Origin of the sequence: Vibrio comitans, from assembly GCA_024346835.1 — a bacterium.
Lineage (GTDB): Bacteria > Pseudomonadota > Gammaproteobacteria > Enterobacterales > Vibrionaceae > Vibrio > Vibrio comitans.
In genome coordinates this window covers 346029-403699 of record AP024867.1, presented here as the reverse complement: position 1 = coordinate 403699, position 57671 = coordinate 346029, and the positions used below count along the sequence as shown (strand labels likewise).

The following is a 57671-nucleotide window of genomic DNA, read 5'->3' as shown; positions in this document are numbered from 1 at the left end:
ACTTGTGACACCAATTCATGAATACTTGGGCCAGTTAATAGGCTTCCATCGGCACGCAGATACATACCGGTATACACGTTGTAGATGCCTTGCTCGTTGTAGTAATGAGAGTTGTGGGTATTGTCAGAGAAACAGTCATGCTCGTCTTCGGTTGAATTGGCTTCCAAAGCTACCTTCATTCGTTCGCCGGCTAACTCACCAAGAGACAAAGAACCCATGCCGAACATCATTTTTCTTAGACCCGTTGTGGACGAGTCTGCCAGCAATTCTGAGCGGTAGTTATTGCTCGCACCATCAGCCCATTGCTGTTCCATCCAAGCAAGATCAGACACAAGAAGTTTTGCTGTAGCCTGTAAGTACTCTCCACGACGATCACAATGGTTGTTTGTACAAGCATCACCAACAACATAATCGGTGTACTGCCTAGCTCCGGCACCACTGCTATTACCATTCAAGTCTTGGCCCCACAGCAAAAACTCAATAGCGTGATAACCAGAGGCAACGTTGGCTTCTGAACCACCTAACTCATTTAGGCTTGCGATCAATTCAGGGGTAATACGCTGAGTATCTATGGTGTCAGCACCCACTTGTACTTGCTCATTGGCAATGATGTTGGCAACCGCGCCTTCGTTACCTAGTTCGGATTGATAGTTAGCATCAACATAATCAATTAAACCTTCGTCGAGAGGCCATGCATTTAGTTGGCCTTCCCAGTCATCTACAACAGGGTTACCAAAACGAAATACTTCAGATTGTTGGTAAGGTACTCGAGAATCAAGCCAGGCTTGTTTAGCTTCGGCAAGAGTTTGTTCGGAAGGTGATTCGACTAACGCATTGATCTTTGTTTCAAGCACTTTAGCGGTGATCAGTGAATCCTCGTAGACCGCATGCGCTAAGTCTGCATAGTGTTCGACAACTTGTTGTTCAGTAACTGCTGCGAAGCTTGAGGTGGCGGTAAGCGCTAGTGAGCTTAAAAGAGTAATTCTTCTATACATTCTATCGTCCTTGAATCATTAGTTATTACAAATGGTTTTAATTCTCATTTGTGTTTGATAGGTATCATATTTATTTCTAGAATGATTGCAAGTGGTAATTTTATGTAACTAAATGTAATTAGTTTGTATTGGTGGATAATTAGCCGATATTGTGATCTTGTCGTTATAATTACCAATTTTGATTTGAAGTGTTGCTAACAGTCGTGAAATATAAAATAGTTACATCATACAATTGTGAACTGGTCGAAGAGTGGTTTAGGCAGTTAAAGGCCAGTTTGGGCTTTTATAGGTAGGTAGTACTCATTTACGAAATGAATAAATAAGACCATTTAATAAGGAAGTATTGATCAAGAACAATCAGATTGAAGGATTCCTTTTACTTAAAATTAGAGTAACTACACTAATAATAGAGCAGTAACGCTTTGCCTAGTAATAAGGATTGCTTGAAGTGCAATGACATGGAATGTATATCGTGAAAAATCTACTAGTTTACCGCCTCATTAGACGGCAGAAAAAAAAGCAGAACGGTTTGGCCTTGGTTGAGTTTGCCGTTGTTTTTAGCCTTTTCTTGCTGATTTTGTTTACCATTATTGATTTTGCTTTGTTTGGTTATGTGAAGCTCACTATGCAACACGCTGTCCGAGAGGGAGCTCGCTATGCTGTTACTGGGCGAACAGATCTCGATCCTAATGAAGATGAACCTCTGCGTGAAAATGCCATTCTAGAAAAGATCTCTAGCTCCTCGGTTGGGATGCTTACCAAAGTTATGAAGATTGAAGATATTCGAGTTGAGGATATTGATGGGAATGCTGTAGCTGGATTCGGTGACCCAGGAGAATTGATCTCTATTCATTTGGACTGTGAATGGCCTGTATTGAGCCCGATACTTTATCCTTTGATTGAAGGTGGCACCTACAAATTTACTGTGAGTGCAGCAATGAAGAACGAAGAGTTTGGAGATGAAGTATGACCAGAAAATACAGGCGACTCTTCAATATACAGCAAGGTTTCTCAGCTGTAGAGATGACACTAATTACTCCAATTCTGCTGCTAATCCTTATGGCTATCTTTGAGTTAACACTCGTTCTACAGGCAAAAATTGTCCTACTCAATGTGAGTCGAGAAGGGGCGAGCTTGGTATCTCGGACAAGCAGTTATAGCGAGGAAGATGTGATGGATATCATCGCCAACGCTGCCAACCCTCTCGATCTGTTTAGTGATGGAACAATATTTATCAACGTAGTCACACTTGAAGATGCAGATAAATCCCCTTATGTGTCCAGACAAGTTAAATGGGTCAACTCTGGATTGAATGCTGAAAGTACCGTTTGGGACAATTGTAGCAATTGGGTGATTGAGTCCAATGTGAACACCTGCGATTTGCCGGATCGAGAAGAGGACGTGGCTATTGATAACTTCCCACTAGAGCTCTTAGAGGGGGAGTCGGTGTACGTAGTAGAGGTATTTTACAGATACAGCGCATTCTCAAGTTTTATTTTTGATAATGAATTCATTATGAACGAACGGACTTATTTATGATGAAGAATCTAAAAACGACTTTTAGAACAGAAAAGGGATTAGTTTCATTATTAATGGTTGCCGCCCTCCCTGTAATGCTTTTATTGGCTGGGTTGACTATAGATTCAGGTAGAGCCTACTTAGCAAAAGCTAAATTATTTGCGGCGGTTGATGCTGCAGGTATTGCTGCTGCTCGGGCTGCATCACTTGGAGAGAGTACGGCAAAGAAAGCAGCAGAGAGATATTTTTCTGCCAACATACCTACCTCTTTTCTTGAAGGTAATGCGAGCTTAACTGGTTTTCAGTTTGATGTTGATGAGTGGGGCAATGTTACTGTTGATATACAAGGTGACACCACTATTCCTACGGTTTTTATTTCTTTGATTGGGATAACTGATTGGACTGTTGGTGCCGAATCGCGAGTGATTCGTAGACCTGTGGATATTTCTCTAGTTGTCGATAACTCTGGATCACTTAGAGATGTATTTGATGTAGTGAAAAGTAGATCTAAAGCGTTTCTTAGCCACTTTAATACCGAATTTGATCGAGTAGCTATTAGCCAATTCGGTTATGGAGGCGAAACAGTCATTCCTTTTAATACTAGTGAGAGGAAATATTCAGGTACTGATGTAAGCGATGCTATTGATGCTATGACATACAGAACAGATGGCAATAATCACTATACAAATACTTCAGAAGGCACTTATCAAGGATACAAAGAGTTTGATGATTCAGATCCACTTTCTGCCAACTTAAAGGTACTAGTTATCTTTACAGATGGCGCTCCAAACACGTTTACTCATGATTTCGAGATAAGTGGATATACATACCGTTCCTCAATATCTTCGACTCATGATGGTGGCGACGAAGCTCGGGGTTTGTGGAGTGCTACGGAAATGAGAGACCGTATTCCTTATTATTATAGGAGCGGTGGAAGTTGGAACTATGTCTCCGATGACCGTGGTTCTAGCACTGATGACAATATATATCGATATGTTTCGATTGATAGCAATGAAAAATATACGCCTGATTCAACTAAGAATGTTTCTTTTCCACTGCTAGGTGGGCCGAGAGCTGGGAACTCGGGATATACAGCTTATTCGAGCAAAAGTGGTTTTGAAGAAAAAATTAAAGACATTTCTCGCGACCTTCCAGAAAAAATTGCATACAAGGCGAGAGAAGATGGTATCTATGTATTTACTTTAGGACTCGGCGATTCCTTAAAAGATAGTATGGGACATGGCACGGGGGAAGATATGCTCTACCGTATGGCGAATGATCCTAGAATGTTGAATCGAAATGCGACTAAAGATGAATTTGAGGAAGATCAAAAACAGGGTCTATATTGCTATGCAGAAGATGAACGAGATCTTGGTCCCTGTTTTGATAAAATGTTGGACGTCATTATTCGTTTGACGATGTAAAAGGTTATTTTCAAAAGCGCTTGGTTTGCCAAGCGCTTTTTTATTAGCTAAAACAACTGCTTATTAATAGTGTGAGTATGTCGAAACCATATATTTAAACGCAATTTGTTTCTTATTCTGTAAATTCAGCATCATTTTTCTTCTGTTGCAAAACATTGCAAGTGACTTTATGATGCTTGCAATTGAATGCAAATGTGACTAATTATCATTTGTATTGACGATAAATTAATCAATTGTAGATTCAGAAAAAGATGCTAACTCAAACCTTTAAGCCAAACTTTATAGCCCTTTCTGTTATAGCTGGGATGCTAAATTCAACCTCTGTTTTTGCACAAACAGAGCAAACTCAAGATATTGAAACCATTTCAGTTCTTGGTAAGACCTATCGAAATACGGCAACTAAGACGTCCCTTGAGCCAGAAGAAACGCCTCAAGCCATCAATATCATTGAAAATGAGCAATTAGATCAGCGTGGTGTTAAGTCTCTTAACCAAGCGCTTCGCTATACGCCTGGTGTAGTAACAGAGCAAAAAGGTAGCTCTGTCACTATGTACGATACGTTCAATATTCGTGGTTTTAACGTCAATCAGAGCTATTACGATGGTTTAGTTCTGCAATATCTGACGGGTTGGAACCTGCAGCCACAAATTGATCCTATTGCTATCCAACAAATCGAAGTATTTAAAGGTCCAACGTCGGTACTGTACGGTGCTATGCCACCGGGTGGTATGGTGAACATGATCGCTAAATCGCCACAGGCTGAGTCAAACACTGATATAAGTGTTGGAACGGGCTCTCGTAATCTAATGGAAGCTTCCATAGATTCTACGGGGCAGATTGGCGACTCTAATTTCAATTATCGTTTCATTGGCCTTGCTAGAAAACAAGATAGTCAAGTTAATCATGCTGAAGAAGAGCGTTATGTAATTGCTCCCTCTATTGATTGGAATGTTAGTGAGAACACTCTAATCAACTTCAACCTGTACTATCAGAATGACCCTTCTATGGGGATTAACTCTGCTATGCCAGCATCTGGAATGTTTGTTGATAGTCCAACAGGTGAATCCACAAATCCGAATACGTTTGTGGGTGATAAGAACTGGAGCACTTTTGAGCGTGAGTTCTTGCTAGTAGGGTATAAGGTTGATCATAAGTTCAATAACAACTGGTCTTTCTTGCAAAATGCCCGTTACATGCAGGCAGATCTGTATCAAGAGAATACGTATCACAGCTGTTACACATATGGCGGCGTCGAATACTGTGACTTTGATGAGTCCACAGGAAATCTTTCTCGAAATATCTATAGCACTGACGAATCTTCAAAAGGTATAACAATTGATAACCAGCTTTCAGGTTATGTAGTATCTGGCAACTGGGAGCACAATTTATTGCTTGGTGTTGATTACCAGCGATCGAAGGGAGACTCCGCATATAAGGAATTTGCTTCTAGCGACAGTTCTTTTTATGACTTTAATATTTTCAACCCTAACAATGATTTGTTAGACCGTTCTTCTTTGACTGAAACGTACGCACAGAATGACGATATTGAAGTAGAGCAGTTAGGTTTTTACCTTCAAGATCAGATTAGGCTAAACAACTTTGTTGTGCTGATGGGTGGACGTTATGATCTGTATACGGCTAAAAATGACAGTGACGTTTACGGATCATCTAAGGTCGAAGAGAATGAATTTTCATATCGCATCGGTGGCTTGTATGAGTTCAGTAACGGTATAGCGCCTTTTGTCAGCTATGCAACGAGCTTTGAACCTCAGGCTGGCCTGGACTCTTCAGGTAATCCTTTCAAGCCAGAAATGAGCAATCAAGTGGAGGCTGGATTAAAGTACACCTCTCCTGAGCGTTCTGTTTCTAGTACGATCACGGGCTACAGAATTGTCAAGAGTGATGCCATTATTGCAAACCCTGTAGATTATGTTGATCCAGCAGTTCAGGTCGGTGAAATCACTTCACAAGGTGTTGAAGTAGAAGGTAAGTGGTTTGTAAATGAAAATCTAGATGTGACTGCTAGTTACACATTCTCTGATGTAGAGATTACAGAAGATTCGGTGTATAGCTTGGAAGGAACTACCCCTATTTATGTTCCAGAGCACATGGCAAACTTGTGGGCGAATTACTTTATTTACGATGGTGCTCTTGGAGGTACACGTGCAAGTGCAGGCGTTCGTTACGTAGGTGAAATGTATGCTGATGCAACGAATACCCAAGGCAAGGTTCCTGACTATACAATCGTAGATTTGTCATTTGGCTATGACTTTGGTTACTTAGATAGCTCTATGTCTGGTGCATCTGCTAACCTAATCGTGAACAACGTGTTTGACGAAGAGTCTTACACTTGTTACGACATCTACAACTGCTGGTACGGCGCTGAACGTACAGTAGAGTTGAACTTTAACTACAACTTCTAATGCTAAGAGCGAGTCCTGATACCTCAGGTGAGGCAGTTCAAGTACATCAAGTAAGCCCGATGCAGGGTTTACTTGATAACTGCAGAACTTTATCACCCTACCTTGATGGCCAATCTCACCGTAATCCAAAGTTCGCTGAAGGCGAGCTTTGGATTTCTTCGTCTGAAGATGAGTTGGAATCGCTTCAATATTTATATGACAGCATACGACAGGCATATCCAGATGCTGGGCGAGTATATTGGGCAACCCGCACTTGGGATTTACTGTGTTGGCAGCCACTGGCTATAGCATTTGTCGCCGTGTATCAATCTGGCGTCGCTCCTTCCTTTGACAGCTTTCACCAAAGAGTGTCTCCTTGCCTTATCTCCGGTTTCCAGTTTCAAACGCAGATTTTGCAGTATGACAATATCGAGTCACTTATCCTGCGGGTATCTACTGACTTAGAGGCGTTGTTTTCTCAGTACAGAAAACGATTGAATGACATAACGCGGTGCTCTGAGAACTTCTCTAATCAACTGTTAGCCGATAACCTGCTCGGTAATTTGATTAACTTGCAACGACTGTCTCCAAGCACAGCTAGCGCAACTCTATTAGAGCAACTGCAATTTTGGATTGAAGGGTTGAAGCTACCTACTTCTATATGGAATACCATTGTTTCAAGTCCAAATGAACCTATCGTTCGAGTAAGGCGCAGTTGTTGCCTCGCCGATAGAGTTGAGGGAGGAGCGCTTTGTTCTGATTGCCCAAGATTGCAAAGCAATAAAACACAACAAAAGAAAGCATAAGTGGAAAAACTAACTTCATCTAATCAGATTACATTTGCGGCTAAGGCTTTGTCTGTTGGCTATGGTTCATCTGCAAAAACTCAACCTGTACTCAAAAACGTTAACTTAGATATCGAACCAGGTAAGCTGACCATACTTATCGGATCTAATGGCTGTGGTAAATCAACGCTATTGAAATGTATGGCAAGGGTGCTCAAACCAATGAGTGGGCAAGTACTGCTCAATGGCGAGGATATCAATAAACAGAATCCTAAATCAGTAGCAAAGCAATTGGCACTATTACCTCAAGGGCCTATTGCGCCTGAAGGTCTAACAGTCAAGCAATTGGTGGCGCAGGGACGTTATCCTCATCAGTCTTTTTTCCAGCAATGGAGCACTGAAGACGAGGAAGCGGTTTTAGAAGCGATGCAAATGGCCAACGTTGAAGAGTTGCAGAATCGTCCTATTAGTGAAATGTCGGGTGGTCAAAGGCAACGTTGTTGGATTGCAATGGTACTTGCTCAACAAACGGACATCATCTTGCTTGATGAACCAACGACTTATCTAGATTTAAAAGTGCAGGTAGATCTACTTTCTTTGTTGAGCCAACTTGCGCATGACCATGGCAGAACCTTGGTGGTTGTGCTTCACGAGCTCAATCTAGCGGCCTCTTATGCAGACCATCTTGTGATGGTCAAGAACGGCGAAATCTATGCTCAAGGTACGCCTGAAGCGGTGTTCACCGCCTCAAATCTACGACAAGTTTTCGGCCTACAAGCAAAAGTGCTGACAGATCCTGAAACAGGTAGTCAGATTTGTATTCCTACCGCCGTACCTCAGAGAAACATGTAATGCCTAAGATAAATATAAGGCTCATAGTTAGCCTTTGTGTCATTACTGTAGGTTTTACTTTAACTCTGTTTTGGCACTTATCTATCGGGACACAAAGTGTTTCCTTTTCTGAAGTGTTCCAAGCATTAGCTGCTTACGATGAAAACAATTTTACGCATTTGATCATTCGCGAGTTACGTTTACCTCGAGCGCTAGTCGCAGCCGCTGTAGGCGCAAGCTTGGCCGTTTCAGGTGCAGTAATGCAAGGGGTTACGCGCAATCCGCTAGCTGATCCAAGCCTACTTGGGATGATGTCTGGCGGAGCATTGACAGTCGTTATATTTATGAGTTTTTTCGGTCAAATGTTTTTAGTTTGGCTACCTGTTGCTGCCGCTATTGGTGCGGCAATGAGCGCCATTATTGTATGGACTATCGCTTCACGAACAAGAGGGGGCGCCTCACCTTTGAGCCTAATACTCGCGGGCTCTGCATATACTGCTTTCACCGTAGCACTACTCTCTTTGTTCAATCTGTTTGATGAGCGAACATTCGAGCAAATGCGCGTTTGGCTAGTTGGTTCACTTGTTGGAAGTAATCTAGAAAGTTTAGTTTGGTGTTTGCCGTGGATCGTTCTGGGTTTGGTTGGTGCAATCTTGCTATCACCGACGATTACCGCAATGTCTATGGGGGAACACATCGCTACAGGTTTAGGCATCAACGTAAATAGACGTAGATGGCAGTTATTGGTGTGTGTTGTTGTGTTGACAGCTGCATCCGTTGCTCTTGCGGGCCCGTTAGGCTTTATTGGCCTAGTTATTCCTCATGTAGTGCGAATTCTCGTTGGAGCCGATTACAGAGCTATTATTCCATGTTCAATCGTTGTAGGCGCAGGTTACCTGTTGGTTGTGGATTCGTTAGCTCGATACTTAATCCAACCTCAAGAAATAGCGACGGGGCTTATTACTGTTTTGCTTGGAACTCCGCTGTTTGTTTTATTGGTTAAAGTGAAGGTTCGATGATGGAACTTAAAGTGATTCGTTCTTCACGCTTGGGTGTTTCGTTTCTATGTAATGCGCGAGCAGTTATGGTGACCCTTGCCTTAATGCTTATCTTGGTCATTTTGTTTGTCGCAAGCTTGAGCATGGGAAGCTACGACCTTTCATTGTCTAACGTAGCGGGGTTAATACTTGCCCCTGATTCGAGTCAGTCGGCGTCAATACTGTTTGATTTTCGCTTGCCCAGAACTCTAGTCGCTGTATTAGCGGGTACCCTGTTTGCGCTGTCGGGAGCCATTCTACAAGGTATTACTCGAAACCCGCTTGCTGATCCTAGTTTAATTGGTATTAGTCAAGGGGCTGCTTTGACTGTGGTTATTGCGACTATGCTGTTCCCTGATGCGCTCACTCATTGGAGAGAGGTGATCGCGTTTACTGGCTCTTTGAGTGCCGCTTTCCTTATTCAATCTCTTAGCGGACAGTCACACAATCTAAAGTTTATTCTGATCGGTATTGGCGTAGCTGCCTTTGTTAGTGCGGTTACTTCTGTATTTCTAACCTACGGTGAAGTTCAAAGTGCCATGTCTGCCTTGACTTGGTTGGCAGGGAGTGTGCATACCGCAAGCTGGGGCGATGCGTCTCTACTGGCAGCGGTCGTCGCCCTAGTCTTATGTGCTTCGCTCCTCAATGGCAGGCGCTTGGATTCTATTCTGTTGGGTGATGAAGTGGCTATTGGCTTGGGCATCGAAATAAAGAAAGTGCAATTGATCCTGCTAATAGTGTCAGTTTTTGGCGCCGCGTTAGCGACTGCTATTGTTGGTCCCCTTGGGTTTGTGGGGTTGATTGCCTCTCACCTAGCAAGGGGTTTGAGTCACAGTGGTTCAACCAACCATTTAATCAACTCTGCATTAGTTGGGGCGCTACTTGTGCTATTTGCTGATCTTATCGGTCGAACAATGTTTGCTCCCACTCAGGTTGCTGCAGGGCTAGTAACCTCTCTTATTGGTGCGCCATTATTCGCATATTTGCTCATTAAAAAATCAAAGGATAATTAGAAGTATGAAAAATTGGATCTTGGGCTTATGCATGACCTTGTTGTCATTCCAATTACTGGCCTTTCCTTTGGAAATCGAAAATAAGTTTGGTGTCACCAAGCTTAGTAAGCAGCCTGTTCGCATTGTGTCGGTGGGTGTTAGTGACCAAGATGACTTATTGGCACTAGGTATCAAGCCATTAGCCACACGTGAATGGTATGGAAATCAGCCTTATGCAGTCTGGCCTTGGGCGCAAGACGAACTGGGAGATGCCAAACCTGTAGTACTAAAAGGTACTTCCTATGACTACGAACAGATCGCAAGCTTAAAACCAGATCTTATCGTAGGCGTATCTTCAGGAATGACTCTGCGCGAATATGAGCAACTGTCAACGATAGCGCCAACTTTGGCGCAATCGAGTGAGTACCCTGATTGGATGATGCCTTGGAATGAAAAGCATCGAATGATAGGTCAAGCTGTTGGTCTAGAAGCTCAGGCAGAACAAAATGTACAAAATATTGTTGAGCGTCTAAATGATGTTAAGGCGGCTCACCCTGAGTTTAAGGGAAAAACGGCGGTTGTAGCGTTTTATTACAACAAGCAGCCAGGCGCATACGCAAGCAAAGACCTACGCTCTAAATTTTTGACTGAATTAGGATTTGTCATCCCTGAACAATTTGACCAGTTAGCAGGTAGTGCTTTCTATGCTTCTTTCAGTGAAGAGCGACTTAACCTTTTGGAAACAGACGTCCTTATTTGGTTAGGTGAGGAGAAAGATATCGACTCTGCAAGCACAAGCGCGTTTAGAAAACGCATGCCGTTTCATCGAGAAGGGCGCGAATACTTTACAGGCAATATCGTAGGGGGAGCCTTCTCTTTCTATAGTCCACTGTCGATCAACTACCTAATCGACGAGATGGTGCCGGAGATAGCGAAAATTATTGGTAATAATTGATTAATCTCATTGAGAATGAGTCTCACTTTAGATTACATTAGTCACAATTAGCTAAATCACAGATTTACGAGAAACCTATGAACCACACAAGAATGCGATATCTGCTTGTTGCAGGCTTATCCATGACGAGCTCTTTGGCTATGGCCAATGAACAGGCAACATTGCAAAAATCTCAGAATATTGAGACTCAGATAACGCAAAGCGCTGCAAAGACCCAAAATCGCGTTGCAAACAGCAGCGATAAGGCGATGCAACTAGAAGCTGACATCGCAGGACTTAAGCAAGAAGTGCATAACCTTTCTGTTTATAACTCGCACCTTGAAGGTTTGATCGCAAGCCAAGGTAAAGAGCTCGAAGGGTTTGATACGCAACTTTCTCAAATCGATGATACTCGCCAAAGCATTGTTCCTTTGATGTACGAGATGCTAGAAGGTCTTGAAAAGCTCAATGCTGAAGATCGACCAATCCGCACTGAAACTAGAGCTACACGCTTAGATAGTTTGAATGAAATGATGACTCAGGCCGATGTGAGTGACGCTGAAAAATACCGCCGTATTTTGGAGGCTTATCAAATCGAAATGGATTACGGAACTAAAATGGGCGCTTATTCCGGCACTATTGAAGTCGACGGGAAGCCGATCATTGCAGAGCAGCTCTACATTGGTCGCGTTTCTTTAGTGGCTCGCTCAAATGATCGTCAACGCTACTGGGCGTGGGACGACAATAGCAACCTATGGGTGCCACAAAATGGCAGTGTAGGGCGCGAGATTGATAAAGCATTTGATATAGCAGCCAAGCAAGCGTCACCAAGTCTTCTTGAGTTGCCTATTTCGTTGACCCTTGTTGAGAACAATAAGCTTGAAACCACTAAGTTAGAAACCGCTGATTTTGAGACCACCGAGTCTGAAACAGTAAAGGGTGAGGAAAAGTAGTCGATGAAACATCACCTCGCAAAAATCAGTCTAGTGTTAGCGTCAGTACTGTGTGTACTTCCGACTCATGCTAGCCAATCGCTTCTTAATGACACAGTAGCAGCGAAAGCAACAGAGCAACAGCATAATAAACAACGAGAAGCTGAGTTTGCTTCTCAAGAGAAGAAGCTTCAAAGCCAATATGATGCATTGGTAAAGCAGCGCGCGGATCTCAATAAGTCGATAGATTCGCTCAGTGCTCAATTTCAAGACAATGAGAAAAAGCTTTCCGAGAAAGAGAAAGAACTGACCTTAGCTACAGGTAGCTTGGGCGAGATCTTTGGTGTCGTTCGTCAATCTGCAAAAGATGTTCAATTAGAGCAGGAGCGTTCGGTTGCTTCTATTGGACTTGAGCAAGATGTGGCAACTATCAATGACATCATTGAAGCAAAATCTATCCCTTCGAAAGATCAGCTATATGGCCTTTGGCAGTCTTATGTTCATCAGATCAAGGCAAGCTCACAGGCGACGATTATCAATGCCCCTTTTGTGGGTGGTTCAGGTGAGATAGAACACAAGCAAGTGTTGCGTATGGGTGCATTCGCATTGGCGGATGACAATGGTTATCTAGTGTGGAACTCAGATAAGCAAATCGCTACGCCTTATACCGTGCAGCCAAAACAGGCTCTTACTATCAACGCAGATATGAGTGCTGAAATGCCAGTGGTTGCCATTGATGCCACACGCGGCGCTCTACTTGAACAATTAGCCAACAACCCAACCTTGATGCAGCGTATTGAGCAAGGTGGCCTAGTGGGTAAGATCATTATTGGTCTGCTATTGGTTGGTCTGTTAATTGGTCTTTACCGTGCTGTAGTACTGATGTCTATCAAGTCTAAGATAGCCAAGCAGTTAAAAGATGTTGAATCACCGTTGGATGACAACCCGCTTGGTAGAGTGATGTTGGTTCACAAACAAGACCAAAGCCCAACGGTTGAAGCACTGGAGCTTCGTTTGTTAGAAGCGGTAATGGACGAACAAGAAACCCTAGAGCAAGGCATTTCTACCATCAAGCTATTGGCAGCGTTAGCGCCTATGCTTGGCCTACTTGGTACCGTTACGGGAATGATTGATACTTTCCAGACCATTACTCAATTTGGCAATGCTGACCCTCGTATTATGGCGGGTGGTATCTCAATGGCGTTGATCACAACCGTACTTGGCCTGATCGCAGCAATGCCCCTGCTTCTGGTACATAACTTATTATCGAGCCTATCTGAAGGCATTCGCAATGTTGTTGAAAAACAAGGTGTGGGTTTGGTTGCCCAAAGCGCTGAGCGCAAGCACTCAACGAATAGCCAGATTGCACAAGAGGCAACGGCATAATGAACGACATTGCGTCAATTTGGGCGATGCTATCAGACGTACCCCTTGTCGGTTCTATTGAAGAACTGATGTTTCGAGGGGGTCCGGTTCTATGGTGGCTCGCCATTGTGATGCTGGTTTTTTGGATACTTGTTCTAGATAGAATCTTGTACTTCTTTTGGGTGTTTCCTAAGAGTCAGCATGACTGGGTATTAAAGTGGCAACAGCGCTCTGATCGTCATTCTTGGTATGCTCTGTCCCAAAGAAGTGCATGGTTATCGGCATCAGAATCTAGCCTTAAGCGATCACTTTCATTGATGAAAGTGCTTGTCGCTTTGTTCCCAATGCTTGGGTTATTGGGAACCGTAACCGGCATGATTTCGGTATTTGATGTGATGGCAGCCCAAGGAAACAGCGAACCGCGCCTAATGGCAGCAGGCATTTCCATGGCTACGATCCCAACGATGGCAGGCATGGTTGCCGCACTCGTTGGCATGTTTGTTTATTCAAGATTATATGGATTGGCAGAACGTAAACAGTTGCACTTAGAGCGACTGCTGCGAATCCATAGCTGAAGGTTAATATTATGAGATTAGGACGCCGCCGCGAGCGTAACGAAGAAGCACAAGTGGATATGACTTCGATGCTCGATATCGTATTCATCATGTTGATCTTTTTCATTGTGACAAGTTCTTTTGTGCGTGAATCTGGTGTTGAGGTAAATCGTCCTCAAGCCGCTCACGCAACCAATCAAAAAGATGCCGGTATTTTCATTGCCATTACAGATACCAACCAGGTTTACATCGACAAACGCTTGGTAGATGTTGAACGAGTGCAAGCAACGCTTGAAAGTATGATCATTGACAAGCCAGATGCATCAGTGGTGATCCAAGCCGATAAATTTGCCTTCAACGGCACGGTTGTTGAGGTGATGGACGGTGCAAAAGGTGCGGGTATTGAAAAAATCGCACTGGCTACTTCAGCGAAATAGAGACTTTTGATGAAACGATTATTCATTGCGCTCCCCGCTGCTATTTTGATGACCTTTTTTGTGTTTGGCTTTATGACTTGGCTGGTCAATATGGGCAAGACTTCTTTGCCTGATCAAGAGCCAACAGTCAGATTTGATATGTTGCAAGTAGAGCAAGATAGCCAAACACAACGTCGTCAGCGCCAATTGCCAGAACCTCCAGAGAAGCCGGCACAACCGCCAGAAACACAGGTTAGTGACTCAAGCGATGTATCGGAAAATCCAATTTCTTTGGACAATTTAGATTTGCCTCAGGTTGCGTTGGACACTGCGGTTTCAGGGCTAGCTATTTCAAATCCAGGCCCGATGAAGATTGCGCAAAACCAACAGGTGATGCCACTGCATCGTATGGAACCTAGATATCCGGCAAGAGCACTGAGCCGCAAGATTGAAGGCTATGTAGTAATGAGCTTTACCATCAACGAAATAGGTAACCCTATTGATATTGAAGTGGTGCAGAGTGAGCCTAAACGAGTGTTTGATAGAGAAGCGACAAGAGCGCTACAGCGTTGGAAGTACCAACCCTTAGTCGTCAATGGCAAGGCAACGCCTCGAGAAGGTCAAACCGTGAAGTTGGAGTTCAAACTGCAATGATGAACAGACCATTTATTACGCTTGTGCTGACAGCTATTTTGTTTGGTTCAAATGTGAATGCCCAAGAACTGAGCCGCTCTACAGCCAGCCGAGTTCACCAAGCTTATGAATTGCAAAGCCAAGGCGATGACGCAAAGGCGATCGAGGTTCTAGAGGGAGTGGACTCTAGTAGAGCCTTTGACACTTCTTATGTACAGCGAATGCTAGGCATCTTGTATTGGCAGGAAGCGGAAAGCGCGAAAGCTGAAAGGGCGTTGTCGCATTCTGTCGAACTTAAAGGTCTCCCTGCTGAGCAGCATATCGAAACGCAGCGAATGCTGGCGGATATTCAGTTATCTAATGGCAAGATGCGCCAAGCGCTAGATAATTACCATCAGGTTATTGCTCAGAATAAGAATCTCAAATCCTTGCAACCAGAGACGGTTCAACAGATCTGGCTTCGCATTGGGCAAGCTAACTACCAAATGGAAAGTTGGACGTCAGTGTTGAACGCATCGAAGAGTTATTACTCTGCTGGTGGTAAGACGACAACGTCAGTATTGAATCTGCGTCTGGGCGCAGAGCTTTCATTGAAGCAATGGAATAATGCGTTAAAAACCACATTAGTATTAAGAGGACTGGAGCCCGAAACAGAACGTTGGTGGACACAAACACTCAATCTGTACTTAAGAGTAGGGAACTACCAACAAGCGCTTTCAACACTCAAGCAGTATGAGCGAGCAGGGTTTGAACTCACCAAAGATCAATTTCGAATGATGGCCCAACTGTACTCCAAACAAGGTGTGCCAGAGAAGTCAGCTCAAATATTCCATGATTTGAACAAAGGCGATACTGCAAAAGCGAAGGATCTTGCTGTTGAAGCGCAGTACTGGCAACAGGCTCGAGAGTGGAATGAATCGCTTAATGCTTGGGCTAGAGCGTCGAGTAAAGATAGCGATTATCGTTGGTCTTACATTCAATTGCTCATGCAAAACAAGCAGTATACGACAGCGGTATCTCAGTTAAGCAAGGTTGAAGAGAGCTCAAGAAGAGAGCTAACCCGCGTTGAAGCATACTATCGCTTAGGCAATCGAGAGCAGGCACTCAAGCATGCTCAAAAAGCCAACCAGATTAAATCAGACCGAGCTGCGCTGAATTGGATTCGATATTTGAATCAACCACAATAAATAAACAATGCTGCCTTCGGGTGGCATTTTTTATATGTGTTATTCCAGACTGAGTTTCAATTGCTTACGTTTAACTACACATATTGCATCCTTTGATTGTGTATTGAATGTTAAGAAAGGGTAGATTGAGGTTAGGTGCGAACGACTATTGAGGAGAAAAGGATGAAGGTAATCGTAACGGGTGCAAGTAGCGGTATTGGATTTGAGTTGGTAAAACAATTGTGCGCAGAGGGACATCAAGTCTTTGCAACAGGGCGAAACAAAGAGAAGCTAACCGAATTACAAGCGCTAACGGGGTGCCACACTGGCATCTATGATCTCAGCTTATCGGCGAATGTCACTGAGGTGTTCAATCACGCTGTAACTGATCTCGGTGGCTTAGACGTACTCATCAACAATGCAGGGATGAACTCTCGAAAGTGTCCAGTGGATGAGTTTTCAGTTGAAGAGTTAGACTTGCAGTATGCCATTAACTTGCGAGCGCCAATGTTATTGTGCAAGCAAGCGTTGACGGTCATGAAAGCCCAGAAGTCAGGGTACATTTTTAACGTAACCAGCACTGTAGCAAAGAGAGCTAGTGAGACAATGTCTGTATATACGGCAACCAAGCAAGGTCTTTCTGGTTTTACCGGAGTGTTAATGAAAGAAGCTCAGCCATTTGGAATCAAGGTAACCAATTTACTTCCAGGGGGCACTGATACTAGCTTTAGGCAGGCTGATAGACCTGAATATATGCAGCCAGAAAGTGTTGCTCGCACAATACTTGGATTACTCAAACTCCCTGAAGATGTCATTGTTCATGAAATGGTATTCAGACCGAAGGTGGAGTTGGAGTAATTTTGGAGCAAGACTTTTGTTTTTCTAGTTATTGCACTTTTCGAAAATAATGTACAAGCACCGTGAATGTTCAAATAGGCCTCCTACTACTAAAAACCGCCTTTCGGCGGTTTTTGCGTGTTCAGATTACTATGATTTAAGAGCTTTTAGCGCATCAACTATAAACTTGTTTTGGACTTGGTTGTTTTCATTTTTTGCAAATACTTGAGTTATAAGCTCTATCTTAGTATTACGCTGCATTTTTAATTTGTCTGCCTCGCTCATCTCTCCACAATCAAGAGATTCAGTTATTTGTCGAGCTAAAATGCCGGCTTTTAGCATAGCCATTTTGTCAGTGTTAAGGGACACTATCTGCCTAACTAAGTAGAAAAACACGCCAGATAAGCCACCAATAATTAGTGTTGTTGCCGCAACTAAAGGAAGCCTACTAAGTAAAATGTCCCATACATTTACGTCCACTAAATCAGGTAGAATGTCGTTAAGGTTTTGACCATTTGAGTACACGTAGAGAGCCATGCAAACTAAACAAAAGAAAGTAAGGGCTGCGTAGCAATAGTAGCCCCTTAACTGCTCTTCAGTTTCCTTAGAGTGACCAAGCGAGTCGAGAGTCGTTGTGTTCTTGTCATTTTTTGCTTTCTCTAACTCCTCTTTGACAGCAAGCACGGCATTGATTTCATTTGCTAGGTCTTTTTTAAGTGAAAGTAACTTACCTTTCTCTTGTTTTAATAGGTTGGATTCGACTTTCAGCTGTGCTTTTGTTTCTTCTAACTTGTCTTCTGCGTCCGATATTTCATTATTAATTTTATCAAATTTTCTAGTCGCACTATCGGTATCTTTTTTTACTTTGTCTAAATGAACTCTGTGGCTTTCAATGCTGCCCTCTAGATATGATTGCTCTTGCCCTAGTGAATTAAGCTCTATATCAAGTAAATTGCATTGACTACGCTTTGTGTTAATCAACCCATTAATATCATTGAATTTACCTGAGATGTTTTGAATTGCAATTTTAGGTCGGTCACTAGCATCCTGTAGGGCTTTTTGAGTTCGCTCTAATTTATCGTAATCTGTGTGAAGGCTTTGGAAACTCGCAATTTTGAAAGAATGGAACTTGGAATTTCGAGGCAGAATCATTCCGAGAGCAGTTTCATGTACTTTATAAGTGGTCACTAGTTCTGCATTACTCCCAGCATAAAGCTTATTAGATGAACTAGCAGTTTTGTGGGTAATAAATTTCTTTTCTGAACCGATAAATGAAATTAACCTAAGCGCGTTTACATTTTTATTGTTAGGAACATTCGCGCAATTTACCTCAGATACAATCATTGGCTGAGAGAACAGGATTACCTGTTCATCGCGTAGCGCGCTGTCATCATAATTGGCTTTTCGAAGTGCTTTGACAGTAAAATCGAGCTCGCCATCATTAAAGTTATCTGGGTTGAAATCAACAAACCAACGGAATAGAGCAGGGTGATGATTGCTAGAATACTCTGTGTAGAAAGAGTCCAAGGTTTTTAGATATGAGTTAAGTGGCTTTGTTAGGTTGCTGACATCAATGTCTTTGAATAACTCATCCACATTAATATCTTTGATGTCTTCGAACTTACTTTCCATATCTCTAGTCTTACGTATTTCCCTAATTAAATTAAGTGTATCAGGTATACCATTCGCATTGCATATGATTATTTAAAAAATATTACTAAGTTCAATGAATTAATGTTTACTTTCAGATAAAAAGACACTAAATAAAGTTTGTTTATTGAACTATAAAACGATGATAAAATAGACAGAATTGACAACTCAATGATTGCTACGTAACTCCCATCAAATCAACAAGGCACAAATTCGATAGAGGAACTTAATCTGTGTTTCGTGGCTGGGATTCTTTCATCAGAAAGTTTCTCTATTCTATAGAGTTTATTGTCTAGCGACGCAGGCAAAACTACATATTAAGAAAATGGGTTTAATAAACAACTACACCCTGTGTGCCAATGGCGAACTGGTTAAGCATAAGTGTACTGATAGAGAGTGAATTTCTTGTTTTAGACTCTCCTCAGATACGTTAAAGAACGAGATTAACAATTAGGTATTCGGACTTTATTTCTGAGGAGAGTAAGGCGCTAACCAAGTGATTATCTGAATATGGCTATAAGACTAGAGGTAAGGAACAGCGTTTAATAAAACAGATTACCAGACTAAGAAAAGAAACAAATACAACCTAACTAGATTGGTCTGATGCTATTTATCCTACTGATATCGGAATTAACGTCTGGTTAGCGAGAATCAATTATAGGCCGTTTGAGCAAGTCATATGTGGTCAAACCGTCCTATTTAAGTTGGTAAAAACTAACAGATTGAGGTCGTAGAATACTAAGATATAGGGTAAGAATATAAGAAAGCTGCGATTTGCGGTGTTAAATACTTGACACCTATTGATAGAAAAGCAGGCGGTCGTTACTACAGTCTTAATTAGAAAGACGGTGGAAAGCCTTTTACATGGAAGTTAGGTAAGTCAAGTACTGGTGCAACTCTAGTAGAAAATACGAATGAAATTTTTAGTGTAGTCGATTAGATAGTTGATCAGGTCTATGCATCACCAAAAGTTTTATTGCAGAAAGTTTCGTTTAAAATGCGAACAGTATCAATGCGTTAGTCGGTAACTTGTTGCATAATAATAGTGCACCCGAAAAGCATAATGAATAAGCCCAACGGATAGCCTATTGACCCACTTTGTTAGTCTTCTCTGCAAATAGGTGGTGGGGTTATGAACAAGAAAATGACATTTTGGGGTAATCAAGGCGGCACTTTGCTAGCGTTTACTATTGCGATGATCGCATGGGCGTTTAACTTATATGTGCTGTTCGGCGTTTTTATCTTAGCAACATTGATTAAAGTCGCACAAAGTCGGTAATTTAGACTTTGGTACAGGTCGACTATCAACCTGCACTTCAGGGAGTGTTTTGGGCCTGTATAGCGTCGCTTTTAACGCTAATGTACCGGCCCAATGACCACTTCTGCATCGTGAAAGTGGTCTACTCTAAGACATCGAATCTTAGCTTACGTTTATCCAATTCTTCTTCTAGAAACTTCAGAAGTAGTTGTGTATCTGACTCGAAATTTTCCTGTTTGTTGGTGCTCGCTATTCCTAAGTCCGTTAAATCCAAAGCGTTGTCTATCAGTTTTTGACTATCCCTAACGGCTACTTCACCGGATGTTGCTCGGAGTTTCTTGGCTAAATTTACGTAGTTGTAGATAGCAGAAAGAGTGTTGAGAGACACTTTTGACATTAAGGTAGACCTTTTGTAATACACACAAGTGCAGTCTAAAGGATAAACCTGAAATTAATGTGACCATTTTACGCCAAATTAAAAAAATGGTGTTGGTACGTCATGAATTGCAGCCTATTTATTCATGAGTTTTCTTCTCTATCCTACTGATTAGCAATACTTTTCCTGTTACCGAGTCCTTTTATTGCCAGTCTTATAATCACACTTTCTAGAAATTTTTAGCGCAGAACTACTCCATAATTGAAGTTAAAACGTAATAAATTCAGCTGCTTATATTGAACAATAAAACTTATTTGAGTGATCGTTCAGATATATCTTGAACGATCGTTACCGCGAGCGTATAGTTTATTCCATCGGCAGGGGGAAGAGGCTCCTGTGAAAACGGGTCTCATACGAATGCAAAGCACTATTACTGGAGAGAACAAATGAGAAAATTCACACTACATACAGAAGAAACCGCGCCACAAAAAAGCAAAACAATCTTGGAAGGTGCAAAGAAATCAATGGGTGTTGTCCCAGGTCTTTATGCGGTAATGGCTGAATCTCCAGAAACATTGAAAGCCTATACACAATTGCATCAGCAGTTCACAGCAACCTCATTTGACGCTGAAGAGTTGACGGTTGTGTGGCAAACCATCAATGTAGAGCATGAATGTCATTACTGCGTTCCAGCTCATACTGGTATTGCTCACTCGATGAAGGTAGATCCGGCACTGACTGAAGCGCTACGCAATCAACAAGCTATGCCAACTGCGAAACTGCAAGCTTTGCATGACTTTACTCTTGCTATGGTGCGTCAGCGTGGTGAAGTGACAGAAGAGCAACTGAATGCCTTCTTTGCTGCGGGATACGGGCAGCAACAAGTACTCGAAGTGATTCTTGGTTTATCGCAAAAGGTAATCAGTAACTATGTGAATCACGTGGCGAAAACGCCTGTGGATCCAATGTTTGAACAGTTTTCTTGGACCAAATAGTCATACCAACCATAGTAAATAACGGTTCACCCTAGCTTGTTAAAACACTCGATAACGGGGTTTATCCTGCGCTATTTCTGATTACTTACTGTGATTGGTATGAATATGACACGATAGATTTTTGTACTGTAAGAAAGAGGGCTTGTGTTCATTCACAAGCCCTTTGTTGATTTATTCTACTTTAAGTTTTTGGAAGTACTCTTCGTACAACACGCTGGCTTCTCCCACTTCATCCTGCCAAGTGCCTGTTTCTAAGGCTTCTTTCGGAGGGTACACGTTCGGGTTTTCTGCAAACTCTTTCGGTAGTAGGTCGTGAGCGGTCGCCACTGGAGTAGGGTAACCAATCTCTAGTGCGATCTTGGCTGCATTTTCCGGGCGCAATAGGAAGTTGATCATCTTATGGGCCGCTTCAACGTTTTTAGCGCCAGATGGAATCGCTAAGCTGTCCATCCAGAAGATAGTGCCTTTTTCTGGCCAAATAATGTCAATTGGAGCACCTTCTTCACGAGCCATGTAAGCTGAGCCATTCCACAACATACCTAATGATACTTCACCTGCCATGTATGGGTTCGCGGGAAAGTCTGAATTAAACACCAATACATTAGGCATTAGCTTTCTCAGCTCTTCATAGGCAGCTTTAATTTCATCAGGATTGGTCGTATTTGGCGAGTATCCTAGCTTGGTTAAGGCAATATGGAAGACCTCACGAGAGTCATCCATTAGCATTAGTTGACCCCGCCACTCTTCATCCCAAAGGTCATCCCACTTGGTGACAGAAGTTCTATCAACCATTTCTGAGTTGACTCCAATGCCTGTTGCGCCCCAGATATAAGGGATAGAGTAACTGTTGTTAGGGTCAAATGGCTTGTTTAGGTAGCTAGGATCAAGATCGGCAAAGTGAGATAACTTGGTTTTGTCGATCTCTTGCAGCATGCCTTCTTTCCGCATTTTCGATACGAAGTATGTGGATGGCACCACTAAGTCGTAACCAGAACCTTGAGTCTTTAGTTTGGCGTACATGCTTTCGTTGGATTCATAGGTGGAGTAAATCACCTTAATGCCAGTTTCTTTTGTGAAATCTTCTAGTACCTGGTTTGGAATGTATTCCGACCAGTTGTAGAAATACAATTCTTTGTCGGCTGCCAATGCAGGCAAAGAAAACAGTGTCGCCGCACAAAGGGCGCTAGCATAGAGTTTACTTTTCATTACTTTTCCATTTAATTATCGCCCGAAGACTTTTCCATCACGATCAAGTCGATATGAGCAATGTAAACTAATCTGCTGATCAGAGGCGATCAGCAGGGTTTTAAACACCAGATAATATTAGACTATTTCACTTTTTCCCGTGCGAGAAGCTGAGAAATTATTACCAGTATTAGAGAGACAATGAGCATCACCGTTGCCAGCGCATTCACCTCGGGAGAGATGCCTACTTTTACCATCGAGTAGATCTTAAGCGGCAATATCTCGTAAGCGGGGCCGGTAACAAATGAGCTGATAATGACGTCATCAAGCGATAGGGTAAAGCTGAGTAACCAACCTGCCGCAACCGCTGGCATAGCGAGCGGCAGAATGATTTGCTTTAGGATCACCCACTCGCCAGCACCAAGGTCCTTGGCGGCTTCAAGCATTTTCACATCAAAACCATTCAGGCGACTGTATACTGTCACCACTACAAAGGGCAGGCAAAAGGTAATATGGGCTATCAATAGGGTAAAGAACCCTAGCTGTGCACCGATAACCAAAAACAGCGCCAGTAAAGATATGGCCATGACAATATCGGGAGACATCATGACCACAAACAACATACCGTTAACTGCTCGCTTGCCTTTGAACTGGTAGCGAAATAGCGCAACTGCGGTAAGGCTACCAATAATCGTGGCTGCTGTGGCTGAAAATACAGCGATGTTTAACGAGTGCCATGCCGCCTGCATCAAACTATCGTTGTTGAGTAAGCTTTCATACCATTTAGTGGTGAAGCCTCCCCATTTCATACCAAATTTGCTGGCATTAAAGGAGTTCGCGATCAGTACGATAATAGGCAGATATAAGAACGCATACACCAGCGTCATAAAACTAAATCTAAGTGTACGCCCCATCAATCCAGCTCCACTTTTCTATTCAACAGCTTACCAGCGCGATAATACGCATAAAGCATGATGGCCATCGCAAGAGTAAGGGCGATACTGGTAGCGGCGCCAAACGGCCAATCCCGAGCATTGAGTACCTGACTCTTGATCACATTACCAATCAGTAGGTTCTTAGCGCCGCCTAGTAGGTCGGATACATAGAACATACCCAGTGCAGGTAACAGAACTAGTAAGCAGCCACCAATAATGCCTGGCATGGTCAGTGGCAATACAACACGAGTAAAGGTTTGTAGTTTGTTTGCGCCTAAGTCCTTTGCCGCCTCGATATAGGTATCATCAAGCTTTTCTATAGCTGAATAGAGAGGCAGTATCATAAAAGGGAGCAGGATGTAGACGAGACCAATCATTACCGCTGTTTCCGTGTACATGATACGCATTGGTTTATCTATGATGTCGATAGCCATCAGCGACTTATTCAAAATGCCTTGAGTGCCTAACACTATCTTTAACCCATAAGTACGAATTAAAGAGTTAGTCCAAAACGGTACGATAACCAAGAACAGCATAAATGGGCGCCATTTAGGTGGCATCTTGGCAACGATGTAGGCAAAAGGGTAACCGATGATCAAACACATCACAGTGGCAATGATTGCCATGTAAAAGGAATGCCACAACACCTTTGCATACAAGGGATCCATTAGACGTGCGTAGTTGTCTAAGGTAAATGTAAGCTCAATTAAGTTGGCTTCATCACGAGTTAAAAAACTGGTACCTATGATCATGACATTAGGTACAAGAACAAACAGTGTTAACCAACCAACGATCAGAGCAATGATCGCATTCTGAAGATTAAACCTCTTGCTCATCATGAAGAACGACCTCCCAACTCTCCACCCATGTGATGGCCACTTTTTGCCCTAAAGAATGGTCTACATCTGGGTCATCTTCATTGAAGAATTCGCTGATCATCACCTTAAGACCCGACTCTAATTCAATGACTGAATCTAAAGTCATACCTTTATAGGTTCGTTCAACGACATGACCAACAATCCCTTTTTGTTCTGACTCGCGAATCTCTTCGAGTCGTAAATCTTCTGGGCGAAGTAGTACTCGCAGTTTTTCATTCTCAATGATGGGTTTGTCAAAGTAGACCACAGAATCGACACCCTCTATGGTTGCGCGAATGCGTTTCTCGTCTAGACGCTCTTTAGCGATAGCATCAAAGACGTTAATCTCGCCAATAAAACGAGCCACAAATAGGTTCTTTGGTTCTTCGTAGATTTCACGCGGTGTGCCGTCCTGCTCTACAACACCGTCTCGCATTACGATAATGCGGTCTGACATTGATAGTGCTTCTTCTTGGTCATGGGTAACAAAGATAAAGGTAATGCCAAGCTGGCGCTGAAGTTGTTTAAGCTCCATTTGCATCTGTTTTCTTAGTTTGTAATCCAAGGCGGATAGTGACTCGTCCAACAACAGAACTTTAGGCTTATTTACTACTGCACGCGCGATGGCAACACGCTGCTGTTGACCACCCGATAATTGACTAGGCTTGCGCTGGCTCATGGCGCCTAAGCGAACCATTTGCAGGGCATCCATCACACGAGGTTCGATGTCGGCTTCGGCAACTTTTTGCATGCGTAAGCCAAACGCTACATTTTCAAATACCGTCATGTGTGGGAATAGGGCATAGCTTTGAAAAACTGTATTTACGTGCCTTTGTTCGGCAGGAACATCAGTTACGTCTTGCTCGGCAAGAAGGATGTTGCCTTTGTCGACGGTTTCAAATCCAGCAATCATGCGCAAGACTGTCGTTTTTCCGCAGCCTGATGGACCCAGAATAGTAAGGAATTCACCATGGTTTACATCTAGATTTAGATTTCCGATGATTTCTTTGCCATCAAAACTTTTGCTTACGCCTGTTAAACGAATTACAGGTTGTTCATTATGTTGTTGAGCGTCCAACGTTTGTATTTCTCCTACGCACCTAGTTGCCTAAGTTGGGTACCAATATTTTTGACGAAAACCAATCAAAAATAATAATATCAATAAGTTAAAGTAAAAAATGTCTGTAAATTCAGACAGTTCTAGGCTCTATTAAACGTAACTATTTCTCAGGGCCTTTGATGATCCTAAGCTTAATCGAAACTATTGAAAAATTGCATTAATTTTTAACGATAACCCCTTGTTTTTCATAGTTGCTACTAGGGCTTGTTAAATCTAAGGGGGCGTTAATTTTGAGTATAGATGACGCAGTAAATAAATGTGAGCCAACAAGACGCTTCTTCTTGAGATACGGCTTATATATATCTATGATTTAATTATAATTCTTTGTCTTGTTGAATCGATGGATCTAAATCTTCTTACTACGTTTCTCACGGTGTATCGTTGCCGGTCTATAACTCAAGCGTCAGAACAACTTGAACTCACTCAACCAGCGGTAAGTGCAGCCCTAAAGCGTTTAGAGGCTGTTGTCGGCAAGGCATTGTTCGTGCGAGAGGGGCGTGGAATTGCGCCAACCGGTGCTGCTGTCGCTCTGGCTAATAAGATAGAGTCCCCTCTATCTGTGTTAGAAACTATCGAAGCTCAAGATGATGCGCTAAAAGTGCATTGCAGTGAAACGGTATTACACCTTCTAAAAGATATTCCCGGCATGGAATTTTCCGATGCACCTCTTGATGAAGAGGAAGTATTCGACGACCTAATGAGTCAAAAGGTAGATCTACTCATTGATGTATTGCATAGCAAGCGTCATTCATTTGTAGTGGAAGAAGTTTTTACCGAAGACCCTGTTTGTTTGGCTCGTAAAGACCACCCAAGAATAGGAGAGACAATGTCGTATGAGGAGTACTACAGAGAGCAGCACATTGCCCTTAAGATTCGTCGAAGTGAGATGAATACAATTGATTTCCTTTCTGATACACCCGTTGCGCCACGTTCTGTTAAGGTCGAAACCTCTTCGATTTCTGGAATGCTAATGCTGGCCTCCGATAGCGATTATATTGCCTCGGCAAACCGTAGCTTGGCGGAGCGAGTGGCTCCTATGCTTGGGCTTAGAATATTTCCTTATCCCCTCCCTTTGAATCAACTCCATTACAGAATGATCTACCATAGACGCTATCTGCATGATGAAAACCACAAGCAGAAGAGAGAGCAAATAAAGGCGATTTTCAAACAGCATCAAAAATAGTGTTTTGTAGATCTTATCATGGTTCTTGATAGCGCTATTTGGGTTTGGGTACCCTTAGCAATCGCTATAGTGTTTGCTTTGATTGGCAACAATCGCCCAGCTTTTGCTGTTCTTTGCGTCGCTTTATTAGGGGCTTTGTTTGAGGAACGCCTCTCAGTTCTAGGGTTGGCCTTTACTGTATTTGGTTTTGCGGTTGCTTCTCAAGTACCAAGAGTGCAAGGCTATAAACAATACTTGGCCCTAGCTGTGACGATTGTATGGTCGTTGGGCATGGCGCTGCATTGGCTCCCCGGTTTTGCTAATTTATTAGTGCTAGATAAGGTACAGGCAGGCGCTGGTAGTTATCCATTTACTATGTATCTTAACCTCGATAAGCCTCTTATCTTCTTTGCTTTACTGTTGGCATTTCCCCGGTTATTAGGAAAAGCCAAGCCTGTTGAGTGGGAGACACTCGTAAATCCCTTGATTGCCTTGGCGAGCTTATTGCCTATTGCTGTGATCTTTGGAGGATTAGGGTTTGAATTGTCATTGCCAAACTGGTGGTGGCTGTTCTTGTTCAACAATTTACTTCTAACCTGCGTGGCAGAAGAAGCGATATTTCGTGGGTTTGTACAGCAAGAGATCACTAAACAATTTGGTTGGAAGATTGGTTTGATTATCGCAAGTATCTTGTTTGGAATTGCTCACCTTGCTGGGGGATGGTTATTGGTTGCGTTTGCTACTATCGCTGGCGCTTGTTATGGAATGACGTTCTATCTTACTGGTCGCCTTTGGGCAGCTGTACTGGTGCACTTCATGTTTAATTTCACGCACTTACTATTTTTTACTTATCCGATCGCCATTCGTTAATCAGTGTTTATTTCTCTCCATTGATATAATCTCAGTTTATGTCTTAACCCAAAATGGATTTATATATCTAATGTGATGTTTATCTCATAATCCTCTCCATGTTCTGAGCACATAGCTCTTCGTACCAAACACTGGAGATTCCAATGAAAAAACTATCCGTTCTATCTGCTTCAATTGCAGCGCTTCTTTCTACTACAGCTATCGCAGCGCCAGTTGAAGTTTACCTAGAACAAAATGTTGCATCTAATGCAGCGGACAATGGCGACTACGCAACAGAAGCGGGCGCAACTATTCAAACGTCTGAAAATGGCTATGTAAATATTGCTTTTGATGACCAAGGTTGGTTGGCTGCAGGTTACGGACATGATTTCCACCTTTCAGACCAAGTTGAACTGAACCTTTACGGTGAGCTTGGCAAGTGGGATACAGGTTCTGATGCATTAGCAGAAGCCGTGGTTACCTTTAACGTAAGTGATAACTTTAATGTATTTGGTGGCTATGCTTACAAACGTTCTGAGTTGGACGTATCGAACTTAATTAGCGATGCAGATTACGGCATCAACAGCAATCAGTTCATTGCTGGTTCATCACTTACATTTGGTATGGTTAGCCTAGACTACACCTACACACATGAAAATAGCGATGGCTCAAGTGCTGGTATAGTACATATCGGTAACCAGTATTACGCTACTAATGGTGACTACCATACTAACCAGCATGAAGTTGTTCTTTCAGCAGAGATGGACAACTGGAGACCGTACGTTAGTTATACTTACCTAAATACTAGTGATCTAGTTAGTGAATACTCTAACGTAGGTGAAAATGACAATATCGTTACTCTAGGTGTTGCATACCAATTCTAATTAAATACTAGCAACATCACTTGGCTAGGTGTTGACTTACTAACTAGTAAATAAAGCAAATGGATTTGCTTCTAATTATTCTAAGGTTTATCTATGAATAGAAGCACTCGAAATCGTTACCTTATTAATATTCTTGCTATTATTGGCTTACTGCTTTTCTCTGCGCTTCCTACTGTTTCTGCCAATATTGATAAAACCTCTTATCCTATCCTTGATAAAGATATATCTTTAGCTTTGGGGCTTTCTACAAGCTACGAATAACCTTAAGTCTACTATTATTTTCTTGCTACTCACACCTATGTATTTTCTTATATTAGGTGAAAAGTTCTAATTCCTGTTCGTAAATATTCTAGTTCTATCATCTTGAAGGTAATATATGAAAAAACGACTCTCAGCGTTATTTATTGCCACTATGGTTTACGTATCTTTACCCGCACTTGCTGAAAACAATGAAAGTGATTCTTTGTTCAGTCGTAACAATGCTATTTTGGCGGTAGGAGCAGTAGACACAGTGAATCGTTACTGTGTTGAACTGGGCAAAATGCCGCTAGAGCTTTTCGAAACACTGACCTTAGATATGCGTGAAAACATCGAGGGCTTATCGCTTGAAGCTTATGGCGAGGAATTTGCTTTTAGTGAAGCGCATGAAATGTATATCGAAGGCATAGACTTGGGCGAGCGCTTGATTCGTGATGCAGAAGAAGAAGGACATGTAAAACAAATGTGTGCGCTTCCTGAGTCGAGACAAATGATTCTGTAACAGTCGTTCGGCGTTACTTCTGTCAATCGCTGTTTAAAAACCGCTATGAGAGTTACCTTGTAGTAGCCTTAGTTGATTTTATAATATCCTATCTGTTTTTGATGCTATAACAAATTTCGATTAAACACAAAGCACAAATACCATTAATGTATGTTCATAAGTTTACCTTATATGTTTTTAGCTAACTTGTAGGTAAAATTGCTCGCACAAGAATGAGATGGCCTTCTAAATATTAAAAGTACGCATGTTGCTTCATCAATATTGCGGAAATATCTTAGATGTAAGCCACCGATGAATCAAACAGGCGCAGTAGTTGCTAGGAGGTTTTATTTGTTGGTGTAATGAAACCTTTTAGCCTACTCGCCTTGTTTGTTCATCCATTTAGATAAATAACAATGATTAAGCAACAGTATAAGTTGCAAAATTGCATATTAAATAATAGTCCTAGTATGTAATTATTTTTCAATATTGGATATTGATGCAGAAATGCCACTAGAACTGCAGCACATGGAAGTGTCATTTTTTAGACTCCGATCCTCACCCTTTCTTGTTCAAACACGTTTTCAGCTCACGCATTAGCATACTCTTAACTGATCTTCTTCAAGGTCGCCCTCTTTGCTAGAACAGCCTAACCTAGGTAATTTTACCAAAAGTAACGTATTGATTTTTCTTTGAAACACAAATAGTTCATTATCTAATGATGAGATAGTTTTGCAGAGGAAAAAACAATGACCTATAAGCTAGAGGTAGATTTACACACGCATACATTGGCGAGTGATCATGCTTTCAGCACTATACATGATTATGTCAGAGAAGCGCCTAAGCGTGGTATTCGATTGTTTGCCAATACTGACCATGGTCCTGATATGGAAGATGCACCTCATAGATGGCACTTTGTGAATAGCCTGACTTTTCCTCGTGTCGCAGATGGAGTAGGCATTCTTCGTGGTATAGAGAGTAATATTAAAGATCTGCAGGGCAACATCGATATCGATGAGTCTATCCGTTCCAGCCTAGATATCATCCTCACGGGTTTTCATACCCCGGTGTTTGCGCCAAGAGATATAGACTCGAATACAGAAGCAATGCGCAATGTGATAATGAGCGGCAAGGTTCATGTGGTGACGCACCCTGGCAATGTGAATTTCCCTATCCATATTGAAGAGATTGTTAAGACCGCCGCGAGAGAAAATGTTGCGTTGGAGATCAACAACAGTTCATTCCTGTATTCGCGAAAAGCCAGTTATGCAAACTGCCATAAAATAGCGGAGCTTGCTAAGAAATATGATACACCGATAAGTGTGGGTTCTGATGCGCATAACGCTTGGGATTTAGGACGTTTTGACAAAGCTAAAGCCCTGATTACTGACGTTGATTACCCAGCAGAACGTGTTATCAATAACACGGTTGATTCACTGTTTGCTTATCTCGCCACCAAAGGCATTGATATAGCTGATGAGTTTGAATTTTAGTCTTTAAAACCTTTGCGAGCTCAGTAGCCATACTGAGCTTTTCTTTGAAGTGCATTTATCCATTATGAATCTATTTATAAGAACAATTTCGAATTTTTATGTCATTACATTATCCTGCGTGATTGCCTTCTCGCTGTTTGCAGGGGCAGTGGTAGCACCGGTGATTTTTAACTCTTCTTCGTGGTTAGGAGAGTCGGTACTTAACCGATTCCAAGAAGGGTTGATGATGACGGAAGTCTTTGTGCGACTGTCTTACCCGTTGATCGCAGTTTGCCTGTTTTCTTTGGCTTATGAAGTGCTTAACTATTGGAAAAAAGATTCCGATTGGATTGCACTGATCAGCATGAGTTTGATGGTGGGAACGGGCTTGTTATTTGGCTTTTACTTTATCCCTGAGATCTTGCACCTGCAATCGCAAGGACCTATCGCTACGCAAAGCCCAGTGTTTGCCTCAATCCATAAAACGTCGGAGATCTGCTTTAAGATCACTGTTCTATCGGGGCTGGTTTTAGTGTTTCGTAATATACTAAAAATGAGTCGTTAGACTACTCATTTTTGCAATCATAGTTTGGTTTTCAGGTTCTCAAATCTTCGTACATACTGATTTTTAGTTATTCAACAGAGCGCAGTAAGTCGTATCAAAATGCGCCTTTGATACTTTTGAAATGTAGAGGATTTACGATGAATTTGAAGGTTAAAGGTCTCGTATTAGCGATGGTTTCGGCGCTAGTTTTGAATGGTTGTGATAGCGATAAAGTGAAGGCAGAGCTTGATCATGCAGGCCATAAAATTGGCGAAACAGCTCACGAGGTTCGTCATAATATTCGTAAAGAAGCAGATCGCCTTCAAGATAAACTGACCGAAAATGCAGAGAAAGAGAGTCTGCGTCAGTTGGGCCTTGATGAAGCTGATATTGACTATGTGATTAAACATAATCCTGATGATGCAATGGCAGTAGCGAAAAATAGCGATAGAATTTTGTCTGACATCCATTTTACTTACGAAAGTAGCCTTACAGAGATTACAAAATCCAATATTCCAAATATCCAATATGCAACATGGGGTTCAAATTCTAAGGCAAAGGTTCAGAAAATTTGGGGCCGTGTAGCATTTGTTGTGAACTCTCCTCGTTTTGCAACACGCTTTAATGAACAAACCGCACTATTAGATTCTAGAACCTTCGAAGGTGGTACTGGAGACGCACTGCAAGTTCCTGCAAATTATCAAGCATTCATAGATGTAGCTTCAGACGCTATATCAAATGGTAACAATGCCTATAAGTTGGAAGCATTTGGAAATCAACCAGAAAAAAGCTCTGGAGGTAATGCTTGGGGGCAAATGGGTTTACCAGAAGTATTTTTAAACCCACAAGAGATTGATAACTCGCCTATAAATCAAACCGCGCCTCTGCTATTGCATGAACTAACCCATACTTTTGGTTACAACCACAACGATCAAAGTGGCAGCATTCAAATACTGTTTGCACCTAATAATATTCCTTATTACGTGCAACTTATCACGACACCAGGTGGTATGAATCAGCAGGATTATCCGAGCCTAGAAGACTTACATAGCTATATCGTAGCTCAGAAAACCACGCCTTATCCCTCTGGTAAGAATGCAGATTTGTTTACCCAATATTTTGGACGATAAATATAAAAAGCCGGCATAATCGCCGGCTTTGTTTTAGTCACTTAATGATTAATTTAGCTTAGAGCGACCTTTTACAAAGAAGCCGGTCAAAATCAGCATCAATAGTAAGAAGTCGAAGCTACCACCACTTGAACCTTGGCCATCTTGAGAGCCGTTGTCTCCGTCAGTATCACCATCAGTATCACCGTCATTTTTCTTGAACTGGAAAACAACAATCGCAGGATCGTGGTCTGAAGAACGGTACGGGTCGCCATACTTAGGCAAGTCACCGCTGTATTGAGTTGAGTACTCAAACAAAGTGGATTCTACCGCGTTAATAGGCCAAACCTGAGCATCCACTACGTAACCTTTAAGATCGGAATCTACTAGGATGTAATCGAGAGTACCTACTGTATCGTTGTAAGAGTAGCTATAAGTATGCGGCTTCATCTCTTCCACAATATCTAGGTAGCCGTACGAATGCTCAATCAATGCACCTTCGTCGCCGTGCAGTGGAGTACCGTCGGTTTCATCACCACCAACATAAGTGTTGCGTGCAGCGTAGGTTTTATAGTCTGCTGGAGCATGATCGCGGTTCGTCAGTACAAGCATTGGGTCTTCCAAACCGTAGCTGTTTAGGTCTCCCATTAAGACTTTATAACCGTCAATTTTCTCTAGCTCTTTCGCTAACTGATAAGCCGCTGAGACGCGGAAGTGCTCACAGCTACCTTGCAGGTTTACGTCGTTCTTTTGGTCGTCGGTTTGTTCATCTTCCCAGCACGTTGAACCCTTAGATTTAAAGTGGTTCGTTGAAATTACTAGGTCTTCTTTAGCATGATTCACCTTAAACGAAGCGGTAAATGCATCACGTTGGTACGCGCGTTTGAAGTTACCATCTTCTAACTGAACATGCTGTTGAGGCATTTCAATGATATGAATGTCACGCAGTTGAGCAGCGTTTGAGCGGTAGATGATCTTGTTGGTAATAGCATCTGTACCAACATAGCCTTCACCCTCTAACTTCTTAGGCATAGCAATTTCGTATTGCTCTTTCTTGTCTAAACGGCTGTTCAATTCCTCGACAAGTGCATAGATTGCAGAAGCTTCATCAAAACCGTTATTTTCAATCTCGATTAGACCGTAAATATCAGCATCAATAGCGATTAAAGACGAAACAATCTTGTTTAGCTGAACATCATAGTCCTCGAGGTTAGTTGCACCGCGGTTTTGCTCAAGAGGGTTATCACGACCACCAAATGGCGAAGTGAAGAAGTTCTCTACGTTGAAGCTTGAAACGACCAATTCACCTTCTTGTAGGTTTGGCGTGATTGGGCGTTCATTGTCGGCAAATGTATCGCTATTTGCTTCGTTGTTTACATATAGTCGGTATTCAGAGTACGAGTAACCTAGTACACCAGTCAGACCTTCATCACCAAAAGTAGCACCGACACGGATGTAATCGTCAGTCGTTCCAGTACCGTTGTCTTGAGCAAAATTTGGATACCAAGGCACTACACCATTGCTTGCGGCAACAGGAGACTCAACATACAAACGACGTTCTGCGTTACTTGCATCTTGCGCTTTTGCCGCGTCGGTAAGAGGAACATTAAACTGGTTTGGATGATAGTTTACAGTCTGGTGGCTCAATACCATATTGTTACGATACGAGTCGTAATCGAATCCGAAGGTACGAGCTACGTGCATATCTGTTTCGTTGTTTACGCGAACCAACATACCTTCATAACGCTCTAAGGTATGTTCAAAGTTCTCATCGCTGTCTAGGGCTACAATGGTAGTAGGATTAATGGTTGCTGTGTTACCAGTAGTTTCAACAAAGGCTGGCACTGTGGTTGAACCAAGCTGAGTCCAGCCATAGTGCTCATGTACTTTGGCTGTGGCTATGACTTCGTCCCCAACATTCAAGTTGTTGGTGTTTGCATTGACGAAAATGCCGTCAGAAGTTTTTGGGTTATGGTCACCAGTCTGATCTTGCATAAAGAAACCAGTCAGCAGATCGTTACCTAGTTTAGAGGTTTGAACATGCGTGATGATGCCAGTAACTTCAAAGGTTTCATCTGATTCATATTTATGGTTTTCAGGGTCAGTATAAGGTGACCACATTCCTTCGCCTTGAAGTTCCATAACTGTCGCTGGGATACCAGTAGGTGGCTCAGGAGGCTCTGGTGCTTCACAGGTTTCTGCTACCTCGCCTAAACTTGACCAGTCATTCGTTGGTAAAGTGAACCACTGAGATTCATCCCAGATAGGACTAGCTTGGTAGTTACAACGTACTAACGTGATATCTTTATTGAAATCTTGGCAATTAGCACCACTAGTGTTCTCAAATCCAACAGTGTCGATAACTGTGCCGTTTTTCACCAGTCTAATAGCATCATCGCCGTTAAAATTGGCTAGACTGTTATCTTGTGCATCAAGTCTAGATAAAAAATCTGCTTCGTTTGGATTATTGCTTTGTCCAGAGTGCCCAACAACGTATGTAGATAAAGGTGATAATACAATACCGTCTAAGGAATGTTCATTTCCCCAGTCGCCTTTACAGTTCATTAAATTTTGTAGAGCATACCCATTTAAAGAGACTGTTTCATTTCCAGTATTAGCTACCTCAATAGCTTTATGGAAGCCAGTGCCTTCAACAACTTCAGAAATTATTATATTAGCGCTTGCACTGGATGCAAAAATCGCACAAGGCAGTGTCCATGCTATTTTTAACTTATTCATATTATTCCTTTAGGAGGGTGTATTATTCTCGCCGAATACTATCTTTGGAATGTTACATTAAAAATACATTTAGAGTAAAAGCTCTATCAAGATCTTTGAGGTAAGTAAAATTGTTATTAAACAGTATCTTATGTTGTTTTGTTTTTATGTAAATTACAGGGATATTTAGTCATTTAGTATGCTTTTATTAGCTGAAATATGATCGAATATGAATAATCTTGAAATTTTTTCTTAACAATGAATAAGTGTAAGATAATATTTCAAATGATATTTTGGGTGATTTTTTAAAATAGTTTAGTTTTGTAATGGAAATTTAATTATTAATGATTATCATACACCACTGTTTAGCTGTCCTTAGTCTAAATAAGAATTTCAATTACACGGAAATTAAATAAAAAATGAATAAAAAGTTATTAGCAGTGGCAATTGCGCTTGGAGTCGTTGGATGTAATGGCTCTGATTCCGATACTCAAGATAGACCCATTAAAACGGAGCTGAAGCTGTCGATTGCTCATATTAATGACACACACTCTTCTTTTGATGAAGTTAAATCTAGTTTTGTAAATGATTACTTATTAAACGGTCAACCTGTATATACATCGTTTGGCGGACACCCACGACTTCTAGAAGCGGCGAACGTATATAGAGAACAAGCTGAAACAGAAAATCAAAGCATGTTGTTCCTTCACGGTGGTGACGCATGGCAGGGCAGCGCTTACTTCAAGATAAACAAAGGTAAGATGAATGCTGATATCCTGAGCCAAATGGGTCTAGATGCAATGGCTATGGGTAATCATGAGTTTGATTTGGACAATCAGACACTAGCGGAATTTCTAAACGCTGTTAATTTCCCTGTCCTTGGTGCAAATATGGATGTATCGGCAGATGCTGATCTAAGTGGTGCAAACAACCTCTTACCATACACTCTATTTGCATTTGATGGTTTCGAAAAAGAGCAAGTAACCCTGGAAACGATGCCATACGATCGCCCGATCGTTGCCGTTGTAGGCATGGTTCTAGAGGATATGCCAAGTATCTCTCCAGAAACGGGTGATGTTCAGTTCATGGGTGAAATCGAGACCGCTCAAAAGGTTGTTAACGAGCTTCAAGAGCACGGTATCGACAAGATTGTACTACTTACTCACCTAGGTCTATCTAGAGATGTCCGAATTGCAGAGAATGTAGATGGCATTGATGTGATCGTTGGTGGTCACTCTCATACCCTTATGGGTGACTTTACTAACCTAGGAATGGGTGATAACGCAGAATACGCTCAGATCGTCACCACACCAAATGGTGGCGAGACTTGTATTGTACAAGCAGGTGAAAAAGCTCAAGCTATCGGTCATGCGAATGTTCATTTTGATGAAAATGGTCATATCACTAGCTGTGAAGGCGGCAACACTCTGCTTTCTTCTGACACTTTCTACGATAATAATCTACGTGATGACGATTCGTTACTGACTTCTTCAGATCAACAGCAAGTTGAATCATTTATTAGTCAGGAAAAGAACATTGAGATTACAGCAGAAGATGAGCAGCTAAGATCTCATATCGACGAAGTGTATAAGCCAGAACTTGAAGAAGCTTATGGAGAAAACATCTCCTACTTGCCTGAAGATATTGTGCATGAACGTCGTCCAAATGATGGTGGTACGGATGAGCACGGCTCTGGTGTTGCTCCAATTGTTGCTGAGGGTTGGTTAAACTGGGCAAATAGCGATGCTGTTATTGATGTGCTGCCATACAGCCACGTAGACATCGCGCTTGTTGGTGCTGGTGGCGTGCGTAATACTCTTGAGTTTGGTGATTTACGTGAGGGGCATATTTCTTTAGAGCTTTTACCATTCTCTAACTATATGTCAGTGCTACAAGTTAAAGGCAGTGTAATCAAAGATCTACTGAATAGCACAATCACAACAAGTCTTGATGATAGTGAGCACATGGGTAAATTCCCGTACACTGCTGGTTTGAGATATGTCTTTAATGAAGATGTTATTCATACATCTGGTAGCTTTGAAGTTCTAGACGTTTTAGATACAGAAGGGAACTGGGTAGCGTTAGATGAGAGTGCGACTTATACCATTACAACGACTAACTACAATGCTAATGGTAATGATGAATGGACAGCACTGTATGAGGCGCAATCAGCCTCAGCGGACCGCTATGACATTGTTATCAAAGAGAATGTGGCCGATATTTATCCTGTTGTTCGTGTAGAGAAAAATGGCGATTCACTAAAAGCTATCTATTCTGATAATGAACCAGATTGCGATGATTCAACGATATCATGTAATACAGATGCTCTATCGGTAATTGATTACATTGCGCAAGAGCACCCAGTTCTTGAAAAGCTTGAGAACCCAACTGTAACTCTGAACCTGCTAGACAGATAAAACGTCTGCATTATGAGTTCTAATTGAACCGGCTAAATGTTGTTTAGCCGGTTTTTTTGTGCTCAAGTTTTGCAGATCAAATGCCTTTGGCAAATTAGTGAAGCTTGCATTTTGTGCTAATCACGAAACCTGAGTTTCGATATAGATATTGGCACGATATTGAACTAGGCGCTGAGTATGTGGTTGTGACTAACGACTTAATTGCTCAATGCGGAGATCGGCATGATTTGCTTGTTCCTATGTATGAGAATGAAAGTGAAATGCATGTTCGAAGCTGTATTCCTCTGAATCCGTAACGCTTTTGAACAAATGGCCGGCTAATCTATAGATTAAAGTGATTACTTGTTAAATCAGCTCTTAAATACCAGATGTAGTTTTCGAAAACACGGCTGAAATGTCTAATTCTGTCGTTTTTAAATTGCTTGTCTTATAGGCCCTTTCTAGTGCTTCCTTCATTGCAACATGCTTCTGATAGATATCAAAAATAAGAAATGCTGTTGGATTATCGAGCTTGTCGGTTTCTAAATACTTGCTGATCTGTGCTGCTTCCCAACTATCAAGGTTCGCATTATCTAAATTGATCAGCATTAAGTTGTTTTTGAAGTTTCTGCATAAACGCTTTTGGTGCTTTTTGGCGAGATAGTGAGTTAAAGGCTTGGCGTCTAGAGGAAGCTTATGCATGTTGTCTAGGTTCTTACCGAAGTATTTTGTGTAGGTATACACTGAAATGATTAAGGTGCAAATTACGGATAAGAACTGATTGTCTTCAAAAAATCCCAGGAGAAAAAAGGGTGAGGCGAGCATTATCGATACTGATATTAGATTCGTTAGCAAATCTAGATTAAGAATGAACTTGAGAGTTTTGATATCTTGCTTTACTGCTTTACTGCTTTGATATTTGAGTTGGGCATAGTCCACATTCCGATAATTAGCTGATGTTTACTACTGTAATCTTTTGCCCAAAGATTAAAGCTCGTAACTTTTCTATCTAGTACATGTAATTTTCCTAGTAAGGTTTGACTTTCTCATCCTTCTGCAAATTCTTTACTCTTTGAGTAATCAAAGGTTTCAAATTTGTCGCTAAGACTGATTTTTACTCATTAATACCTTTAAATACAGATAGTTATATTGATGGTTCAAAGGTGAATCTTCTGAGTCATGCTCTTTATATTCTTTATCGGAATGACATAGAAGTGTTTGGATTATTACCTTTCTAGATTGCCCCTTACTATCTTCTGCCCACATATAAATGCAGTTGGTAGAGGTAAAAGTGCAAGGAAAAACACAAACACGTGTTGGTATAGTCTTAGGTATAGGGATTATTATCACTGGAGCATTCGCTCTGCATCAGGATATCTTTTTGAGGCTATTGCTAGGTCTTGGCTTAGGTGTTGCGCTAACCAAAGGATCTATCGGTTTTGCTGGAAGTGTAAACCGCGCTTACCGCCGAGGCTCTACTCAACTTATCCAAACCCTGATGCTGATGTTTGTTGTCACCGCTGTTATTAATGCAGGCCTTCTTTTAGGCGGTGGTATTGAACAATATTCGCTGTGGATCAACCCAATAAATCTTGGCTTAATCGTTGGCGGCCTTATGTTTGGTTTTGGTATGACGTTATCGAGTTGCTGCGCCTCTGGCGTGATGGTTGAGATGGTGAGTGACGTACCACGAGCATTGGTCACTTTATTGATGTTTGGTATTGGTGTGTTTATCGGTTTCCCAATTCAGGCTTTATCTCCTTTGGTAACTGAGACATTGGTTTCTACTTCGTCTTTCGAGGGTAAAGGTGTATTCCTTCCGGATCTGTTCGCATGGGGACCTCTAAACGGTTATTTGATGTCTGTGTTGGTGACTATCACCTTTGCAACTCTAACTATCTACATTGCTCGTCGCTATGAAGCACATCGTAAACAAAACGGTACTTATCTGGGTGTTGATGGTGAGAAGGCTCGGGAGAATATAGAGAAGTCTGATTCACCGCTAGCTCTGTTTAGTGGTCTTTGGAGTATGAACTTTACCGCCATCGTAATTGCGGTGATCTTCGGCATCATGATGGCAACTACTTCAGCGGGTTGGGGGGCTTCAACACCATTTGGTCTATGGTTTGGTAAGCTTTTGATTTCGATAGGCATTGAATCAAGCTCAGTTGCATCATTTACTCATCGCCCAGAAACGTTATTCACTCTACCTTTCTTTGAGCACGGTGTATCGGTGCAGAATCTTGGTATTTTGCTCGGCACCTTGGTAGCTGTTGTCTGGCTAGGTAAATGGACTTCACCATTTAACGCTCAATATTCAGCCAAGCAGTATGCGCTATTTTCTCTAGGTGGCCTTCTAATGGGCGTGGGCACGCGCTTTGCCAATGGTTGTAATGTTGGTGCGCTTTATACTCCAATTGCTAATTTTTCGCTTTCAGGCTGGGTTTTCTTTGGTGCCTTGGTAGTTGGAGGGATTTTAGGCAATCAGTTTGCCAGAAAAGTTAAGCTCATCGACGCTGCACCTTTGGCTAAACCAGTAATACAGTAGCTGTGACTATATAGATTTGAGGGAGCCAATGGCTCCCTTTTTCGTTCCAAACATGAAACCTTCAGTTGTAACTATTGCACACGCAATCGTTTACCTGTATTTTCTCGCCTCTGAAATCTTTACATACATTTTGATAAATAATCCTATTATTCGAAATGTTTTCGAGAAAATTAAGGAAATAGCATGTCCGAGAGTACATCAACTGCAACGGGTAGTTGGCTTGATAGGTTCTTTTTGATAACACAGCGTGGCAGTAATGTACGTCGTGAAGTGGTCGCGGGTTTAACCACCTTCTTGGCAATGGTTTATTCTGTGATTGTTGTACCAAGCATGCTTGGTGCTGCAGGCTTTGACCAAAACTCTGTATTTATCGCTACCTGTTTAGTTGCCGCATTTGGCTCTTTATTGATGGGCCTTTGGGCAAACCTTCCAATGGCAATTGGTTGTGCAATTTCACTGACAGCCTTTACTGCTTTCAGCTTAGTGCTAGGGCAGGGCATTTCTATTCCTGTTGCGCTAGGCGCGGTATTCCTTATGGGTGTGATTTTCACGGCCATTACGGTAACAGGTGTTCGTCAGTGGATCTTAACCAATCTTCCAGCAGGCATTGCGCACGGTACAGGTATTGGTATCGGTTTATTCTTGCTTCTGATCGCCGCAAGTGGTGTTGGCCTAGTCATCAAAAACCCTTTTGATGGCTTGCCGGTTACTTTAGGTGAGTTCACGTCTTTCCCTGTGATTATGTCGATGCTGGGTTTGGCTGCTATTTTTGGTCTAGAGAAGCGCCAAGTTCCAGGTGGCATCTTACTAGTTATCATTGCGATCTCTATATTTGGCTTGATCTTTGATCCTTCAGTTCAATACCAAGGCTTCTTCGCACTGCCTAGCATTGGTGGCGAAAACTCTTTGTTTGGCACCATGGATATCATGGGGGCGCTGAACCCTATCGTATTGCCTAGTGTTTTAGCCTTGGTAATGACAGCTATCTTTGATGCAACAGGTACAATTCGCGCTGTTGCAGGACAAGCTAATCTTCTTGATAAAGATGGCAACATCATCGATGGCGGCAAAGCACTAACCTCAGATTCAGTTTCAAGTATTGTCTCTGGTGCTGTCGGCGGCGCTCCAGCTGCGGTTTACATCGAATCTGCTGCAGGCACAGCTGCTGGTGGTAAAACAGGTCTAACCGCTGTAGTTGTAGGTGTGCTTTTCTTGTTCCTACTTTTCTTAGCACCAATTAGCTATCTAGTGCCTGCTTATGCAACAGCTCCAGCCTTAATGTACGTAGGTCTTCTGATGCTAGGTAATGTTCGTAAGCTCGATTTTGATGACTCTGTTGATGCGTTAGCAGGCCTTGTTTGTGCCGTGTTTATCGTACTGACTGGCAACATCGTGACCGGCATTATGCTTGGTTTCCTATGTTTGGTGGTAGGTCGCGTATTTGCTGGTGAATGGAAGAAGTTAAACCTAGGTATTGTGTTGATCACCATCGTTTTGGTGGTCTTCTATGCAGGTGGTTGGGCTATCTAAATTCCGCCATTTAACCTATTTCTCTAATACCCAGCTTTGGCTGGGTATTTTTTTGTCTAGCAGATCTTTAGTTGGAATTATCTTTTATGGGATAGATTGAAATTTTCTGCTGATTCATCATTTCTATATTAAGGTCAATGAAGATTCAAAAGGAGTGATTGTGATGGTAAAGAGCTTGATTCGTTTAATGGGCGTGCTTGTTGTAGCGCTTATGCTGACTCGACCTGCATTAGCTGTTGAGCCGGTGTATAGCGATTTCTTTGGTAAGGCTATTGGGGGATATGACTCTGTCGCTTATTTTTCCGAGGGCAAACCGGTAGAAGGAAGCAAGCAATTTAAACACCAATGGAATGATGCGACATGGTATTTTTCTTCAGATGAAAATCGCGCTGCCTTTATTGAAAATCCTGAGAAATACGCACCTCAATACGGTGGATATTGTGCGTGGGCTGTAAGCCAAGGCTACACTGCCAAAATAGATCCGAATGCTTGGTATATTTATGAAGGCAAGCTCTATCTAAATTACAACAAATCTATACAAGCCAAGTGGCAAAAAGACATCCCCAACAACGTAACTAAAGCCGATACCAACTGGCCAAATTTGCTAGCCAATTAAAGTAAAGCAATGATTTACTGACTAAATCATTGCTCACCTTTTTCAGTTCATGACCTTTTGGCGTGGAACATAGGCTGATTACGTTTGTCCGCATTAGACCAGAAGTTGATATTGAATTGAGCATCGTCAGACATTTCAATTCGATGCCAATACTGTGGTGGGCTGGTTGCAAACTGCCCCGCATTAATAGTGACCTTTAGCTCTGGCTCTGTGGCTGCTTCGTTGGCAAAGCCAAAATAGGTCACGCTACCTTCCATAACACAAAGCTGTCCAAATACTTCTGCTGCCGTATTGTGATGAGTTAACAATGCTTGAGGGACGTTGTCTTTAGTAAAGAATGGAGTAGAGCGTTGAATTGTCCAGCCTGGGGGAATTCTTAAATGACTCATAGTGTTCACCTGTGTTTTATATGATTAATTTTGAAAGTGTTGGATGCTTATGACACAGTCGAGCAGTACGACCGTACCTCATTGAGACGGTTAAGCAGGCGCTTAAGGAATGATTGTCTATATTGTCTTTGAGCTACTGCATCGCATGTACTCGCATTGCAATGCAACTCTTCAATGAAAGCCTCTTCGGTTCGGTTTTCCAAAAACATCTGATACATGCGCTTCTCTTGTCAAAATGATTTATTCAATGATGTCTTAGATATAGCAAGTGCCATGCCAGAAAAATAATTCACATAGTTTCAATGGTTTAACTTAAATGGTTAAAAGATGTTGTCGTATGGACAATCGTTCTTGTTATCAATAATACAAATCGTTATCATTTGGATACTCCGGTGAGAGCTTGAGGCAGATAAAGTGAGAGGGTGTGTCTAATGATTGATTAAGATTCCTATTCTTTCTCGCCTCTTTGTAAAACAAGCTCTAATCTAAAAGAATCAAGTAGTTAACAGAGTAGCGAATATGAGCCGAAAAAAACCAACACCAAAGCGCGTTACGGTAGTCAGTTCTGAACAGATATCCCCAAATATGCAAAGGATTCGATTGAAAGGTGAGGCGTTGGCCGTGTTTCCTGAGGACTGTGAGGGCAGCTATATCAAGTTCTTGTTCGATTCCGAAGGCAACACGATTGAGGCTATGGTGGAAGGGCAAAGACCGGTTATGCGAACCTATACCATACGTCGCTTCTTTGCTGACGAAAGTACCATTGAGGTCGATTTTGTTCGCCATATTACCCATGATTTACAGTGTGGTTTTGCTGCTCGTTGGGCTGATTCTGCCAAGGTCGGCGATGAAATCAGTATCATGGGACCAGGGCCGATTGCTGATATCAACTTAGAGGCGGACTGGTTTTTCATGGTAGCGGATATGACAGGTCTTCCTGCATTATCAGCAAAGGCGCGTACGCTTCCTTCTGATGCTAAAGGCTATGCTGTTATTCAGGTTTTAGAAGCTGATGATATCCAATCCATTGACCTTCCTTCGAATATGCAAGCGCTATGGATCCATGCAGGAGATTCATTGCACGAACATGCGCAAGCTCAGACATGGCTTGATGGAAACCCATTTGTTTGGGTCGCGAGTGACTTCGACTCTATGCGAGAGCTGCGACAGTACTTCAGAAATGATAGAGAAGTCGACAAGCAAGATATCTACATCAGTAGTTACTGGAAGCAAGGCGTCTCAGAAGATGGGCATAAAGCTATCAAGAAGCAAGATGCAGAAGAGAGCGGCTTCTAAACTGTTCTGGTAAGAACACAAAAGCCCTGTCTCGGAACACCGAGTACAGGGCTTAGTTTTATGAGACGATTAAGTTCTACTTTCCAGAGTAATAAACAATCACCGCATCATCATCTAAGGTTCTAGAGAACCCATATCCACGCTCTTGTTCTATGTCTTGATGCACTCCGCCGCCAATAGCAGGGTGACGCTGACGGAATTGGCCTAGTGTTTGCCAATGTGCAAGAAGTGCTTGTCGCTCAGCGTCGAGCTTCCAATCCATATCCGAGCGTGTACCTTGATGGAAGTCGTCCGCATATGGGCCGATGTCGCGTGCCACTTCATCACCGTAGTAGATCTGAATAGCGCCCGGAGAGAGTAACAAGGCATTGGCCGCGTTACGTTGCATCTCGAAAGACTTAAATCGAGCAAAGAACAACTCTGTATCATGTGAAGACATATAACTCACAGGGGTATAGCCTGGGTTGTCTTGGATTTCTACGCTGTAGTTGGAGTAAGTCTTGCGCATATCAGAGAAACAAACAGCACCACGATCTAACTGCTTTTGCATATCGAAGTTAATCAACGCATCAAAGCCTTCATCAGCATATGGCGAGCGATACGCAGAGTGTGCCCAAACCTCACCCATCATCCAAAAAGGCTCTTGAGGTCTGTTGTTCTCTTTTTGCCACTGGGCTAGGTTCTCACTGGCCTTCGCCTTAAGATCTAACCATACATCACCCTCAACGTGTTTTACTGTATCGACGCGAAATGCATCAATGCCAAAGCGTTTCACCCAATCAGTTTGCCACTCGACTAAATAGTCGGCTACACGATAGTCGTCTTTTTTAATCACTCTTGTGCCTGGATTATCTAACAACCATTGTGGCGGAGTGACGGCTTTATCCGATTCCGTTTTAAAGTCGGGTAGTCCAGCCAGTGTTAGAGTTTTATCACTGCTTCCAGGACTGTCATAACCGGGTAATCCAGAACGCACCCAATCTGCTCCCCACCATTGCGACCAGTTTTCACTTTTGTAATCGACAAAATCATGGGAGGAGTGCCAGTTTTTCCCTGCAGCAGGCTTCCATTGTGTTAGGTCTTTGTCTTCGGCGTCAGGGGAAAGTACTTGCAGGTTGTCGTGCTGAATATCAGCAAGCGTCGCGTAGCCAGGGTGGTTAATAACCGCATCAAGCATCACCTTAATACCGCGCTTATGGGCTTCGGTGACCAGTGTTTTTAGATCTTCATCGTTGCCGAAGTTTTGATCAATCTTAGTAAAGTCTCGCGCCCAGTAACCGTGGTAAGCATAGAAGGGGAATGAGCCTTTATCGCCACCGCCAACAAAGCCATGCACCTGCTCAACAATCGGTGATAGCCATATCGCGTCTGTTCCTAGAGATTGAATATAATCTAACTTTTCGATGACGCCTTTGAGATCACCCCCATGGAAGGTGCCGATTTCTTGCTTACCATCTTTAAGGCGGCCGTAGCTGTGATCGTTGCTCTGCTCTCCGTTATTGAATCTATCGACCATAACAAAGTAAATATTGGCATTGCGCCAGTCCAGTGCGTTATCGGCCTTAGGTTGGGTAGCCACTTTTTCGATGAGCATGACAGCGCCAGTTTCTCGAGTGGGATTAAAAGTGACGGTGCCATTTTTCACGGTCGCTGTTTGCCCGCTAAAGGTCTCTTTGAGCTCAGTTCCATCTGCAAAGGTGCCCGCAACGTTGATTACCGCAGGCATGTCGGTGTAGGTTTCACAGCCGACCTTAGGTAGTGGTCGAACGAACTCCTTCTTGGTGGACTTTTTAGGCTGACGCTTTATGGATAGTGTTTGCTTTTGATCATCATAAGCGATGGCATAGTCACCAGAAAAACGTATCTTAATTGGCAGTTCGGTTTCTGTATTACAGTTCAAACCAAGAGGAGTATTAAAGCGAATACGTTGCTCTAGTGGCGCTACACACTCACCCTCAATGCCTGTGACTTTAAATACGTAACTGTCTTTATTGAGAGTGACAATTAAAGGCTCGCTCGCATTTAATGGGTAATCTCTGGCGGTGGTTGTGGTGGCGATAGAGACATTTGGATCTGCATACGCAACGCTGCTTGAGAGAGTGATGGCTGATAATACAGCACAGCAAGCTAGGCTTTTTTTCATGGTCATTAATACTCAATCCCTGATTAACTGATTGCGCTTAGAATGACGAAGGCTAAGATTTAGCTCAATTAAAGAGACTGGATTTTGTAGGCGAGATCATCAACTGCGCAAAGGTTGAGGCTGTTTGAGGGATTATTTGCGCTTCATTTTTTGCTATAGTATCCCTCCACTTATGCTACCTAGTTCACATCTATGCGTCTGTTTCGGTTATTCTTTTTGGCTAGTTTTTCCTTATTGGCTTGGCCGTTACTTGCAGCGACCAGTCCCACTTGGTACTACCCTTTTATTTCTGCGCAATACCCATCTTGGAGTGTGACGGATTTTCGTCAGTCGGGTGAGTGGTTTGATTGTGCAGAAGACGATAAACCACTGTTTTGCAAAGATTCAGTGAAGATTCACCATACCCCAATGTATGCTGAGATAACCTTTGATCATGCACTAGAGCCTGTTTTAGATTTACATGGAGAGTTTAGTCTTTCCTATTTTAATAATTTGCAACTAGGGCTTCGGCAAGATGGCTTTCAATTGATTAAAGTCGTGATTGATGACGTGACACTTGATGTTGAATTGGCGCTGATCAATAAATCAGAAACTGAGGTAGATAGAGAGGTGTTGCACCTGATTAACCGTTACCCCGCAACTCAACCTAGAGAACTTTATTGGCGAAGCGCAGATCAGAAGCGCTATGCGCTCTGGCGTAGTGATAAAGACGTCATCCAAATTACCTACACGCAATAAGGTGTGCAGAGACTCACACTTTGTCATTTAATCGGGCGAATTGAAAACTCAGTAATTGAGCCTAACTAGGTCTGCGAATAGGATGGGCAACAAAGGTCTTCGGACTCAACTTACCTCTTGGAGTTTTTCATGGTACAGAAAGTATCTATAGCCCCTCAAGGGCCAAACCTATCTGAACTTGTTCAAGGTTATTGGCGTGTTGGCGATTGGGGAATGACTCCTCAACAGCGCTTTGATTTCTTGAAGCAACACATAGACCTAGGTGTCACGACTGTTGACCATGCGGATATCTATGGCAACTATGAGTGTGAGCGCTTGTTTGGAGAGGCTCTAGCCTTAGATAAAAGCGTTCGTCAGCAGATTGAGATAGTAACCAAGTGCAATATTATGCTTTGTGGTGATAAGACACCTGAGCGAAAGGTTAATCACTACAACTCTTCCAAGCAGCATATCGTTGCTTCTGTTGAGAACTCACTGCGTAATTTGCAAGTGGATAACATCGATGTGTTGCTACTGCACCGTGCTGATGCATTGATGGATGCAGATGAAGTGGCTGACGCATTTGCTGATCTTAAGGCATCGGGAAAGGTTTCACATTTTGGTGTGTCTAACTTTACGCCTCGCGGTTTTGAATTACTGCAATCTCGCTTAGATGCACCGCTGGTGACCAATCAGGTTGAGATCAATCCTTTAAACTTTGATGTGACTGACGATGGCACTTTAGATCTGATGCAAACACTGCGCACACGTCCAATGGCATGGTCTTGCCTTGGCGGAGGTAGCATTTTTAACGGCACGAGTGAGCAAGCGGTGCGAGTGAGAGACGAGCTGAATGCTCTGAAGGACGAGTTGGGTGCAAGTAGCATCGATCAGGTTATCTATGCTTGGGTTCGTAAGTTGCCTTCCAAGCCATTGGCAATTATTGGCTCGGGTAAAATTGAGCGTGTTGAATCCGCGGTGAAGTCTCTTGAACTGACAATGACTAATGAGCAGTGGTATCGAGTCTGGATTGCTTCTAAAGGCCATGGTGTGCCATAGACCAATTCGAACTGCAAATCTAAGGCCACGCTTCTGCGTGGTCTTTTTTTGCTTATGAGTAATTTGAACGCAAAGCTAGCGCATTGTGAAAGGCTAAATAATACTGAAGGTTAAAGATCCAAGTGCCTTTGGTTGGGTATAAATAGCAATAAGATATGAGCTAGGAGTAAAACACCTGATGCAACAGTTGAGCAGTATCATTACGCACAAGTCAAAGTGGCTGAAAACTCTCATCGTGAGTGCATTGTTGCTAACACTGACAGCATGCACTGCCAAGCTTATGTACCGCAATTTAGACTGGGCCGTTTTAGAATTCATTGAAGACTATGTCAGTTTGGATGGCGATCAAGAGGAAATACTTGAACTTCAACTGAAGCAGTTCGCCCAATGGCACAAAACAGAAGAGCTTCCCCGCTATGAAGTGCAACTGCAATCTCTTTACGATGTAGATTTGTCAGCCATCGATGAACAGTTCCTAGTAGAACAGCATCAGATGTTTCGCACACATATAAAGCGCCTTGCCAATGAGATAACACCGGAGCTCTATTCGCTGTCTCGCTCTATGTCAAAACAGCAAATCGATGAGTTTTTGCAGAATCTAACAGATCAACATGAAGAGTATTCTGAAAAATATTCTCAAATGAGTGAGCGAGAGGCGAGAGCCCGCTACAAGGAGAGAATTGAGAAAAATTTGCGTAGATGGTTGGGAACTTTATCGATCGAACAAAAAAACATCGCTTATCAGTGGTCAACGAGCATTGAGCGAACACACCAAGATTGGGCTATCTATCGGATTGAAACACGAGACCGAATAAAGACTATGTTTGCTCGAAGGGATGACCCGTTTTTTTATCAAAACGAGTTAACAACCCTTGTAAATAATCCCGAGCAGGGCTATTCGAACGAGCTATCTGAAAAATTAAAACGCAATAGAGCGTTAGCTAATCAAAGCATTTTGGCCATACTCTCAACCGTTTCTAATGAGCAGAAACAGCACTTCAAGCAAGAGGTGGGAGACTGGTTAGAATTGGTTCAAGAGCTACAATCTGACTAAATCTAAAACCTAAAAACGTGCTGTTTTTGTTTTTTTAGGTTTTCCACTCTAAAATTTCGTGCCTATTTCTAAATTGCACAATAATCGAAACAATTGGTTACATATCACTAGTTAAGGTCATTGATTTTCACGAATACACTGCATGACTATTCATCTGTTTGATATGTACAAATGCTGTTCTATATCGAAAAGATTATTGATTTAGAAAAAGGTTGTTCAATGAAAAAATCTTTACTGGCGGTGAGCTTAGCAAGCACTTTAATTCTAGTGGGTTGTGGAGAGTCTCAGAAGCCACAACAAGCAGGAATGGCGCCTACTGTTGTCGTCGAACCGGTCACTGTTGTTTCACACCAACCAAGCAAGGCTTATGTTGGTCGAGTTGAAGCAGTAGAGGATGTCGATATCACTGCGCAAGTGACGGGCTATCTAAAAGAGCGTCATTTTAAAGAAGGCCAAATAGTAGAGAAGGGACAACTACTTTATACGATCGAACCTTCATCTTTCGAAGCTCAAGTAGCGAGTGCTAAAGCCTCTGTCGCGCAAGCTACGGCGAACCTAAAGCGCGCGGAGAATGATTACCAGCGTGCGAAGAACTTGCTTCCTAAAGGCAACATTTCGCAGTCTGAATATGATGCTCGTCAGGCTGAACAATTAGGTGCTTCGGCATTATTAGAAGCCGCGAAGGCTCAGCTTTTATTAGCTGAAGTAAACCTGTCTTACACCAAAATCACAGCACCATTTACTGGCCGTATTTCGGATACAAAAGTCAGCATTGGTGATTTGCTTTCTACATCATCAGGTACTTTAACCACTTTGGTAAGCCTTGACCCAGTGCACGCTTCTTTCCAATTGAGTGAAAGAGAGCGTTTGCAATTTGGGTTTGATAAGTACGAAGGTGACGGCGAATCAAACAATGGCGAAGTAGAAGTTAGCCTGAACCTAGAAAATGGTCAGCAACACCCAGAGAAAGGGGTATTGGACTTTGTTGGTAACCGCATTGATCTAACCACTGGTACTTTGGCTGTTCGTGCTTCTGTGCCAAATAGTGGTCACACGCTTTTACCTGGTCAACACATCAATGTTGTTATTGCTTCGACGCAAAGCCAGCCAGCAGTAGTTATCCCGCGCCGTGCGGTACAAACCGACATCGCGGGTGACTTTGTCATGCTAGCAACCGATGGCAACATTGCAGAAAGACGTAATGTTGAGCTGGGCGTACAAACGCCGGACGGTGTTATCGTTAAGACGGGTCTAGGCGAGAACGACAAAGTTATTGTTGGCGGATTGCAGCGTGTGCGTAATGGATTGGCTGTGCAAATAGCAGAAGCTAAACCAGAAGCTGCGGAGTAAGAGCATGCTGAGTCGATTTTTTATCCAGCGCCCTAAGTTTGCGCTGGTTATCTCTATCATCCTAACACTGGCAGGTGCAATTTCACTTGCGGTGTTACCGGTGTCTGAATACCCAAGAATTAGCCCTCCATCGGTGAGCGTTACCGCTTATTACACCGGTGCAAGTGCTGAAACCGTTGAACAAGCGATTGCCGACCCTATAGAAACCTCGGTCAATGGTGTAGAAGGCATGATTTATATGTCTTCAAAGAGTGCTAACGATGGTTCGTACAACCTAAACGTAACGTTTGAGGTGGGTACCGATCCTGATATGGCACAGGTGAACGTGCAAAACCGTGTTACCCAAATCGAATCGAAACTTCCTCCAGAAGTACGTTCGGTTGGTGTGACCGTTAAGAAGCGTTCTCCAGATATGTTGATGGTTCTAAACTTCTACTCGCCGGAAGGCCAGTATGATGACCAGTTCTTGATCAACTACATTAACCTAAACGTTAAAGACCAGTTGGCGCGTGTCAAAGGTATCAGTGAGGTTAACGTAATTGGTGGTGGTGAATTCTCAATGCGAGTCTGGCTAGACCCAGAGAAACTCGCAAGCCTAGGTTTAACCACCTCTGATGTCTATGCAGCACTGTCTGAACAAAACATTCAGGTAGCAGCGGGTAAGGTTGGGGCACCACCTTATGAAGCGGCAACGGATGTAACCTTCAACTTGGTGACAAAAGGTCGTCTAGAAAGCGTCGAAGAGTTTGAAAATGTCATGCTTCGCGCTAATCAAGATGGCTCAGCGGTCTACTTGAAAGATGTTGCACGTGTTGAGCTTGGTAAGAAGTTCTACGATGGTTCGGGCCAATTCCGTAGCCAAGATGCCTCTATCGTTATCTTGAATCTTCAATCTGATGCTAACGCTCTAGAGAGTGGTGGTTTGGTAATGGAGATGCTCGACAACATGAGCACTAATTTCCCTGAGGGAATGGCTTATGAGACTAGCTACGACACCACGATCTTTGTTGAAGAATCGATCAAGGGGGTTGTAAAAACTCTTGTCGAAGCGATTTTGTTGGTAATTGCGGTAACGTATTTGTTCTTAGGTAGCGCTCGCGCCACCTTAATTCCTGTTGTTGCGATCCCTGTATCTCTTATCGGTACGTTTGCGGTTATGCAGATAACCGGTTTTACCATCAACACAGTAACGTTATTTGGTCTGATACTTGCCATTGGTATTGTAGTAGATGATGCGATCTTGGTTATCGAGAACGTTGATACTACGATGCGTAAAGACCCATCTCTAACGCCGCGCAAGGCTACCTTGATGGCGATGAAAGAGGTAACCGGCCCGATTGTTACCTCTACCCTAGTATTGCTCGCGGTGTTCTTGCCAGTAGCTATGTTGCCAGGTATCACCGGGATTATGTATCGTCAGTTCGCATTGACTATCTGTATCTCGGTTGTGATTTCGTCAATCAACGCATTGACGCTTTCTCCAGCGCTATGTTCGTTGGTACTAAGACAAGGTGGTGGCAACACGTCTAGTTGGTTCAAGGCCTTTAATAATGGCCTTGATAAAGTGACCGCTGGGTATGGTCGTCTAGCTGGGTTCTTGGTTAAGAAGGCGATCTTACTGGTTGTATTCTTCCTAGCTGCGGTTGCTGCGGTGATGTACTTCGGTAAAAACACCTCAACAGCATTCGTACCTCAAGAAGATAAAGGTATCTTGTTAGTCAACGTACAGCTTCCAGACTCAGCTTCACTTTCGCGTACGGAAGCCGTGACCGAAGAATTGGTTAACATGATTGAGCAAGAACCAGGAGTAGAAGGTATCACTGCCGCTACTGGCTATGCATTTATGACTGGTGCTGCAGCATCCAATGGTGCCTCGCTGTTTATCAAGTTGAAAACGTGGGATGAGCGCGCTGCACTCGATGGAGAGCACTCTTCTTTTGCTATCTCTAATCGTATCAATGGCATTGCTGCAAGCCAGATCCCTGATGCTGTTGTCTTCGCGATGGGGCCTCCAGCGGTTCCTGGTATGGGTTCAGCTTCTGGTTTTGAGTTCGTGTTAGAGGATACTTTAGGTCGTAGCCGCACTGACTTGGCACAATTGATGAACGATGTGATTCAAGAAGCCAATAGTCAGCCTGAGATTGCTTATACCTTTAGTACATTCCGTGCCAATGTACCGCACTACTACGTAGATATTGATCGTGAAAAAGCGAAGCAACTTGGCATTTCATTGACGGATATTTTCCAAACCTTGCAAGGTAACTTAGGCTCCATTTACGTGAATGATTTCACTATGTTGGGCAAAAACTTCAGGGTAACCATGCAAGCGGATAGCGAATACCGCTCATCTATGGATGATCTTGGTCGTTTCTTTGTAAGAAGTAACCAAGGAACCATGGTGCCATTGAGCACTCTGATCTCTCACGAGCAAGTGTTTGAGCCTGATGTAGCGTGGCGTTACAACATGTACCGCTCTGCGGTAATTCAAGGCCAACCTGCACCTGGTTTCTCCAGTGGTGATGCTATTGCTGCAATGGAACGAGTCGCAGAAGAAATGTTGCCTCAAGGCTACCAGTACGAGTGGACCGGTATGGCCTACCAAGAGAAACTGGCAGGTAATCAGGCCATCTACGCATTTGCTTTGGCTCTGATCTTTATCTACCTATTCATGGTGGCACAGTACGAGAGTTGGACGATCCCGATTGCGATCATCCTAGTGGTACCTATTGCAACCTTAGGTTCCTTCTTAGCGCTGAACTTAGCTGGAATACCTCTAAACTTGTATGCGCAAATAGGTTTGGTTCTACTCATAGCGCTCGCCGCGAAGAACGCTATCTTGATTGTGGAATTTGCGAAAAACGAGCGTGAACAGAATGAGCTAGAGATTGATAAAGCAGCCGTTATGGGTGGTATCCTTCGCTTTAGAGCGGTGAACATGACTTCTTGGTCATTCATCCTAGGTATCTTCCCGCTAGTATTTGCGGCAGGTGCCGGTCACATCAGCCAGAACTCGCTGGGTATTTCCCTAGTGGGTGGTCTACTGTGTGTACTTCTAGCTGGTACGTTGTTGATTCCGGGTTTCTACGCATTAATTCAGAAACTGCGTGAGAAAGCACACGGTGGTAGCACCAAGCTTGTCGATTTAGACGATGATTAATTGGAAAGCTTGAACTAGCAAATAATGAAAGAGCCACATCAATGATGTGGCTCTTTTTTATTACATTCGATCAAGAATAGTAATAGATTGAACGAATCTAGTGCCTTATAGCCAAAAGAGGAAAAATGGAATTTATCGTATTTGAAGAGTCTGATTATGCTCAGCTGATCGATTGGATTGACTCTAAGGAACTGAATTATTTATGGGGTGGTCCTGCCTATGAATACCCTCTTTCACACAGTCAAATTAAGCGACATTGCGCTCAAGAATCCGTGTTTCCTTTTCTTGCAAGGCACGAAGGCCAGAGTGTCGGTTTTATCGAACTATACAGGGCTTCACCGTCAGAGTTTCGAGTGTGTAGGGTGTTCATAGCAAGTGAATTTCGTGGACTAGGTTTGGCTCAAGAAATGGTGCGGTTAGCGACCGAAAAAGCGCACGTCGAGTTCAATGCCAATCTGCTAACGCTGAATGTATTTAGCCATAATGGCTCAGCGATAAAGTGCTATGAAAATCTTGGATTTGTAACCACTTCAACTCAAGTGGGAGACCGAGAGTTTGAAGAGAAGGTTTGGGAATTGAGTACAATGGAAAAACGGTTATAACAAAGTATTGAAGAGCGAGTTAGGACTACTTCAATAATGTCCAAAATGAATGGGTGCTATTACTCAGCAATGAACCCCAGTGCTCGCTTTGAGATATCTGTAGCCATCGACCGCAGAGAAACACTAGGCACCACTCCCAATTACGAGTGATGCTCAGTCAGTTTCAATTTCGCAGTTTTATGCGACGCAATGGTGATAGTCGTTACTGTTGGTTACCTATGTGTCATTACTACATAGGAACTACGGTCCATTTCATTAGCTTCGGCTCCACTTCGTCACACTGAGCTAGTTCAAGTGGTCGTTTTACCCACGGCCCCGCCTTTTGCGTTTCTGTTGTAATAGCCAAGCAGTAGCTCGTATCCGCTTTAAGTCTAAATGTTTGATCTTCTTCGGAATAAACAAAGCCCTGGTGCTTTGCATCACTACACTCTAGTAGTGCTAGTTCGCTTTTTCCTGTTGCCAAAAGACCCTGCATACACAGTCCCTCAAAGGCATACGATTGGATCTGATTTGTTTCACTGTTGTACTCAAATCTCACATCATGCCCTGAATGGTCTCGTGGAGAGCCTTCTTCTGGTTTAGGTTTACAGGTATGAGTCTGCAACAACTCTGAGTGACCTTTACCATAAGTATCAATACAGAAACCATAACCGTTAGGCTCATCCAAATTATCACTTAACACAATGTAAGGTGGTGCTGTAGGTACATTGGGTTCGGCTGCCATGAGGATTGAAGGTGTAAGGATCAAGCTAGAAGCGACAAAAAGCTTGGTCATATTGATGGATTTCATATCTATTTCCTTTTAATGATAATGGCTACTGGTTAAAACTGTTTGTGAATTCCATAATTCGAGCGGCGTTGCCACCTTTATCGCTGCGACCGATTCGAGACACACTACGAATATCAATGCGGCTTTCGTTACTGATTGGTGTGATCTCAACAACCACATCGTCCATAAAGCCAAAGAAGGCAGTTTGAGCCGTTGCTTCAAAGCGCAATGCCTCTGGATCTTCTGCAACAATTTCCCACCCCTTGTCTTTCGCTATATCTAGAGCTTTTGTGTACGCATCTTGGGCTGAAAGGCTAGATTGAATCGGCTTGATATATGGATAGGCATTTTTCTGTATCGCCGCAACTTCTTCGCCGGCATAAACCAAAGAGTTTTTAGCACCTGGGCGGGTATCATCCAGTACTAAAAAGGCAGGTGGATTAGTTGTGTTAGTTGTAATGTCATGGATTGCAGGCGCACGCTTCGCTGGTTGGATGATGCCGTGGATCATCGGCGCAATGAGGCCAAGTCCTATCAATGTCGCGATTAAAGATTTGAGCGTTCCAATACGGTTACGAGTTACGATTTGGGAGATAAGCCCTAGCGAGCTAAAGCCAAGCACAGATAGGCCAATTGGGTTGAGGTAACTCCTAATTTATCCAAAGCCAACGATGGGATCCCATAAACCTAAACGGGCACCAAAAATCATCACAGCAACCACTAGCACAGCGGTAAAGGCGATGATTAATAATAATGTTCCAACACGAGATGTACGGCTGTTCGTCATTTTCTATCCTTTTAAAGTTACGAGCGATTAATAATGAGCCGCTCCTAGGCCCACCATTTCTCCATTCTGTGTCTAAGCGATTAAACGTAATGTTGTCAGGGTTAAAACTAAGATACCCATATGCAGTGAACCTGATATAGGCCGCTAATCTTCGGCTTGTTTACTACATCTAATAATAATTAGGTCCAAAGGCAATCTTATGAGCTAGAAAGAGGCGCCTGATTTCTAACAGTAAGTGCGACACTCATAGAGGTAAAACTGTATACAAAGATAGCAGTTGTGTGGTTAAGGCTGGGTTAAGGCGCGGGGGAGTTACGCTATTAACTGAACGCGCAGTTAAAACAGTAAACGTGGCTTACATAAAGTAGGTAGTTCAGTATCTTCAATGCTTACTTAGTAAAGTTGCTGCTAATGCTTGAGACCTCTTTTTGGTTTGCGAAACATATTGCGCCACAGTTTTTCCGCATTGCTGTCCATACGGTTAAACACAAGATCTCTGAACGCAACTACGCGAGATGCGATCATTTTTCTATCTGTCCACACCAAATATGCAGTGCCTTTTGGGCATTCAACCCCAGGTAACACAGACACTAGCTTATTTTGCAAAGTAAGCTGTTCCAGCACTATTTTTGGCATTAAACAAATTCCAGCCCCTTCTATTGCCGCTTCAATATTCAACCTCAAGCTATTAACCGAGTATTTAGGCTTAATCGGAATTTTGATGGTTTCCGAGTTCTCTTTTAGCAACCAGTATGGGAAGTTATTTCCAGCTAGAACGCTGTGTTTGAGTAAATCCCTTGCAACCTCTGGTGTCCCTCTGTTCATCAAATAGGTTTTCGAGGCCGCCAACGCTAATTCAGTTTCAAATAGCTGACGTTGCACTAAGTGAGAGGCTGTAGCAGGCATAGTAACAATAGCCAGGTCGATTTGCTCTGAAATGAATGTATCAGCATCAGAAGCGAAATGAACATGAATATTCACCTTGGGATGTTCTGCCATGAACTCTAATGCAAGTGCTTGTAAGAAAAAATCCGCAAATGGCTCTGGACATGAAATATGGATATCTCCTGTCAACTCTCCTTGCGCATTAGAGAGGCTTTGCCATTGCTGTTCAAGTCCATTAAATAGACCTGAAAATTTGTTGTAAATTTCTTCACCTGCATTGGTAAGTTGAAAGTTTTTGGAATCACGGTGAAGCAGTTTCTCGCTCAAATGTTTCTCAAGGTTAGCGACTGAACGAGAAACTGTGGGGGCTGAGGTATTGGCTTTAACGCTTGCTGCAGCAAACCCGCCACATTCAACAGAGAGACAAAACCAATATAGGTTGGTCATATTTTTGGTACTGATCATCGTCGGTTACTTTTCTATTTAATGAGTACATAAATGTACTTTTAAAGTTCAATATTGTCTATTTTTGAATCTTTAAATTGTACTTATACTCCCTCCATCAAATCGCCATATGGCTACAAATACTGGATGGAAAAAGCATGAAAAAATTCGACCGCAAGTTTCAATACCCACTTATGGCATCTATGGTACTGCCTACGATGCTACTTGGTATGACGGCCATTATGGCCTTTCGCAACCTGCCCAATGGTGTGGACTTTTTTGCTGCATGGGGTGTGGCCATAGTGCAAGTTGTGCCTTCTGCATTATTGTTACTTGCTGTCGTTGCTCCGCTTGTCCGCTTGTTTGTCACTAAAGCGCTTCTTAAGCCTGAACAAGCGTAATTAACTTGTGAATACGACCTATTAAACAGATATCGGAGTCAGCAATGAACAAACAGATTTTATTAGAAGCCGCGATGATTGGGACAATGTTTCTTATTACAGCAGGTTACTTCATCCGCTCAAAGGACAGTGCAGGGAATAAAGCAAAAAACTTTATTACAGCCCTATTAGGTGGCTTCATGGTGATGGCTGGAACAGCTAAATTTTTCTTACCTTTTGCCGACATATTTTCTGCTCAAATCGAGTCAAGTGGATTGCCTTTCCCAGTACTTTCAAAACTTGCAGGACAAATGGGTGAGATATTTGCAGGCCTCTTATACTTGCTCATCTTAACTGAAGGGAAGCTTATCTCTTCGAAATTAGCGAGCGTGGCTTTAAACGTAACAACTATGCTCACTGTAGTGATTATGAGTGTAGCCGTGTATGTGCATCTTTCACCCAATGTTCCAGCTGAGGTGCTACCGCTACAATCGAAGCCACCTGTTTTAACTGTAATAGTTATGCTTGTTTCATTGGGTCTATGGTTTAGCAAGAAAAAAGCGTAAATCTGTTTGGCTTCAAAAGTACGGCTCTTTTATTGGTATTAAGTGTTCACCAAATGTAAGAGCCGATACTATATTGGGTTGCATGAGGATAGTGTTGGCCTAACTTAAATTTATTCGAAAAAGTAGAAGTGATTAGAAGCCAGAGGCTTTTGTCCAAAGGTATCTTATAGTGGGTCAATACTAACTCAGAAATCCCCCCCTTTTAAGCCAGAGTGGTATTAAATCTGACTTCAAACCTCGAGAATTAACAAACCAACAGTTCGTTCATAAGAACCGGCTTAGACTTAGATTTATTCATGCCTTTTATGT

At 42.6% G+C, this 57671-nt stretch carries 52 protein-coding genes and 1 pseudogene (1 of these 53 only partly in view); 39 read left to right on the top strand and 14 right to left on the bottom strand.

Annotated features, from left to right (window positions below):
- A protein-coding gene (locus OCU46_RS15650) for an imelysin family protein (protein ID WP_141271849.1) crosses the window boundary here: on the bottom strand, positions 1–995 show its 5' portion. 253 nt of this gene lie to the left of the window's left edge; the window shows 995 of its 1248 coding nt (coding positions 1–995); its start codon is at positions 993–995; its stop codon lies beyond the left edge, outside the window.
- Between the two features lie 472 nt (positions 996–1467).
- On the opposite strand from OCU46_RS15650, the gene OCU46_RS15645 reads away from it, so the two are divergent.
- From OCU46_RS15645 to OCU46_RS15570, 16 genes are all read left to right on the top strand, one after another.
- On the top strand, positions 1468–1965 hold the full coding sequence (locus OCU46_RS15645; protein ID WP_244311421.1) for a TadE/TadG family type IV pilus assembly protein: 498 nt from the start codon (positions 1468–1470) through the stop codon (positions 1963–1965).
- Positions 1962–2534 carry a TadE/TadG family type IV pilus assembly protein gene (locus OCU46_RS15640; RefSeq protein ID WP_141271851.1) on the top strand — a complete coding sequence of 191 codons (573 nt, stop codon included), beginning with the start codon at positions 1962–1964 and terminating at the stop codon, positions 2532–2534. The genes OCU46_RS15645 and OCU46_RS15640 overlap by 4 nt, the downstream gene beginning before the upstream one ends.
- Positions 2531–3937: a TadE/TadG family type IV pilus assembly protein gene (locus OCU46_RS15635; RefSeq protein WP_141271852.1), complete on the top strand. Its 1407-nt coding sequence runs from the start codon at positions 2531–2533 to the stop codon at positions 3935–3937. The genes OCU46_RS15640 and OCU46_RS15635 overlap by 4 nt, the downstream gene beginning before the upstream one ends.
- Before the next feature lie 251 nt (positions 3938–4188).
- Positions 4189–6360, top strand: coding sequence for a TonB-dependent siderophore receptor (locus tag OCU46_RS15630; protein WP_141271853.1), 2172 nt, complete (start codon positions 4189–4191; stop codon positions 6358–6360).
- 59 nt (positions 6361–6419) lie between these two features.
- The gene (locus OCU46_RS15625) at positions 6420–7145 is read left to right on the top strand and encodes a siderophore ferric iron reductase (protein ID WP_167495400.1); all 726 of its coding nucleotides are present in this window, start codon (positions 6420–6422) and stop codon (positions 7143–7145) included.
- Complete coding sequence (locus OCU46_RS15620) at positions 7146–7976, top strand: ABC transporter ATP-binding protein (RefSeq protein WP_244311422.1); 831 nt, start codon at positions 7146–7148, stop codon at positions 7974–7976.
- A complete protein-coding gene (locus tag OCU46_RS15615; RefSeq protein ID WP_141271855.1) occupies positions 7976–8974 on the top strand; it encodes a FecCD family ABC transporter permease in 999 nt (332 codons plus the stop codon). Before OCU46_RS15620 ends, OCU46_RS15615 begins: the two co-directional genes overlap by 1 nt.
- Positions 8971–10005: a FecCD family ABC transporter permease gene (locus OCU46_RS15610; RefSeq protein ID WP_208733551.1), complete on the top strand. Its 1035-nt coding sequence runs from the start codon at positions 8971–8973 to the stop codon at positions 10003–10005. Before OCU46_RS15615 ends, OCU46_RS15610 begins: the two co-directional genes overlap by 4 nt.
- A gap of 4 nt (positions 10006–10009) precedes the next feature.
- On the top strand, positions 10010–10939 hold the full coding sequence (locus OCU46_RS15605; protein ID WP_141271856.1) for an iron-siderophore ABC transporter substrate-binding protein: 930 nt from the start codon (positions 10010–10012) through the stop codon (positions 10937–10939).
- 77 nt (positions 10940–11016) lie between these two features.
- Complete coding sequence (locus OCU46_RS15600; protein ID WP_141271857.1) at positions 11017–11871, top strand: DUF3450 domain-containing protein; 855 nt, start codon at positions 11017–11019, stop codon at positions 11869–11871.
- Positions 11872–11874: 3 nt separating this feature from the next.
- A complete protein-coding gene (locus OCU46_RS15595; protein WP_141271858.1) occupies positions 11875–13236 on the top strand; it encodes a MotA/TolQ/ExbB proton channel family protein in 1362 nt (453 codons plus the stop codon).
- Entirely contained in the window at positions 13236–13790 is a 555-nt protein-coding gene (locus tag OCU46_RS15590; protein ID WP_141271859.1) for a MotA/TolQ/ExbB proton channel family protein, read from the top strand. Before OCU46_RS15595 ends, OCU46_RS15590 begins: the two co-directional genes overlap by 1 nt.
- Positions 13791–13801: 11 nt before the next feature.
- Positions 13802–14206: an ExbD/TolR family protein gene (locus OCU46_RS15585; RefSeq protein ID WP_141271860.1), complete on the top strand. Its 405-nt coding sequence runs from the start codon at positions 13802–13804 to the stop codon at positions 14204–14206.
- A gap of 9 nt (positions 14207–14215) precedes the next feature.
- The gene (locus OCU46_RS15580) at positions 14216–14839 is read left to right on the top strand and encodes an energy transducer TonB (protein ID WP_141271861.1); all 624 of its coding nucleotides are present in this window, start codon (positions 14216–14218) and stop codon (positions 14837–14839) included.
- A complete protein-coding gene (locus OCU46_RS15575; protein WP_141271862.1) occupies positions 14836–16005 on the top strand; it encodes a tetratricopeptide repeat protein in 1170 nt (389 codons plus the stop codon). The genes OCU46_RS15580 and OCU46_RS15575 overlap by 4 nt, the downstream gene beginning before the upstream one ends.
- Positions 16006–16167: 162 nt before the next feature.
- Positions 16168–16842 (top strand): SDR family oxidoreductase, encoded by a 675-nt coding sequence (locus OCU46_RS15570; protein WP_141271863.1) that lies wholly within the window; start codon positions 16168–16170, stop codon positions 16840–16842.
- Between the two features lie 129 nt (positions 16843–16971).
- On the opposite strand, the gene OCU46_RS15565 is transcribed toward OCU46_RS15570, so the two are convergent.
- Entirely contained in the window at positions 16972–18453 is a 1482-nt protein-coding gene (locus tag OCU46_RS15565) for a hypothetical protein (protein WP_141271864.1), read from the bottom strand.
- A 1150-nt stretch (positions 18454–19603) separates the two neighbouring features.
- Here OCU46_RS15565 and OCU46_RS15560 point away from each other — a divergent pair.
- Positions 19604–19750 carry a hypothetical protein gene (locus OCU46_RS15560; RefSeq protein WP_167495401.1) on the top strand — a complete coding sequence of 49 codons (147 nt, stop codon included), beginning with the start codon at positions 19604–19606 and terminating at the stop codon, positions 19748–19750.
- A gap of 121 nt (positions 19751–19871) precedes the next feature.
- Here OCU46_RS15560 and OCU46_RS15555 read toward each other — a convergent pair whose 3' ends face one another.
- Positions 19872–20126, bottom strand: a complete 255-nt coding sequence (locus OCU46_RS15555) for a hypothetical protein (protein WP_141271865.1) — start codon at positions 20124–20126, stop codon at positions 19872–19874.
- Between the two features lie 425 nt (positions 20127–20551).
- Here OCU46_RS15555 and OCU46_RS15550 point away from each other — a divergent pair, with 425 nt between their 5' ends.
- Positions 20552–21100: a carboxymuconolactone decarboxylase family protein gene (locus OCU46_RS15550; protein WP_141271866.1), complete on the top strand. Its 549-nt coding sequence runs from the start codon at positions 20552–20554 to the stop codon at positions 21098–21100.
- 171 nt (positions 21101–21271) lie between these two features.
- Here the strand turns inward: OCU46_RS15550 and OCU46_RS15545 are convergent, their stop codons facing one another.
- From OCU46_RS15545 to potA, 4 genes are all read right to left on the bottom strand, one after another.
- A complete protein-coding gene (locus OCU46_RS15545) occupies positions 21272–22306 on the bottom strand; it encodes an extracellular solute-binding protein (protein ID WP_141271867.1) in 1035 nt (344 codons plus the stop codon).
- A gap of 122 nt (positions 22307–22428) precedes the next feature.
- Positions 22429–23199: a spermidine/putrescine ABC transporter permease PotC gene (potC, locus tag OCU46_RS15540; protein ID WP_017029840.1), complete on the bottom strand. Its 771-nt coding sequence runs from the start codon at positions 23197–23199 to the stop codon at positions 22429–22431.
- Positions 23199–24056 (bottom strand): spermidine/putrescine ABC transporter permease PotB, encoded by an 858-nt coding sequence (potB, locus tag OCU46_RS15535; RefSeq protein ID WP_208733555.1) that lies wholly within the window; start codon positions 24054–24056, stop codon positions 23199–23201. Before potB ends, potC begins: the two co-directional genes overlap by 1 nt.
- On the bottom strand, positions 24040–25155 hold the full coding sequence (gene potA, locus OCU46_RS15530; protein ID WP_141271869.1) for a spermidine/putrescine ABC transporter ATP-binding protein PotA: 1116 nt from the start codon (positions 25153–25155) through the stop codon (positions 24040–24042). Before potA ends, potB begins: the two co-directional genes overlap by 17 nt.
- Positions 25156–25537: 382 nt before the next feature.
- Between potA and OCU46_RS15525 the strand changes: the two genes are divergently transcribed.
- The 8 genes from OCU46_RS15525 (at position 25538) to OCU46_RS15490 (ending at position 31977) form a co-directional block, all read left to right on the top strand.
- Complete coding sequence (locus tag OCU46_RS15525) at positions 25538–26380, top strand: LysR family transcriptional regulator (protein WP_141271870.1); 843 nt, start codon at positions 25538–25540, stop codon at positions 26378–26380.
- A gap of 18 nt (positions 26381–26398) precedes the next feature.
- Positions 26399–27229: a CPBP family intramembrane glutamic endopeptidase gene (locus OCU46_RS15520; RefSeq protein WP_141271871.1), complete on the top strand. Its 831-nt coding sequence runs from the start codon at positions 26399–26401 to the stop codon at positions 27227–27229.
- 143 nt (positions 27230–27372) lie between these two features.
- Complete coding sequence (locus OCU46_RS15515; protein ID WP_141271872.1) at positions 27373–28092, top strand: hypothetical protein; 720 nt, start codon at positions 27373–27375, stop codon at positions 28090–28092.
- A 93-nt stretch (positions 28093–28185) separates the two neighbouring features.
- Positions 28186–28353 (top strand): hypothetical protein, encoded by a 168-nt coding sequence (locus OCU46_RS15510; protein ID WP_167495402.1) that lies wholly within the window; start codon positions 28186–28188, stop codon positions 28351–28353.
- A gap of 115 nt (positions 28354–28468) precedes the next feature.
- Positions 28469–28852 carry a hypothetical protein gene (locus tag OCU46_RS15505; RefSeq protein ID WP_141271873.1) on the top strand — a complete coding sequence of 128 codons (384 nt, stop codon included), beginning with the start codon at positions 28469–28471 and terminating at the stop codon, positions 28850–28852.
- A gap of 728 nt (positions 28853–29580) precedes the next feature.
- Positions 29581–30324: a phosphatase gene (locus tag OCU46_RS15500; RefSeq protein ID WP_141271874.1), complete on the top strand. Its 744-nt coding sequence runs from the start codon at positions 29581–29583 to the stop codon at positions 30322–30324.
- Between the two features lie 160 nt (positions 30325–30484).
- Positions 30485–30868 carry a DUF4149 domain-containing protein gene (locus OCU46_RS15495; protein ID WP_244311423.1) on the top strand — a complete coding sequence of 128 codons (384 nt, stop codon included), beginning with the start codon at positions 30485–30487 and terminating at the stop codon, positions 30866–30868.
- A gap of 137 nt (positions 30869–31005) precedes the next feature.
- Positions 31006–31977 (top strand): hypothetical protein, encoded by a 972-nt coding sequence (locus OCU46_RS15490; RefSeq protein ID WP_141271876.1) that lies wholly within the window; start codon positions 31006–31008, stop codon positions 31975–31977.
- Positions 31978–32025: 48 nt separating this feature from the next.
- On the opposite strand, the gene OCU46_RS15485 is transcribed toward OCU46_RS15490, so the two are convergent.
- Positions 32026–34695 (bottom strand): ExeM/NucH family extracellular endonuclease, encoded by a 2670-nt coding sequence (locus OCU46_RS15485; protein WP_141271877.1) that lies wholly within the window; start codon positions 34693–34695, stop codon positions 32026–32028.
- A gap of 398 nt (positions 34696–35093) precedes the next feature.
- Here OCU46_RS15485 and OCU46_RS15480 point away from each other — a divergent pair, with 398 nt between their 5' ends.
- Positions 35094–37091 carry a bifunctional metallophosphatase/5'-nucleotidase gene (locus tag OCU46_RS15480; protein WP_141271878.1) on the top strand — a complete coding sequence of 666 codons (1998 nt, stop codon included), beginning with the start codon at positions 35094–35096 and terminating at the stop codon, positions 37089–37091.
- Between the two features lie 357 nt (positions 37092–37448).
- On the opposite strand, the gene OCU46_RS15475 is transcribed toward OCU46_RS15480, so the two are convergent.
- Positions 37449–37772 (bottom strand): hypothetical protein, encoded by a 324-nt coding sequence (locus tag OCU46_RS15475; protein ID WP_141271879.1) that lies wholly within the window; start codon positions 37770–37772, stop codon positions 37449–37451.
- A gap of 589 nt (positions 37773–38361) precedes the next feature.
- Between OCU46_RS15475 and OCU46_RS15470 the strand changes: the two genes are divergently transcribed.
- The 3 genes from OCU46_RS15470 (at position 38362) to OCU46_RS15460 (ending at position 41764) form a co-directional block, all read left to right on the top strand.
- Positions 38362–39618 carry a YeeE/YedE family protein gene (locus OCU46_RS15470; RefSeq protein ID WP_141271880.1) on the top strand — a complete coding sequence of 419 codons (1257 nt, stop codon included), beginning with the start codon at positions 38362–38364 and terminating at the stop codon, positions 39616–39618.
- A gap of 183 nt (positions 39619–39801) precedes the next feature.
- Positions 39802–41148: an NCS2 family permease gene (locus tag OCU46_RS15465; RefSeq protein WP_141271881.1), complete on the top strand. Its 1347-nt coding sequence runs from the start codon at positions 39802–39804 to the stop codon at positions 41146–41148.
- Positions 41149–41311: 163 nt separating this feature from the next.
- The gene (locus OCU46_RS15460) at positions 41312–41764 is read left to right on the top strand and encodes a YHS domain-containing (seleno)protein (RefSeq protein WP_208733556.1); all 453 of its coding nucleotides are present in this window, start codon (positions 41312–41314) and stop codon (positions 41762–41764) included.
- Positions 41765–41811: 47 nt separating this feature from the next.
- Here the strand turns inward: OCU46_RS15460 and OCU46_RS15455 are convergent, their stop codons facing one another.
- Entirely contained in the window at positions 41812–42153 is a 342-nt protein-coding gene (locus OCU46_RS15455) for a TehB family protein (RefSeq protein ID WP_141271883.1), read from the bottom strand.
- A 519-nt stretch (positions 42154–42672) separates the two neighbouring features.
- Here OCU46_RS15455 and OCU46_RS15450 point away from each other — a divergent pair.
- A complete protein-coding gene (locus OCU46_RS15450) occupies positions 42673–43449 on the top strand; it encodes a siderophore-interacting protein (RefSeq protein WP_141271884.1) in 777 nt (258 codons plus the stop codon).
- A gap of 76 nt (positions 43450–43525) precedes the next feature.
- On the opposite strand, the gene OCU46_RS15445 is transcribed toward OCU46_RS15450, so the two are convergent.
- Positions 43526–45592 (bottom strand): alpha-amylase, encoded by a 2067-nt coding sequence (locus tag OCU46_RS15445; RefSeq protein WP_208733557.1) that lies wholly within the window; start codon positions 45590–45592, stop codon positions 43526–43528.
- Positions 45593–45808: 216 nt separating this feature from the next.
- On the opposite strand from OCU46_RS15445, the gene OCU46_RS15440 reads away from it, so the two are divergent.
- The 6 genes from OCU46_RS15440 to OCU46_RS15415 all read left to right on the top strand — a co-directional run bounded on the left by OCU46_RS15440 (position 45809) and on the right by OCU46_RS15415 (position 53531).
- The gene (locus tag OCU46_RS15440) at positions 45809–46330 is read left to right on the top strand and encodes a hypothetical protein (protein ID WP_244311424.1); all 522 of its coding nucleotides are present in this window, start codon (positions 45809–45811) and stop codon (positions 46328–46330) included.
- Positions 46331–46459: 129 nt separating this feature from the next.
- A complete protein-coding gene (locus OCU46_RS15435) occupies positions 46460–47368 on the top strand; it encodes an aldo/keto reductase (RefSeq protein WP_141271887.1) in 909 nt (302 codons plus the stop codon).
- A 178-nt stretch (positions 47369–47546) separates the two neighbouring features.
- Complete coding sequence (locus OCU46_RS15430; protein ID WP_141271888.1) at positions 47547–48422, top strand: DUF6279 family lipoprotein; 876 nt, start codon at positions 47547–47549, stop codon at positions 48420–48422.
- A gap of 219 nt (positions 48423–48641) precedes the next feature.
- On the top strand, positions 48642–49772 hold the full coding sequence (locus OCU46_RS15425) for an efflux RND transporter periplasmic adaptor subunit (protein WP_208733553.1): 1131 nt from the start codon (positions 48642–48644) through the stop codon (positions 49770–49772).
- A 4-nt stretch (positions 49773–49776) separates the two neighbouring features.
- Positions 49777–52929: an efflux RND transporter permease subunit gene (locus tag OCU46_RS15420; protein ID WP_141271890.1), complete on the top strand. Its 3153-nt coding sequence runs from the start codon at positions 49777–49779 to the stop codon at positions 52927–52929.
- A 125-nt stretch (positions 52930–53054) separates the two neighbouring features.
- Positions 53055–53531: a GNAT family N-acetyltransferase gene (locus OCU46_RS15415; RefSeq protein ID WP_141271891.1), complete on the top strand. Its 477-nt coding sequence runs from the start codon at positions 53055–53057 to the stop codon at positions 53529–53531.
- A gap of 229 nt (positions 53532–53760) precedes the next feature.
- Here the strand turns inward: OCU46_RS15415 and OCU46_RS15410 are convergent, their stop codons facing one another.
- The 3 genes and pseudogenes from OCU46_RS15410 to OCU46_RS15395 form a co-directional block, all read right to left on the bottom strand.
- Positions 53761–54321 (bottom strand): hypothetical protein, encoded by a 561-nt coding sequence (locus tag OCU46_RS15410; protein ID WP_141271892.1) that lies wholly within the window; start codon positions 54319–54321, stop codon positions 53761–53763.
- Between the two features lie 25 nt (positions 54322–54346).
- Positions 54347–55087 (bottom strand): annotated as a pseudogene (locus OCU46_RS15405) (DUF1499 domain-containing protein).
- Positions 55088–55495: 408 nt separating this feature from the next.
- Positions 55496–56437, bottom strand: a complete 942-nt coding sequence (locus OCU46_RS15395) for a LysR family transcriptional regulator (protein ID WP_141271893.1) — start codon at positions 56435–56437, stop codon at positions 55496–55498.
- Between the two features lie 137 nt (positions 56438–56574).
- On the opposite strand from OCU46_RS15395, the gene OCU46_RS15390 reads away from it, so the two are divergent.
- Both OCU46_RS15390 and OCU46_RS15385 read left to right on the top strand, forming a co-directional pair.
- Positions 56575–56817: a DUF2798 domain-containing protein gene (locus OCU46_RS15390; protein ID WP_141271894.1), complete on the top strand. Its 243-nt coding sequence runs from the start codon at positions 56575–56577 to the stop codon at positions 56815–56817.
- A gap of 44 nt (positions 56818–56861) precedes the next feature.
- Positions 56862–57362 carry a hypothetical protein gene (locus OCU46_RS15385; RefSeq protein ID WP_141271895.1) on the top strand — a complete coding sequence of 167 codons (501 nt, stop codon included), beginning with the start codon at positions 56862–56864 and terminating at the stop codon, positions 57360–57362.
- Positions 57363–57671 lie beyond the last annotated feature (309 nt).

What these genes read in the sequence shown, in the direction of transcription:
- OCU46_RS15640 (WP_141271851.1), top strand. Translation starts at nt 1,962, where the DNA reads ATGACCAGAAAATACAGGCGACTCTTCAATATACAGCAAGGTTTCTCA.
- OCU46_RS15635 (WP_141271852.1), top strand. Translation starts at nt 2,531, where the DNA reads ATGATGAAGAATCTAAAAACGACTTTTAGAACAGAAAAGGGATTAGTT.
- OCU46_RS15630 (WP_141271853.1), top strand. Translation starts at nt 4,189, where the DNA reads ATGCTAACTCAAACCTTTAAGCCAAACTTTATAGCCCTTTCTGTTATA.
- OCU46_RS15625 (WP_167495400.1), top strand. Translation starts at nt 6,420, where the DNA reads ATGCAGGGTTTACTTGATAACTGCAGAACTTTATCACCCTACCTTGAT.
- OCU46_RS15615 (WP_141271855.1), top strand. Translation starts at nt 7,976, where the DNA reads ATGCCTAAGATAAATATAAGGCTCATAGTTAGCCTTTGTGTCATTACT.
- OCU46_RS15610 (WP_208733551.1), top strand. Translation starts at nt 8,971, where the DNA reads ATGATGGAACTTAAAGTGATTCGTTCTTCACGCTTGGGTGTTTCGTTT.
- OCU46_RS15605 (WP_141271856.1), top strand. Translation starts at nt 10,010, where the DNA reads ATGAAAAATTGGATCTTGGGCTTATGCATGACCTTGTTGTCATTCCAA.
- OCU46_RS15600 (WP_141271857.1), top strand. Translation starts at nt 11,017, where the DNA reads ATGAACCACACAAGAATGCGATATCTGCTTGTTGCAGGCTTATCCATG.
- OCU46_RS15595 (WP_141271858.1), top strand. Translation starts at nt 11,875, where the DNA reads ATGAAACATCACCTCGCAAAAATCAGTCTAGTGTTAGCGTCAGTACTG.
- OCU46_RS15590 (WP_141271859.1), top strand. Translation starts at nt 13,236, where the DNA reads ATGAACGACATTGCGTCAATTTGGGCGATGCTATCAGACGTACCCCTT.
- OCU46_RS15585 (WP_141271860.1), top strand. Translation starts at nt 13,802, where the DNA reads ATGAGATTAGGACGCCGCCGCGAGCGTAACGAAGAAGCACAAGTGGAT.
- OCU46_RS15580 (WP_141271861.1), top strand. Translation starts at nt 14,216, where the DNA reads ATGAAACGATTATTCATTGCGCTCCCCGCTGCTATTTTGATGACCTTT.
- OCU46_RS15575 (WP_141271862.1), top strand. Translation starts at nt 14,836, where the DNA reads ATGATGAACAGACCATTTATTACGCTTGTGCTGACAGCTATTTTGTTT.
- OCU46_RS15570 (WP_141271863.1), top strand. Translation starts at nt 16,168, where the DNA reads ATGAAGGTAATCGTAACGGGTGCAAGTAGCGGTATTGGATTTGAGTTG.
- OCU46_RS15565 (WP_141271864.1), bottom strand. Translation starts at nt 18,453, where the DNA reads ATGGAAAGTAAGTTCGAAGACATCAAAGATATTAATGTGGATGAGTTA.
- OCU46_RS15560 (WP_167495401.1), top strand. Translation starts at nt 19,604, where the DNA reads ATGAACAAGAAAATGACATTTTGGGGTAATCAAGGCGGCACTTTGCTA.
- OCU46_RS15555 (WP_141271865.1), bottom strand. Translation starts at nt 20,126, where the DNA reads ATGTCAAAAGTGTCTCTCAACACTCTTTCTGCTATCTACAACTACGTA.
- OCU46_RS15550 (WP_141271866.1), top strand. Translation starts at nt 20,552, where the DNA reads ATGAGAAAATTCACACTACATACAGAAGAAACCGCGCCACAAAAAAGC.
- OCU46_RS15545 (WP_141271867.1), bottom strand. Translation starts at nt 22,306, where the DNA reads ATGAAAAGTAAACTCTATGCTAGCGCCCTTTGTGCGGCGACACTGTTT.
- potC (WP_017029840.1), bottom strand. Translation starts at nt 23,199, where the DNA reads ATGGGGCGTACACTTAGATTTAGTTTTATGACGCTGGTGTATGCGTTC.
- potB (WP_208733555.1), bottom strand. Translation starts at nt 24,056, where the DNA reads ATGAGCAAGAGGTTTAATCTTCAGAATGCGATCATTGCTCTGATCGTT.
- OCU46_RS15525 (WP_141271870.1), top strand. Translation starts at nt 25,538, where the DNA reads ATGGATCTAAATCTTCTTACTACGTTTCTCACGGTGTATCGTTGCCGG.
- OCU46_RS15520 (WP_141271871.1), top strand. Translation starts at nt 26,399, where the DNA reads ATGGTTCTTGATAGCGCTATTTGGGTTTGGGTACCCTTAGCAATCGCT.
- OCU46_RS15515 (WP_141271872.1), top strand. Translation starts at nt 27,373, where the DNA reads ATGAAAAAACTATCCGTTCTATCTGCTTCAATTGCAGCGCTTCTTTCT.
- OCU46_RS15510 (WP_167495402.1), top strand. Translation starts at nt 28,186, where the DNA reads ATGAATAGAAGCACTCGAAATCGTTACCTTATTAATATTCTTGCTATT.
- OCU46_RS15505 (WP_141271873.1), top strand. Translation starts at nt 28,469, where the DNA reads ATGAAAAAACGACTCTCAGCGTTATTTATTGCCACTATGGTTTACGTA.
- OCU46_RS15500 (WP_141271874.1), top strand. Translation starts at nt 29,581, where the DNA reads ATGACCTATAAGCTAGAGGTAGATTTACACACGCATACATTGGCGAGT.
- OCU46_RS15490 (WP_141271876.1), top strand. Translation starts at nt 31,006, where the DNA reads ATGAATTTGAAGGTTAAAGGTCTCGTATTAGCGATGGTTTCGGCGCTA.
- OCU46_RS15485 (WP_141271877.1), bottom strand. Translation starts at nt 34,695, where the DNA reads ATGAATAAGTTAAAAATAGCATGGACACTGCCTTGTGCGATTTTTGCA.
- OCU46_RS15480 (WP_141271878.1), top strand. Translation starts at nt 35,094, where the DNA reads ATGAATAAAAAGTTATTAGCAGTGGCAATTGCGCTTGGAGTCGTTGGA.
- OCU46_RS15475 (WP_141271879.1), bottom strand. Translation starts at nt 37,772, where the DNA reads ATGCATAAGCTTCCTCTAGACGCCAAGCCTTTAACTCACTATCTCGCC.
- OCU46_RS15465 (WP_141271881.1), top strand. Translation starts at nt 39,802, where the DNA reads ATGTCCGAGAGTACATCAACTGCAACGGGTAGTTGGCTTGATAGGTTC.
- OCU46_RS15460 (WP_208733556.1), top strand. Translation starts at nt 41,312, where the DNA reads ATGGTAAAGAGCTTGATTCGTTTAATGGGCGTGCTTGTTGTAGCGCTT.
- OCU46_RS15455 (WP_141271883.1), bottom strand. Translation starts at nt 42,153, where the DNA reads ATGAGTCATTTAAGAATTCCCCCAGGCTGGACAATTCAACGCTCTACT.
- OCU46_RS15450 (WP_141271884.1), top strand. Translation starts at nt 42,673, where the DNA reads ATGAGCCGAAAAAAACCAACACCAAAGCGCGTTACGGTAGTCAGTTCT.
- OCU46_RS15445 (WP_208733557.1), bottom strand. Translation starts at nt 45,592, where the DNA reads ATGAAAAAAAGCCTAGCTTGCTGTGCTGTATTATCAGCCATCACTCTC.
- OCU46_RS15435 (WP_141271887.1), top strand. Translation starts at nt 46,460, where the DNA reads ATGGTACAGAAAGTATCTATAGCCCCTCAAGGGCCAAACCTATCTGAA.
- OCU46_RS15430 (WP_141271888.1), top strand. Translation starts at nt 47,547, where the DNA reads ATGCAACAGTTGAGCAGTATCATTACGCACAAGTCAAAGTGGCTGAAA.
- OCU46_RS15425 (WP_208733553.1), top strand. Translation starts at nt 48,642, where the DNA reads ATGAAAAAATCTTTACTGGCGGTGAGCTTAGCAAGCACTTTAATTCTA.
- OCU46_RS15420 (WP_141271890.1), top strand. Translation starts at nt 49,777, where the DNA reads ATGCTGAGTCGATTTTTTATCCAGCGCCCTAAGTTTGCGCTGGTTATC.
- OCU46_RS15415 (WP_141271891.1), top strand. Translation starts at nt 53,055, where the DNA reads ATGGAATTTATCGTATTTGAAGAGTCTGATTATGCTCAGCTGATCGAT.
- OCU46_RS15410 (WP_141271892.1), bottom strand. Translation starts at nt 54,321, where the DNA reads ATGAAATCCATCAATATGACCAAGCTTTTTGTCGCTTCTAGCTTGATC.
- OCU46_RS15395 (WP_141271893.1), bottom strand. Translation starts at nt 56,437, where the DNA reads ATGATCAGTACCAAAAATATGACCAACCTATATTGGTTTTGTCTCTCT.
- OCU46_RS15390 (WP_141271894.1), top strand. Translation starts at nt 56,575, where the DNA reads ATGAAAAAATTCGACCGCAAGTTTCAATACCCACTTATGGCATCTATG.
- OCU46_RS15385 (WP_141271895.1), top strand. Translation starts at nt 56,862, where the DNA reads ATGAACAAACAGATTTTATTAGAAGCCGCGATGATTGGGACAATGTTT.